The sequence below is a fragment of the Chthoniobacter flavus Ellin428 genome, assembly GCF_000173075.1.
Lineage (GTDB): Bacteria > Verrucomicrobiota > Verrucomicrobiia > Chthoniobacterales > Chthoniobacteraceae > Chthoniobacter > Chthoniobacter flavus.
This window is the reverse complement of the sequence record NZ_ABVL01000024.1, coordinates 1-55330: the sequence shown is the minus strand read 5'-3', so window position 1 is coordinate 55330 and position 55330 is coordinate 1. Positions and strand designations below refer to the sequence as shown.

55 protein-coding genes and 1 pseudogene (1 of these 56 cut by a window edge) are annotated in these 55330 nt (G+C 61.1%); 19 read left to right on the top strand and 37 right to left on the bottom strand.

Going from position 1 to position 55330, the window contains the following annotated elements; translation table 11 throughout:
* On the bottom strand, nt 1-243 hold the 5' portion of the coding sequence (locus CFE428DRAFT_RS26395) for an autotransporter family protein (protein WP_006982743.1). 1947 nt of this gene lie to the left of the window's left edge; 243 of the gene's 2190 nt are visible here — the first part of the coding sequence; its start codon is at nt 241-243; the stop codon falls past the left edge of the window.
* A 368-nt stretch (nt 244-611) separates the two neighbouring features.
* On the bottom strand, nt 612-1163 hold the full coding sequence (locus tag CFE428DRAFT_RS26385; protein ID WP_006982742.1) for a DUF1579 domain-containing protein: 552 nt from the start codon (nt 1161-1163) through the stop codon (nt 612-614).
* A 159-nt stretch (nt 1164-1322) separates the two neighbouring features.
* On the opposite strand from CFE428DRAFT_RS26385, the gene CFE428DRAFT_RS26380 reads away from it, so the two are divergent.
* On the top strand, nt 1323-3248 hold the full coding sequence (locus CFE428DRAFT_RS26380; protein ID WP_006982741.1) for an ArnT family glycosyltransferase: 1926 nt from the start codon (nt 1323-1325) through the stop codon (nt 3246-3248).
* Here CFE428DRAFT_RS26380 and CFE428DRAFT_RS26375 read toward each other — a convergent pair.
* From CFE428DRAFT_RS26375 to hflK, 4 genes are all read right to left on the bottom strand, one after another.
* Nucleotides 3217-3981, bottom strand: a complete 765-nt coding sequence (locus tag CFE428DRAFT_RS26375) for an NIPSNAP family protein (protein ID WP_006982740.1) — start codon at nt 3979-3981, stop codon at nt 3217-3219. The genes CFE428DRAFT_RS26380 and CFE428DRAFT_RS26375 overlap by 32 nt on opposite strands.
* Nucleotides 3982-4062: 81 nt before the next feature.
* A complete protein-coding gene (locus CFE428DRAFT_RS26370; RefSeq protein WP_006982739.1) occupies nt 4063-4890 on the bottom strand; it encodes a response regulator in 828 nt (275 codons plus the stop codon).
* A 220-nt stretch (nt 4891-5110) separates the two neighbouring features.
* Nucleotides 5111-6118 carry a protease modulator HflC gene (hflC, locus tag CFE428DRAFT_RS26365; protein ID WP_006982738.1) on the bottom strand — a complete coding sequence of 336 codons (1008 nt, stop codon included), beginning with the start codon at nt 6116-6118 and terminating at the stop codon, nt 5111-5113.
* Nucleotides 6115-7113 carry an FtsH protease activity modulator HflK gene (hflK, locus tag CFE428DRAFT_RS26360; protein WP_006982737.1) on the bottom strand — a complete coding sequence of 333 codons (999 nt, stop codon included), beginning with the start codon at nt 7111-7113 and terminating at the stop codon, nt 6115-6117. The genes hflC and hflK overlap by 4 nt, the downstream gene beginning before the upstream one ends.
* A gap of 127 nt (nt 7114-7240) precedes the next feature.
* On the opposite strand from hflK, the gene CFE428DRAFT_RS26355 reads away from it, so the two are divergent.
* Complete coding sequence (locus CFE428DRAFT_RS26355; RefSeq protein WP_006982736.1) at nt 7241-8227, top strand: NAD-dependent epimerase/dehydratase family protein; 987 nt, start codon at nt 7241-7243, stop codon at nt 8225-8227.
* A 238-nt stretch (nt 8228-8465) separates the two neighbouring features.
* A complete protein-coding gene (locus CFE428DRAFT_RS26350; protein ID WP_162145316.1) occupies nt 8466-11480 on the top strand; it encodes a tetratricopeptide repeat protein in 3015 nt (1004 codons plus the stop codon).
* 78 nt (nt 11481-11558) lie between these two features.
* Here the strand turns inward: CFE428DRAFT_RS26350 and CFE428DRAFT_RS26345 are convergent, their stop codons facing one another.
* Together CFE428DRAFT_RS26345 and CFE428DRAFT_RS26340 are read right to left on the bottom strand one after the other, a co-directional pair.
* Nucleotides 11559-12275, bottom strand: coding sequence for a hypothetical protein (locus CFE428DRAFT_RS26345; RefSeq protein ID WP_006982734.1), 717 nt, complete (start codon nt 12273-12275; stop codon nt 11559-11561).
* A 6-nt stretch (nt 12276-12281) separates the two neighbouring features.
* Entirely contained in the window at nt 12282-12737 is a 456-nt protein-coding gene (locus CFE428DRAFT_RS26340; protein WP_006982733.1) for a hypothetical protein, read from the bottom strand.
* 183 nt (nt 12738-12920) lie between these two features.
* Between CFE428DRAFT_RS26340 and CFE428DRAFT_RS26335 the strand changes: the two genes are divergently transcribed.
* The 3 genes from CFE428DRAFT_RS26335 (at nt 12921) to CFE428DRAFT_RS26325 (ending at nt 16741) form a co-directional block, all read left to right on the top strand.
* On the top strand, nt 12921-13952 hold the full coding sequence (locus CFE428DRAFT_RS26335) for a MinD/ParA family protein (RefSeq protein WP_006982732.1): 1032 nt from the start codon (nt 12921-12923) through the stop codon (nt 13950-13952).
* 26 nt (nt 13953-13978) lie between these two features.
* A complete protein-coding gene (locus CFE428DRAFT_RS26330; RefSeq protein WP_157447638.1) occupies nt 13979-14953 on the top strand; it encodes an ExeA family protein in 975 nt (324 codons plus the stop codon).
* Nucleotides 14954-15304: 351 nt separating this feature from the next.
* Nucleotides 15305-16741 (top strand): sulfatase family protein, encoded by a 1437-nt coding sequence (locus CFE428DRAFT_RS26325; protein WP_006982730.1) that lies wholly within the window; start codon nt 15305-15307, stop codon nt 16739-16741.
* Nucleotides 16742-16747: 6 nt separating this feature from the next.
* Here CFE428DRAFT_RS26325 and CFE428DRAFT_RS26320 read toward each other — a convergent pair whose 3' ends face one another.
* Complete coding sequence (locus tag CFE428DRAFT_RS26320; protein ID WP_006982729.1) at nt 16748-17062, bottom strand: winged helix-turn-helix transcriptional regulator; 315 nt, start codon at nt 17060-17062, stop codon at nt 16748-16750.
* Between the two features lie 114 nt (nt 17063-17176).
* Here CFE428DRAFT_RS26320 and CFE428DRAFT_RS26315 point away from each other — a divergent pair, with 114 nt between their 5' ends.
* Nucleotides 17177-17836, top strand: coding sequence for an NADPH-dependent F420 reductase (locus CFE428DRAFT_RS26315; protein WP_006982728.1), 660 nt, complete (start codon nt 17177-17179; stop codon nt 17834-17836).
* 40 nt (nt 17837-17876) lie between these two features.
* On the opposite strand, the gene CFE428DRAFT_RS26310 is transcribed toward CFE428DRAFT_RS26315, so the two are convergent.
* From CFE428DRAFT_RS26310 to CFE428DRAFT_RS26300, 3 genes are all read right to left on the bottom strand, one after another.
* Nucleotides 17877-18887 carry an alpha/beta hydrolase gene (locus CFE428DRAFT_RS26310; protein WP_006982727.1) on the bottom strand — a complete coding sequence of 337 codons (1011 nt, stop codon included), beginning with the start codon at nt 18885-18887 and terminating at the stop codon, nt 17877-17879.
* Between the two features lie 77 nt (nt 18888-18964).
* Nucleotides 18965-20575: an ABC-F family ATP-binding cassette domain-containing protein gene (locus tag CFE428DRAFT_RS26305; RefSeq protein ID WP_006982726.1), complete on the bottom strand. Its 1611-nt coding sequence runs from the start codon at nt 20573-20575 to the stop codon at nt 18965-18967.
* 316 nt (nt 20576-20891) lie between these two features.
* On the bottom strand, nt 20892-21851 hold the full coding sequence (locus CFE428DRAFT_RS26300) for a YheT family hydrolase (protein ID WP_006982725.1): 960 nt from the start codon (nt 21849-21851) through the stop codon (nt 20892-20894).
* Nucleotides 21852-22056: 205 nt separating this feature from the next.
* On the opposite strand from CFE428DRAFT_RS26300, the gene CFE428DRAFT_RS26295 reads away from it, so the two are divergent.
* Entirely contained in the window at nt 22057-22710 is a 654-nt protein-coding gene (locus CFE428DRAFT_RS26295; RefSeq protein WP_006982724.1) for an NlpC/P60 family protein, read from the top strand.
* On the opposite strand, the gene rlmN is transcribed toward CFE428DRAFT_RS26295, so the two are convergent.
* From rlmN to CFE428DRAFT_RS26260, 8 genes and pseudogenes are all read right to left on the bottom strand, one after another.
* A complete protein-coding gene (rlmN, locus tag CFE428DRAFT_RS26290; protein ID WP_006982723.1) occupies nt 22658-23761 on the bottom strand; it encodes a dual-specificity RNA methyltransferase RlmN in 1104 nt (367 codons plus the stop codon). The genes CFE428DRAFT_RS26295 and rlmN overlap by 53 nt on opposite strands.
* 119 nt (nt 23762-23880) lie before the next feature.
* On the bottom strand, nt 23881-25098 hold the full coding sequence (locus CFE428DRAFT_RS26285) for an ABC transporter permease (RefSeq protein ID WP_006982722.1): 1218 nt from the start codon (nt 25096-25098) through the stop codon (nt 23881-23883).
* Between the two features lie 40 nt (nt 25099-25138).
* A pseudogene (locus CFE428DRAFT_RS41580) lies at nt 25139-25183 on the bottom strand (hypothetical protein); the annotation flags it as partial.
* A 188-nt stretch (nt 25184-25371) separates the two neighbouring features.
* Entirely contained in the window at nt 25372-26094 is a 723-nt protein-coding gene (locus CFE428DRAFT_RS26275; RefSeq protein ID WP_006982721.1) for an ABC transporter ATP-binding protein, read from the bottom strand.
* 46 nt (nt 26095-26140) lie between these two features.
* On the bottom strand, nt 26141-27226 hold the full coding sequence (locus CFE428DRAFT_RS26270; protein WP_006982720.1) for an efflux RND transporter periplasmic adaptor subunit: 1086 nt from the start codon (nt 27224-27226) through the stop codon (nt 26141-26143).
* A gap of 213 nt (nt 27227-27439) precedes the next feature.
* On the bottom strand, nt 27440-27562 hold the full coding sequence (locus CFE428DRAFT_RS40630; RefSeq protein ID WP_006982719.1) for a hypothetical protein: 123 nt from the start codon (nt 27560-27562) through the stop codon (nt 27440-27442).
* Between the two features lie 115 nt (nt 27563-27677).
* Nucleotides 27678-28127 (bottom strand): L,D-transpeptidase, encoded by a 450-nt coding sequence (locus CFE428DRAFT_RS26265; RefSeq protein ID WP_006982718.1) that lies wholly within the window; start codon nt 28125-28127, stop codon nt 27678-27680.
* A 63-nt stretch (nt 28128-28190) separates the two neighbouring features.
* A complete protein-coding gene (locus CFE428DRAFT_RS26260) occupies nt 28191-28571 on the bottom strand; it encodes a hypothetical protein (protein WP_006982717.1) in 381 nt (126 codons plus the stop codon).
* A 106-nt stretch (nt 28572-28677) separates the two neighbouring features.
* Here CFE428DRAFT_RS26260 and CFE428DRAFT_RS26255 point away from each other — a divergent pair, with 106 nt between their 5' ends.
* Nucleotides 28678-29676: an aspartate-semialdehyde dehydrogenase gene (locus CFE428DRAFT_RS26255; protein WP_006982716.1), complete on the top strand. Its 999-nt coding sequence runs from the start codon at nt 28678-28680 to the stop codon at nt 29674-29676.
* Here the strand turns inward: CFE428DRAFT_RS26255 and CFE428DRAFT_RS26250 are convergent.
* The 5 genes from CFE428DRAFT_RS26250 to CFE428DRAFT_RS26235 all read right to left on the bottom strand — a co-directional run bounded on the left by CFE428DRAFT_RS26250 (nt 29673) and on the right by CFE428DRAFT_RS26235 (nt 34057).
* A complete protein-coding gene (locus CFE428DRAFT_RS26250) occupies nt 29673-30965 on the bottom strand; it encodes a choice-of-anchor tandem repeat GloVer-containing protein (protein WP_006982715.1) in 1293 nt (430 codons plus the stop codon). The genes CFE428DRAFT_RS26255 and CFE428DRAFT_RS26250 overlap by 4 nt on opposite strands.
* A gap of 90 nt (nt 30966-31055) precedes the next feature.
* Complete coding sequence (locus tag CFE428DRAFT_RS39190; protein WP_006982714.1) at nt 31056-31514, bottom strand: SGNH/GDSL hydrolase family protein; 459 nt, start codon at nt 31512-31514, stop codon at nt 31056-31058.
* Entirely contained in the window at nt 31495-32037 is a 543-nt protein-coding gene (locus CFE428DRAFT_RS39185; RefSeq protein ID WP_202797506.1) for a GDSL-type esterase/lipase family protein, read from the bottom strand. The genes CFE428DRAFT_RS39190 and CFE428DRAFT_RS39185 overlap by 20 nt, the downstream gene beginning before the upstream one ends.
* A gap of 63 nt (nt 32038-32100) precedes the next feature.
* Nucleotides 32101-33534, bottom strand: coding sequence for a GDSL-type esterase/lipase family protein (locus tag CFE428DRAFT_RS26240; protein WP_006982712.1), 1434 nt, complete (start codon nt 33532-33534; stop codon nt 32101-32103).
* Nucleotides 33535-33598: 64 nt separating this feature from the next.
* Entirely contained in the window at nt 33599-34057 is a 459-nt protein-coding gene (locus CFE428DRAFT_RS26235; RefSeq protein ID WP_006982711.1) for a hypothetical protein, read from the bottom strand.
* Between the two features lie 112 nt (nt 34058-34169).
* Here CFE428DRAFT_RS26235 and CFE428DRAFT_RS26230 point away from each other — a divergent pair, with 112 nt between their 5' ends.
* The gene (locus tag CFE428DRAFT_RS26230) at nt 34170-34586 is read left to right on the top strand and encodes a hypothetical protein (protein WP_006982710.1); all 417 of its coding nucleotides are present in this window, start codon (nt 34170-34172) and stop codon (nt 34584-34586) included.
* Nucleotides 34558-34845: a hypothetical protein gene (locus CFE428DRAFT_RS26225; protein ID WP_006982709.1), complete on the top strand. Its 288-nt coding sequence runs from the start codon at nt 34558-34560 to the stop codon at nt 34843-34845. Before CFE428DRAFT_RS26230 ends, CFE428DRAFT_RS26225 begins: the two co-directional genes overlap by 29 nt.
* A gap of 19 nt (nt 34846-34864) precedes the next feature.
* Here CFE428DRAFT_RS26225 and CFE428DRAFT_RS26220 read toward each other — a convergent pair whose 3' ends face one another.
* Both CFE428DRAFT_RS26220 and aroF read right to left on the bottom strand, forming a co-directional pair.
* A complete protein-coding gene (locus CFE428DRAFT_RS26220; RefSeq protein WP_006982708.1) occupies nt 34865-35353 on the bottom strand; it encodes an EF-hand domain-containing protein in 489 nt (162 codons plus the stop codon).
* 675 nt (nt 35354-36028) lie between these two features.
* Nucleotides 36029-37045, bottom strand: coding sequence for a 3-deoxy-7-phosphoheptulonate synthase (aroF, locus tag CFE428DRAFT_RS26215; RefSeq protein WP_006982707.1), 1017 nt, complete (start codon nt 37043-37045; stop codon nt 36029-36031).
* Nucleotides 37046-37151: 106 nt separating this feature from the next.
* On the opposite strand from aroF, the gene CFE428DRAFT_RS26210 reads away from it, so the two are divergent.
* Nucleotides 37152-38231 carry an LOG family protein gene (locus tag CFE428DRAFT_RS26210; RefSeq protein ID WP_006982706.1) on the top strand — a complete coding sequence of 360 codons (1080 nt, stop codon included), beginning with the start codon at nt 37152-37154 and terminating at the stop codon, nt 38229-38231.
* Between the two features lie 5 nt (nt 38232-38236).
* On the opposite strand, the gene CFE428DRAFT_RS26205 is transcribed toward CFE428DRAFT_RS26210, so the two are convergent.
* From CFE428DRAFT_RS26205 to CFE428DRAFT_RS26180, 6 genes are all read right to left on the bottom strand, one after another.
* Entirely contained in the window at nt 38237-40432 is a 2196-nt protein-coding gene (locus CFE428DRAFT_RS26205) for an urea transporter (RefSeq protein WP_006982705.1), read from the bottom strand.
* Entirely contained in the window at nt 40429-41886 is a 1458-nt protein-coding gene (locus CFE428DRAFT_RS26200; protein WP_006982704.1) for an alanine racemase, read from the bottom strand. Before CFE428DRAFT_RS26200 ends, CFE428DRAFT_RS26205 begins: the two co-directional genes overlap by 4 nt.
* A 15-nt stretch (nt 41887-41901) precedes the next feature.
* The gene (locus tag CFE428DRAFT_RS26195; protein WP_006982703.1) at nt 41902-43068 is read right to left on the bottom strand and encodes an ATP-grasp domain-containing protein; all 1167 of its coding nucleotides are present in this window, start codon (nt 43066-43068) and stop codon (nt 41902-41904) included.
* The gene (locus tag CFE428DRAFT_RS26190; protein ID WP_006982702.1) at nt 43068-43313 is read right to left on the bottom strand and encodes an HPr-rel-A system PqqD family peptide chaperone; all 246 of its coding nucleotides are present in this window, start codon (nt 43311-43313) and stop codon (nt 43068-43070) included. Before CFE428DRAFT_RS26190 ends, CFE428DRAFT_RS26195 begins: the two co-directional genes overlap by 1 nt.
* An 18-nt stretch (nt 43314-43331) precedes the next feature.
* Nucleotides 43332-43979 carry a tetratricopeptide repeat protein gene (locus CFE428DRAFT_RS26185; RefSeq protein WP_006982701.1) on the bottom strand — a complete coding sequence of 216 codons (648 nt, stop codon included), beginning with the start codon at nt 43977-43979 and terminating at the stop codon, nt 43332-43334.
* 960 nt (nt 43980-44939) lie between these two features.
* Nucleotides 44940-45200 carry a phosphopantetheine-binding protein gene (locus tag CFE428DRAFT_RS26180; RefSeq protein WP_006982700.1) on the bottom strand — a complete coding sequence of 87 codons (261 nt, stop codon included), beginning with the start codon at nt 45198-45200 and terminating at the stop codon, nt 44940-44942.
* A 76-nt stretch (nt 45201-45276) separates the two neighbouring features.
* On the opposite strand from CFE428DRAFT_RS26180, the gene CFE428DRAFT_RS26175 reads away from it, so the two are divergent.
* Genes CFE428DRAFT_RS26175 through CFE428DRAFT_RS26165 form a run of 3 tightly spaced genes read left to right on the top strand, consistent with a single transcriptional unit; the run spans nt 45277 to nt 47326 of the window.
* The gene (locus tag CFE428DRAFT_RS26175; RefSeq protein WP_006982699.1) at nt 45277-46023 is read left to right on the top strand and encodes a TlyA family RNA methyltransferase; all 747 of its coding nucleotides are present in this window, start codon (nt 45277-45279) and stop codon (nt 46021-46023) included.
* The gene (locus CFE428DRAFT_RS26170) at nt 45999-46865 is read left to right on the top strand and encodes an NAD(+)/NADH kinase (protein ID WP_006982698.1); all 867 of its coding nucleotides are present in this window, start codon (nt 45999-46001) and stop codon (nt 46863-46865) included. Before CFE428DRAFT_RS26175 ends, CFE428DRAFT_RS26170 begins: the two co-directional genes overlap by 25 nt.
* Nucleotides 46862-47326 (top strand): PTS sugar transporter subunit IIA, encoded by a 465-nt coding sequence (locus CFE428DRAFT_RS26165; protein WP_006982697.1) that lies wholly within the window; start codon nt 46862-46864, stop codon nt 47324-47326. Before CFE428DRAFT_RS26170 ends, CFE428DRAFT_RS26165 begins: the two co-directional genes overlap by 4 nt.
* A gap of 7 nt (nt 47327-47333) precedes the next feature.
* Here the strand turns inward: CFE428DRAFT_RS26165 and CFE428DRAFT_RS26160 are convergent, their stop codons facing one another.
* Entirely contained in the window at nt 47334-49619 is a 2286-nt protein-coding gene (locus tag CFE428DRAFT_RS26160; protein ID WP_006982696.1) for a peroxiredoxin family protein, read from the bottom strand.
* Between the two features lie 131 nt (nt 49620-49750).
* Between CFE428DRAFT_RS26160 and CFE428DRAFT_RS26155 the strand changes: the two genes are divergently transcribed.
* Together CFE428DRAFT_RS26155 and CFE428DRAFT_RS26150 are read left to right on the top strand one after the other, a co-directional pair.
* Nucleotides 49751-50089 carry a hypothetical protein gene (locus CFE428DRAFT_RS26155; RefSeq protein ID WP_042725846.1) on the top strand — a complete coding sequence of 113 codons (339 nt, stop codon included), beginning with the start codon at nt 49751-49753 and terminating at the stop codon, nt 50087-50089.
* Nucleotides 50070-51272 carry a deoxyguanosinetriphosphate triphosphohydrolase gene (locus tag CFE428DRAFT_RS26150; protein ID WP_006982694.1) on the top strand — a complete coding sequence of 401 codons (1203 nt, stop codon included), beginning with the start codon at nt 50070-50072 and terminating at the stop codon, nt 51270-51272. The genes CFE428DRAFT_RS26155 and CFE428DRAFT_RS26150 overlap by 20 nt, the downstream gene beginning before the upstream one ends.
* A gap of 7 nt (nt 51273-51279) precedes the next feature.
* Here the strand turns inward: CFE428DRAFT_RS26150 and CFE428DRAFT_RS26145 are convergent, their stop codons facing one another.
* Nucleotides 51280-51900 carry an LON peptidase substrate-binding domain-containing protein gene (locus CFE428DRAFT_RS26145; RefSeq protein ID WP_042725845.1) on the bottom strand — a complete coding sequence of 207 codons (621 nt, stop codon included), beginning with the start codon at nt 51898-51900 and terminating at the stop codon, nt 51280-51282.
* A 55-nt stretch (nt 51901-51955) separates the two neighbouring features.
* Between CFE428DRAFT_RS26145 and CFE428DRAFT_RS26140 the strand changes: the two genes are divergently transcribed.
* Nucleotides 51956-52807: an MnmC family methyltransferase gene (locus CFE428DRAFT_RS26140; protein ID WP_006982692.1), complete on the top strand. Its 852-nt coding sequence runs from the start codon at nt 51956-51958 to the stop codon at nt 52805-52807.
* Nucleotides 52808-52896: 89 nt separating this feature from the next.
* On the opposite strand, the gene ruvB is transcribed toward CFE428DRAFT_RS26140, so the two are convergent.
* Nucleotides 52897-53916 (bottom strand): Holliday junction branch migration DNA helicase RuvB, encoded by a 1020-nt coding sequence (gene ruvB, locus CFE428DRAFT_RS26135; protein ID WP_006982691.1) that lies wholly within the window; start codon nt 53914-53916, stop codon nt 52897-52899.
* 51 nt (nt 53917-53967) lie between these two features.
* On the bottom strand, nt 53968-54354 hold the full coding sequence (locus CFE428DRAFT_RS26130; RefSeq protein ID WP_131990025.1) for a DUF2934 domain-containing protein: 387 nt from the start codon (nt 54352-54354) through the stop codon (nt 53968-53970).
* A gap of 117 nt (nt 54355-54471) precedes the next feature.
* On the opposite strand from CFE428DRAFT_RS26130, the gene CFE428DRAFT_RS26125 reads away from it, so the two are divergent.
* Nucleotides 54472-54738, top strand: a complete 267-nt coding sequence (locus CFE428DRAFT_RS26125; RefSeq protein WP_006982689.1) for a MarR family transcriptional regulator — start codon at nt 54472-54474, stop codon at nt 54736-54738.
* Nucleotides 54739-55330 lie beyond the last annotated feature (592 nt).

Here is a 55330-nt window from a genome sequence, read left to right as displayed (position 1 = left end):
TGGAAAGGTGGGGATGGCACCGGGAAAAATCGCATCTTCCGAGGCCAGAGGAGGATTGCCGGTGCTCCAGTTATTGAAGGGTGCGAAAAGAAGAGGGGGAGTCCAAATTGGCTCACTAAACAGCTCCGACGAACCAACCCAGACATCCTGGGCCGCGGAGGCGGAGGCTGCGGCCCCGAGAAGAGCGGCGGTGCCAAAGCCAAGGATTCTTGAAACGAGGGAACGTAGGGGTGTGTTGTGCATAAGAAAATGGGAGATGGGGTTACGCAGATTCCGCGCTGGACCAGACCAGCAGTTCGTGGGCACTCCTGTTAAATTGCGGTGACATTTTCCAGTCAAGCGAATCCGACTTTCCGCAAAAAAAATTGCGTCGTGCACATCCAGCATTCGAGGCAGCGCGAAAAGAAAATGTCGGCAGTGTTGCAACTGCGGACAACATCCCAAGCGGCCCTTCCCCCATCACCGCACATTCCCGCAACGGAGGAAGGGCCGCCGCATTTTTTGGCGGGCGAGGTGATACAGGAGAGAATGGTGCCGAAGACGAGACGGTCGCGTTCGCAGATTCGGATCGAGCAGACCTCCTCTGCGACGTATCGGATTCTGCGACTGACCTAGGCCGCGTGCAAAACCGTAGGACTCTGCCGGATGCTGCGGCCCGTGACTTCACGTACGATCTTATGATTCTCGTCGGTTTTCACGATGTACCAAGCCTGGCTATTCTCGCTGGGAAACGAAGCCTTGGTCGTCACGGTTTCGGTGGTGTCCATGAGCCGATGCCCCCACGTGAAAGTCTGCGTGGTCTCGTCCCAAGTTCCCGAGTTTTCGATGACCGTTCCCGTGGCCAGAAATCCCCAACTGCGGTAGACCTTCGTCTCTACGTCGAAGGTCATGAGGGTGAGTCCTTGGGCGGGCGGCGACCCGTCGCTCGACTGCGTAGACCACGACTGGCGCAGAAACCGGCCGTTGAGAATCCACTCTCCCACTTCGGTGCGGCGCACGCCCGGGCGCCCGGAGATCTCGTCTTCCCACTGACCCGCATAGTGGTTGAGCGCCTTCAATTCCGGGATTTCCGGCGAGGGGCCAGCGGCCACGTCATCGCCAGCATTGACCTGGCAACTGAGGACGGTAGCCGGGATGGTAACGGTGAGGACGACAGGTTTCATACGACATCAGGCTGAATCGGACGCCGCCACTGACGTGGTTCCACCGGGACCGGATACACAGAGTGACCACAAAAAAGATTCCGCTTGGCAGGGAATGCGGGCAACGTCTCCATTTTCCTTTCCCCAAATGGTTAGTCCGCATCCCCTTTTCCTTTGCTAATGGCTCCGCTCCGGTGCTTTGAGTGGCTGCTGTTTTCCGCCTGTTTCTTCGCGTTCGCCTGGTTTCATCAAGGCGGCGGGTGGAACCAAAATTCCCGCTTCGCGGAGGTGCGTGCGGTCGTGGAGGAAGGGCGTTTCGCGATCGATGATTTCCTCGTCTACAAGGTCGACCCGAAAGATTCCTCCGGCCGGCGTTTCGTGCGCCTGCCGCTGAATCATGCGGAATACAAATGGCAGGGCGAAGTGTGCGCGCTGTCGTGGGTGGACATGGCTTACAGTCTCTATCCGGTGAATGAGGATTCGCGGACGCCGGATGCCAAGAATGTGCCGATGATCGAGGAGTGCAGTTCGGGCGACATCGGCTACGTGCCGTCGACGGGCCAGTTTCATCCGAACAAACCCCCGGGCACGACCTTCCTCGCGGTGCCGGCCTATTGGCTCATCTATCACTTTGAAAAGTGGCGTGGCTTGAATCCGGACGATTGGTGGACGCTGACGGTGAACGCGTGGCTGACTTCCGCGTTCAGTGTGGGTCTCGTGTCGGCTTTGGGGTGCGTAGTGTTCTTCCGCCTGGCGCGGGAAATGGCGGACGGCAAATCGCTGCCGGCGCTCCTGGCCACGCTGGCGTTTGCCTTTGGCACCACGTTTTTCCCGTTTGGCACGCTGCTCTTCGATCACGATCTCACCGCGATCTTCCTGCTGATTTCCTTCTCGTGTTTGTGGCGGGTGCGCCACATGGAACGCCCAACGCCGTGGCGCGTGATCGTTGCGGGAATCTGCGCCGGTATCGCCGTCGTGACCAACTATGTGGCCTTTGGCGCCGGCGTGATTCTCGGCATCTATGCGCTGCTTGGCACGTGTTCGACGCGAGAGAAGGTTGCTTGGAATTGGCGCGCGGCGATTTGGTACATCGTCGGTGTCATCCCGCCGGCGATCGCGCTCTGCGCTTACGATCAAGTGAACTTCGGTTCGCCATTCCGATTTGCGAACGACTTCCAAAACCCGCTCTTCGCCGACACCAGCGCATTTCTCGGCATGTTCTACATGCCGAATCCGTATGTCGCGGGGTTGCTTACCGTCTCGCCTTATCGCGGGATCTTCTTCCTCGCACCGGTGACGATCATGAGTCTCTACGGGCTCTTCGTCTGGCTGCGCGAAAAAACCCTTGTCGCCGAGGCGCGGCTCTGCCTCGCCATCTTCGGCTTCTTCTTCATCGTGAATGTGTGCTTCAACGGCTATCATGGTGGCTTCGCGGCGGGTCCGCGTTACCTCGTACCCGGGCTGCCGTTTCTCGGGTTACCGCTGGTGGTCGCGTTCCTGCGCTGGCGCTGGGTCACTGCGGCGCTCGCGCTCATCTCGATCACCCAACAGACGTTGCTGACCGCGACCGATGCGCAGAACTCACTCGCGGTCGGCGGCCACGCCCGGGTCGACGACGCGCATCGCAAGGATGACTTCTTTTGCCAGATCGTAGGGGAATACGCGTGGCCGCTCTTTGCCTATGGTCGCGCCTGGCCAGTCCTGAACCAATTGATCGCGGCGCGGCTCGATAACGAAGACAGGCAAATGCAGGAGGACAAAATCCCCGAAGCCGAACGCAAACAGCACCTCGCCGAGGAGGAGAAAGACATGCGCGATAGCATCGCACGCGGTGACTCCAGTCCCTTCATTCTCGGGGCGATCCGCGGGCCGGTGTCAGTCAATCCCATCGGCACTTACGATGGCCTGCTAACCTTCAGCTATTTTCCCGCCGGCTCGGTGCAGACGAATTGGAACTCGTTCAACGTGGGCGAATTCTTCTTCCCGCAAAGCCGCTTGAGCCTGCTGCCGTTGTTCGTGATCAGCGGCGGGCTGGCCGGTCTGTTGATCGTGCTCGCGTCCCGCCGCGATCGGTTCAGCGCGTTGGTGAGTAATCCGTCGGCTTGAGGAAGACGGATTTCACGCCATCGGGGATGGTGAGCGAGCCGCCGCCTTTTTCTTCGCTGGCTTTCTTCGCGGCGATCCAATCGGGATCGGCGCGGAAAGCGGTGAAGGACGCTTTGGCTGCATCGACACTCGCATGGGCGAGCATGTAGACGAGCGTGTTTTCGGCGTTCGGTTGATCGGGCAGGAGGTGCCAGTAGAAGAGGTTCGTCATGCCGTGCCTGGCGAAGAGCGTCATGGTGTGATCGCGGAAGCGCTCATGCAGGATGGGCAGGTTGTTTGGCGTGGTGGTGTAAGTGCGCAGTTCGAAGACACGCTCCGCGGAACCGGCCGAGGGCTTGATCGCCGGTGAGTAGTCGGTCGCGTTGAGGAAGAGCTGATCGACTTTGTTCACGAGCTTGCCGTTGACCTCGGATTCGGCTTTCGCTTTTTTCCAATCTTCATCCGCCTGAAATGCTTTCCACGAAGTCTCGCGCGCTTCGCGGCTGGGATAGGCGAGGACGTAGATGAGCAGGTTGTCCGGGTTCTCGATCGGTGTCCAATAGCCGATATTGGTGATGCCATGCTTTTCGAAGAGCTGCATGGTGTGATTGCGAAAGCGCGCGTGAAGGTCGTCGAGTTTGTCCGGTGCGGTGTGGTAGGTGCGCATCTCAAAGACGCGCGTGTCGGTGTCCGCGGCCGAAGAAGCGAGGGTGGTGGCGAGCATGGCAAGAGCGAGGAAGGGGAGGAGCTTCATGGGAATGACGAATGGCGAATGACGAATAGCAATTCGATGGGGCGGGGGGAAGCGCGGGGATCAACGATCAACCACCCACCATCAACTCTCCCGCTCCCCGAGTTGTGCTTTCAGGCGCTCGATTTCGGCTTCAGCGCGTTTGCGTTCCGTGACGTCGCGATACAAGCCGAGGACGAGGTGGCGGCCGTAGAGGACAATGCGTGTGGCGCTGATGGCAACGGGCACGGCGTGTCCTTCCACGGAAGGAATCTCGCCCTCGAAAATGATCCGCTCTCCCGTGTCGGGGGACTGATCGCCGAAGTGGGTGCGAAATTCCGCGAGGGTGCCGGGGGTGAGAAGGCGCTCGATATTGGAGCCGAGGACTTGTGAACGCGGCTTGCCGAAAAGGATTTCCGCCTGGTGATTCGTATCGATCACGCGGCCGCTCCGCAGGTCGGTGAGCAGCGCGGCCTCACTCAGACACTCGAATAAATTGCGATACTTGCTCTCCGACTGAATCATCGCTTCCTCGGCGCGGCGCAAGGCGGCGCGCTCCGCGGCGTCGGTCAGCGCGCGGTGCACGGCGGGGACGAGGCGCGCGAGTCGTTGCTTCAGCACATAATCGATCGCGCCGGATTTCAGTGCGTCGATCGCGGTGTCTTCGCCAATGGTGCCGGAAACGAAAAGGAACGGGACATCGGGCAGCCTTTGATGCGCGAGTTCCAGCGCGGCCAAACCGTTGAAGGTGGGCAGCGAGAAATCCGAGAGAATGAGATCGTAGCCGCCGCGCGCGAGTCCCTCGAGGAAAGCTTCGCGCGTGTCCACACGATCGATCGTGCAGATAAAATTCGCCCGCTGCAGCGCCGCCTCGATCAGCAGGGCATCATTATCGTTGTCTTCCAGGTGAAGAATTCGCAACTCGGTGCTCATGAGGGATGGGGCGCCCTTGCGAAAAAATCGCGAATGGTCCGTCCGGCGGACGTATGGAAAACCAAACCGCTCGAAAGCCAGGCGGAATCCTGGCGTGAATTCGCGGGAGCAGTTTGGGTGGATGAGTTGGTTGGACGGCTGACGTCCGCGTCCGCCTGTGGCTAAAATCGCTGCCTCCGCCCCTCGGTCAGAACACCTTTTTCGGCGAATATCGATTCATCTACGGTGCCGGTTTGGGCGGTGCAGGCGCAGGCGTTGGCGAGGGGCCTGCCGTCGGACCTTTGAGGAAGCGCAGGAAATTGCTCTGTGTGCTGAGGATGAGCGTGGTCTCGCCTTGGAAGGACGTCTTGTAAGTATCGAGCGTGCGCTGGAATTGGTAAAGATCGCGCGCCTCGGGCGTTTGGTTGTAAGCCTTCGCGTAGATCGCCGTGGCCTCGGCGTCGGCCTTGCCCTCGACGGTTTGCACTTCGCGATACGCCTTCGAATCAATCTCCTTCAAGTCGCGTTCCTTGTTGCCGAGGATCTTCGCCGCCTCGCCCTGGCCCTCGCTGCGGAAGCGTTCGGCGATTTGCTGTCGCTCGCTCATCATGCGCGAATAAATCTTCGCGCTCACCGCGGGGTTGTAGTTGATGCGCTTGAACCGCACATCGAGCAGCTCGATGCCGAACTCCGCCAGCTTGCCGCGCGCTTCCTCGGTGATCTCCTTTTCCAACGCCACTCGCCCAAATTGGATCGGCGGCAAACCGCCACTCGTCGTGCCGCCCCCGGCGGCGAGCGTATCGTCGATCGCCGCCTTGCGATCTTTCGTCGTGCGAATCATCTCGACCAACTCGTGCCGCGCCACGGTATTGCGTGTCTCGCTGCCGAGAATGTCATCGAGCCGCGACCGCGCGCGCCGCAGATCGTTCAAGCGAATGAAGAACTGCATCGGATCGCTGATGCGCCAGCGCGCGAACGTATCGACGACAATGTAGAGCTTGTCTTTGGTCGGCATTTCGGCGACTGGGCCATCCCACTGCAGCACGCGCTTGTCGATGGTGTGCACGTCCTGGATGAACGGCACCTTGAAATGCAATCCCGCCTCGTTGATCGGTGCGCCGACTGGTTTGCCGAATTGCGTGATGATGATCTGCTCGGTCTCCTGCACGGTGAAGATTGCGCCCGTCAGCGTGAGGAGGACGAAGATGACGATGATGAGGATCAGAAACGAAACGACCTTCGATTTCATGGCTGTTGTTTTCCTTTCGTTTTGCCGTCGAGATTGAGCAGCGGGAGCAATTGGCTCGCGTTCTCGTCGATGATCACCTTGCGCTCAAACTGCGGCATGATCTCCGTCATCGTTTCGAGGAACATGCGCTCGCGTGTCACTTCCGGCGCCTTGAGATACTCGGCGAGCAGCGCATCGAAGCGATCCGCATCGCCCTGCGCCTGGTTCACGCGCCCGAGCGCGTAGCCCTCAGCGGCGCGAATTTTCTGATCGGCTTCACCGCGCGCCCGCGGCACGGCCTTGTTGTATTCGCCATTGGCGACATTGATCATCTGCTCTTTTTCCTGCTGCGCCTGGTTCACTTCGTTGAAGGAAGCCTGCACATTGCGCGGCGGATGCACGTCGCGCAGTTGCACCTGCATGACGCTGATGCCGAGCCCGTAGTGTTTCGAGAGTTCCTTCAGTCGCGCCAGTGTTTCGTTTTCGATTTCCTGCCGGCCGATGGTGAGCACTTCATCGACTGTGCGATCACCTACCACCTCGCGCATGGCCGATTCGCTGGCATCGCGCAGGGTCTGGCCCGGCGAGTAAACGTGGAAGAGATATTCCTTGGGGTCTTCGATGCGGTACTGCACGACCCATTCGACGAGGGCCATGTTGAGATCGCCCGTGACCATCGTCTGCTCGGCCTCGGAGTCGCGCGATTCCTGGTCGGGATTCGTCGCACCCTCCGTGCCGAAGCCGAACTCGACTTTGTTCTGTCGCTGCACTTCCACGAGGGTGATCTTGTCGATCCCCAAGGGGAGTTTGAAGACGAGCCCGGGCTGGACGATTTCCTGGAATTTGCCGAAGCGCTGCAGCACACCCACGGAGTCGGCGGGCACCGAGGAGTAGCAGGAGAGCAGGGCCCAGATGACGATCACGATGAGGATCACCCGCCATACCCAGCGGAAGTTGAACTGGGGCATTTCGAAGCGAGACACGTTGTAAGTGCGCGGGGGCAGAGGAGGTGGCATAGGCAAGCGTCAGGTACGGGTTTCGAAGGTCCGGTCGGGTTTCAGCACACTCTGCAGGCATTCTGTTGCCAAAATGCATGGACTTTACAGAAAAATCCGTTTTTCCCACCATTCCCTCTTTATCTTTATGAAAGTCATCATCACCGGCGGCGGCGGTTTTCTCGGTTCACAGCTTTGCCAGAAGCTTCTCCAGCGCGGGCAACTCACCGGCCCATCGGGCAGCTCGGAACCCATCGAAGAGATCGTGCTGCTGGATGCGATATTTCCGCGACCGGCCAAGGATGCGCGCGTGCGGCAGGTCTCTGGCGATATCAGCAATCGCGCGGTCGTTTTGTCCGCAATTGGCTCCGATCCGGCAGTGGCGATTTTTCATCTCGCTTCCATGGTGAGCGGCGAGTGCGAAGAGCGCTTCGACGATGCCCTGCGGGTGAATCTCGATGGCGGACGCAATGTCTTCGAAGCGGCCCGCGCCGTGCCGGGCAAGCCGCGCGTGGTCTTCGCCAGCAGTATCGCCTGCTTCGGCGGCGAAGCGATGCAGGATCCGAACAGCGACCGCACCAAGCTCACTCCGCAGACGACCTATGGCATGACCAAGGCGATGTGTGAGCTGATGGTCAACGACTACTCGCGCAAAGGCTTCTTCGATGGGCGCTCCGTGCGCCTGCCCACGGTGATCGTGCGCCCCGGCAAGCCGAACGCCGCGGCCTCGAGCTGGGCCAGCGGGATGTTCCGCGAACCGCTCAACGGTGAAACCTGCCTGCTCCCGATTCGTCGCGAGCAATGCCACCCGATGACCGGCTATCGCACCGTCACCGACTCGCTCATCGCCCTACACGAAGTACCCGCCAAGCAATTCCGTGATGACCGTGCCATCGGCTTGCCGGCGCACCGTGTCACCCCGCAACTCGCGGCCGCGGTGATCGAGGAGGTCGCCCGCGAACGCAGCCTCAAGCTCGGCCCGATCGTCGACGCCTTCGACGCGCGCATCCAGGGCATCGTTGATAACTGGCCCGTCGCCGTCGATGGCGCCCGCGCCCTGGCGCTCGGCCTCCCGCACCCACCGCCGCTCAAGCAGATCGTCGAGGAATATCTCGAGGACTTCGGGCGGCGCTAAGCCCCAGGCTCCCAGGGCCCGCTGCCGGCGTTCTCGGGTGGTCGCTCTCGAATAAAAAACAACGCCCCTCGTCTACGAAGGACAGCGCGGCGCGCCGTACCTACGGAGGGCCCTGCTGCATTCTCTCTTCGCTTGCCATTCGCGACCGTGAACGACAAAAGAAATCCGGAGGTTTGACCCGATGAAAAATGTATTTCCCGTTGCTGGATTGTTGGTGCTCACGTGCGTGTGTGCACCTTTGTCAGCTGCTGATTATCAAGGCGCCGATGCGATGTTGAAGAAGCTGGCCGAGCAACTTCAGAAGTCGCCGGATGCTGAAAAGCCAGCGGATCCGGTGGCGGAATTGCGCAAGAAGCTGGTGGATTTCGGCAAGCAAGCATCGACGTTGCCGCCCGAGCAAGCTGCCGCGCAATGGCTGGCCATGTATGATCTCTATGCGGCGTTGCCAGCCGAGGCGCTCAGAAGCCAGTACGTGACCAACTATCGAGACCAGTTGAGGACAGGATCGTTTTTCGAACAACTCCCGCCCGGGAGCGCGTGGGATGCATTGATCACCCGGCTCGAGACGCGGAAAACGGGCGATGCGTGGCGCGATCGAGGTTCGCAACTGCTGGCTTCCGTTCTGCGCGGCGACGCCGCCGCGAGTAGCCGGGTTTTGAAAGAGATTCGGGCGGCGATGGAAGATCCCAAGCAGGCCGCGGAGCGCCCAATGTTGGACGCCCAAATGCTAGACATGATGGAGGACTCGTTTGAAATCGCAGGAGGGAGTGATCAATGGGCCGCCGTCTTCGAAAAGCGGCTCGCGCAAATGGAAAAAGCCGGCCCGCTCTACGTTGGGGGTTCGATGATTACGCCGCCCCTGGTGAAGGCCGTGGGGCCGGAAAAGGCAGAGGCCCTCCTGCGGAGGGCGCTGGCGATCAAGGCCAGGCTGGTCGTGAATGATGAGGAAACGCATCGTCTGGCGGTGCGACTGGCTTTGCAGTCCATCGATCAGTTGCCCAGTCCCCAATGGACACTGGTGCGGAAGGTGGAGGACGCACGGCTTTACGAAGCCCTGGCGAAGCGGTTTCCAAGATCGGAGCCGCAGGACGCTTCGGATCAGGCGCGGGCGGCGACAGTGTATCTTGCCAGCCTGGTGGCGGAGAATCGGATCAAGGAGGCCGCTCAATTTGCGACCGATTCCCGTGGGATTCTGGTCAACTCGGTGGGGGGCGTGAATGGTTCGGTGATGGAAGAAGCCTCGCGTCAGAGCCTGTCCCGTCCGTTCAACGGCCTGCTGCGTGAGCTGCTCTCCAGCGATCCCTCGTTGCCATATTGGCACGATTACATCCAGCTTTCCGCTCAACTCGGTGATTCGGATAAGGCGCTCGCTTTGCTCCGCGAGATCGTCGCGCGTCCGAATCTCTCACTCGAAATCCGGGGAGCACTCAGGAGCCACTATGTCGATGCACTGCTGGCGGCGGATCAGGTGGAGGAAGGGGTGAAAGTCCTTCGGGAGAAGATTCAAGTGGAAGCGAAGGCGACCAACGCAGCGGAGAAAGACCTGGAGACCCAGTTGAAGGAGATGAGGAGCGATGGGAACCGCACGTTGCCATCGCCGCTAACGGTGCGATCCAAGTACGATGATCACTACCGGGTCCCGCTGCCGGATGCACTGGAAATGGATTGCTTGCATCTCGCCAGGTTGGGCCATCTGCTCGGGCAGCCGGAGTTAGTCGAGGAAGGACTCGCCGCGGCGATCGCGAACCTTGCCAAAGTGAGCGATTATCAAGAGGGCAGTTCGCTGGAGGACATTGGCCTGTTGATGCTGCAGACAGGACGTGGGCCTCAGGCGGAGAAGTTCGTGAGCGAGTTTCCGGTGCGGCCAGAATCGGGGACGAGCCAGCTGGCCTCCCTACTGGGCGATCGAACGGAAAAACTGGCGGTCATCTATCATCTGGCTGGCCGGCATGAGGATGTGTTCAAACTCCTCGAACAATCGCCTTACTGGGGGGCAGGTGATCTTTCCGGCCTGGACACGAATCATTTTGAGGTGCCGCTGCTTTTTGCCGCGGCCAAGGCGCTCGCGGTGACCGGGAAAAAGGAAGAGGCGCTGCGTGTCGTCAAGCGGCTGATCGAGAGTCGAGGCGGCTACGATCCTGCGTACGCTCTTTTTCTCGAACTGGGAGGCGATGGCCGGGAGGCGCAGCTCGATGCCTGGGCACGGCTCGATCGTTTCCAGGAGCGACCGCTCATCTGGAAGGCGAAACTGCAATTGGATGCGGGCCGGCTCGACGAAGCGGAAAGGACGGTGCGCGCGGCCATCGCGATCGACCCTTCCGACGGTGAGGAAGGCAAAGGCGACCGCATGCGGGCCTATGCGGTGTTAGGCGACATTTTGGAAAAGAAAGGCGACGCGGCGCAGGCGAAGATCATGCGCGGGGCGGTCGAGGCGATACGCCTTTCCGAAAATGCCGACGACTGGTGGCAGGCTGGGCTGCTGCAGCGCGCGGTGAAGATGTACGAGGAAGCACTCGAACATTTTGCGGATGCCTATTGCATCCAGTCGCGGCTGGCCTTGCGCTACAGCGAACTCGGGGACCTGGCCAGGGCGGAGGAGCACTACCGGCGCGCCTTTGAGCTGATGCCGGAGAGCTTCGGCCGCATCGAGAGCCATTGCTTCGGCTGCGAGGGAACATTTTCCAACCAGCGCGCCCAAGACATCGCGGAGCGGGTCTTCACGCAGCTGGCCGCCGCTCCTGGTGCCAGACCCCAGGTCTTTTATTTGCTCGGGTATCTTCGCGAAGAGGAGGGAAGATATGAGGAGGCAGTGGAGCAGTTTCGCCAGGCTGTGCAACTCGATCCCGATTACTTCAACGCGTGGAAACATCTCCTCGATGCGGCGGGTCGGAGCGAACACGCCCAAGCGGATATCGAGAAGGCGACGCTGGCGCTGCTCCGGCTCGATCCAGCGATGAAGCATGACAATGTAAATTTCAGCGGAATTCGCAATCTACGGGTGCTGTGGGACGCCATCCTTGCGGCGGAAAAGGCCCGTCCGGTCCGGGAGTTCGGGCCGATCTTCCGGTTGCCACAAGCTGCGCTGGCCATGGAGCAGCGTCAAAAAGCGATGATAGCAATGGGGCAGGGAGAGACGGCTGGGATGAATCAGGAAATGCCGGGGCCGGGAAAAAATCTGCGTGAGGAGTTCCACCGCAATCAGGCACTGAATGGTTTGGACGGCCTTCTCGAGTTGATAAACCGGCGGCCGTGAGGTTGAACTCTCAGCTCGCTTTGCCCGGTGTCTGTGCTGCTGCCGTGCAGTTCAGTGGCCATCTGCCATTGGCCATTCCTACGCTGCAGCTATCGGTGGCAGCATCAGCGCCATCGCCGTCTTCTCGGTCGAATCGCTGAGCGGCGTTCGGTCGAGGACGGGGATCGTTTCGAACCCGGCGGCCTTGAGCGCGAGGTAAGTGTCGGCCGCTTCCTTGGCCACCGGCAGTTCCGGCACGGCGAGCGAGAGACCTGCGGCGGCGGTGTTGCGCGGCATTTCGTCCGGACCGAGAACCGTCCAACCCGCGCGCTCGAAGATCGACTTGAACCAGTCGGCGTGCGCGCGCGCCGCGAGATCCCCGGCGGGAGTGCGGATGGTGATCGCTTGCGAGCGGACCGTGCCGAGATTGTGCACGAGGGCGTTGCCCTGCTCGGGCGAAAAATCAGGACCGCGACCGGGCGTGGCGCCGATCCACATGAATTTGCGCTGCGGCGAATTCGTGGCGGCGATGCGCCCGGCGGCCATGGCGTCGCGCAAAGTGGCTTCGAGCGCTTCCACGCGTGCTTCGAGTGATTCGATGCGGCTGCGCGTTTCCGCCGCGGTCGTATCCACCACGGGCGCGGGTAGGGGAAGCGGTTCGGGCTCCGGCCCGAGCGTGCTTTCGATGCAGATGACCTCACGGCATTTCGGACACTGCACCCGCCGGCGACGCGCTGATGGGGAAGCTTTGATTCCCGCGCCGCAAGCAGGGCACACCGTCTCATTGGCGTCGAGCGGGGTGGACCTTTTGACCATGTCAGGCTATGCCGCGGCCTCGGGGTTGCCGGTTTCCATTCCTCGCAAAAATTCGATTTCCTCGACGCTCAACGTCGGAGCCACGGCACCCGCCGGCGCGCGTCGCGAGCCGTGACGGCTTCGGTCGCCGAACTCGGCGAGGAGCGGCGAGGCGGGCACATTCGACCAGCGCGGGATACCGGTGCGCGAGTTGCATTCAGGGCAATTCGCCTCGCGACCTTCATCGCGCGCATCGGCGTGCAATACGGCGCCGCAGGCGGTGCACTGAAATTTGAGCAGCAATTCCAACACCTCGGGCGGGAAGACGGGCGGATACGCGGCGACATTTCCCGGTCCATGGGCGGGCCTCGGCACGGGGACATGCCGCGTGCAGGATGGACACTTCACCAAGTCGTAATGCGACTCGGAGGAAGTCTGCAGCGCGGTCCCGCAAAGGACGCAATAAAAATGGACGTCAGGCATGAGGTGGTGTGAAAGCCCGAGGAGAGGCTCACGAAAAAGAACCTTCCATTGAGCTTGACTGTGCGAAACTGGCAGCCCATTACTGGTAGTCAAGCTGAAAACCTTACCACCATATCTTGTGGTTTTCGTTCGAAAGGTTTATTCCGCGCGCCTCCGGCGGTCCTGATCCCATCCCGCACCCCCATGAGCATTTCCACGCAATCCATTCTTGAGACTGGTGCCAATGGCATGCCTTCCGCTCCCGAGCCCTCCCAGCTCCAGTTCATCGAGCGGACGTTCAGCGATTTCCTCGCGGAGCGCCCGTCGGACGATGAACGGATTCGCGCCTGGCGCCGTGACCTGATGCTGTGGGTGCACCAGCGCATTTTCCATTTCCGCGATTCGGTGGCGGAGGTCCGCTCGGAATTGAATGCGACCTTCCGCCGCACGCGGACGATCGCGGTGACCAGTGGCAAGGGTGGGGTGGGGAAGACGACCTTCTCGGTGAATTTCGCCATCGCCTGCGCGCAGCTCGGGCGGCGAGTCTTGCTTTTCGATGCCGATTTTGGGATGGCGAATGTGCACATCTACGCGGGCGTGAATCCGAAGGCGACCCTGCTCGATGTCGTCGATGGGCGCGCCGGTTTCAGCGACGTCATGGTTCCCGGTCCCGGTGGCATTCAGATGATTTGCGGCACTTCGGGCGCGAGCCGTTTGTCGGATCTGAATCTGCTGGCCATTGAATCGCTCGGCCAGCAACTGCTGCGCGCGGCGGCGGATTTCGATGTGCTGATCATCGACACCGCGGCGGGCATCTCCGCGGCCGTCACCCATTTTCTCAATCTCGCGCAGGACTCCATCGTGCTGGCCACACCAGCGCTCGCCTCCACGCTCGATGCCTATGGCGTCATCAAGCTCGCGTATGAAACACGGCTCACGACGCGTATGCATCTGCTCGTGAACCAGGCCGATGGTGAGCAGGAAGCCGGCCGCGTGCGCGAACGCATCGCCGGTTGTGCCGAGCGTTACTTGAATACCTCGGTGCATACGCTTGGTTTTCTCCGGCGCGATCCGGCGTTCGAGCGTTCGGCGCAAAGCCGGCGGCCGCTCCTCCTCGGCGATCCCGAGAACGCGAATGCGAAATGCATCGCCGCGATCGCCGCTCAATTTCTCGAAGTTGACCAATCCGTTCGCACCGCGGCCTGCGAGCCGGAGCCCAGTTGCGCGGCCGCGTGATGACCGAAGTCACCCCCATCCAGCCCATGGACCCACAAGCCCAGTCCCTCGAACCGAATCTTCCTCCAGCGCCTTTCCCGCCCGCTGTCGCCACGGAGGAGGCTGATATCGATGCTTTCATGAACCTGATGGGCAGCCTGCCGCCGTCGGCCCCGCCGCCCGCACCGGAGATCGTGCCCTTCGCGCCCGCGGGCAATTTCGTGACCTTCTACGGCATGAAGGAAAACCCCTTCGCCGACGCGGTGCACCCGGATTTCTTTTTCCGCACGGACAGCCATTCACAGGCTTTTCGCAGCATGACGCTCGCGGTGGAATTCCGCGCCTCGCTGGGCATGACGACTGGCCCGAGCGGCACAGGCAAGACGCTGGTCAGCCAGCTGCTGTTGCAGCAATTCGACGATCCGAAATATCGCGTGGTGCTCGTGTTGGTCACGCCGGGGCTAAGCAAGACCGGGCTGTTGCGCGAGATTTTGTCGGAGCTCGATCTGCCGCTGCCGGTGGGTGTGCCGCGCGTGCAGGACCTGGTGAAGCAGTTGAGCAATCACATTATCGAATTGCACGAGCAAGGGCAGCGGCTGCTCATCATCGTCGATGAATGCCATCTGCTTTCCGCGGATTGCCTGCACATGGTGCGGACGATCAGCAATATCGAGACGCCGCAGGAGAAGTTGGTGACCTGCCTGCTCTTCGGCGAGTCGCGGATTCTGAACCGGCTCGATCACCCGAGCTATGCGTCGCTGAACAATCGCATCTATATGCGCAGCGAATTGCATCCGCTCACGCCGCCGGAAGTGGCGCAATACATCAAATACCGTCTGCTCACCGCGGGCCGGCTCGATGCGCTCTTCACCGATGCGGCGCTGAATGCAGTGCACGAGCTTTCTGCCGGCATTTGCCGCAACGTGAACAAGCTGGCCATGCTCAGCCTCATCGAGGCCGCCGACCAGCGCGCGTCCATGGTCGACGAAACGCTCGTGCGGACGGCTGGTCGCCGGATGTAATGGCGACACCCGAAGAGCCACGCCCGCAACCGGCGGGGAAATCAAAGACCGACCTGCGTCGCGGGCAATTCACACCGGGGATGGCGCGCCCTAAAAAAGAAGTCGTATCGCGTGGAGGAGAGGGAACATCGTTGGATGAGCAGGCCATGCTCTTTGAAGAGGAGCGCGGCGAAGGGACGTGAGTGAAATTCGAAAACGCGAACGACGGACGCTGGCGTACGCTGTCGCGGGCCCCAGTGGTCACTGATCCCGGCTGCAACGCAGCCGCGTTATCATCACATTTTTAGCTAAGGAAGCTCGTCGAGATCACATTACTCGGCGAACCCCTCGAAGCGTCGCCGTTCTTCCCCCATGAAACTCTCGCAGCTCCTCGTTGCCGTATTTGCCATCTGCTATCTGCCATTCGTGCGGGGCGCCGATGCCAAGCCCAATATTGTCATCCTGCTCGCCGACGATTTGCGGGCCGACGGTCTCGCCAGCCTCGGGCACCCGGTGGTGAAGACGCCCAATGTGGATTCGCTGGTCTCCACCGGGTTCATTTTCCACCGCGCCTACACCATGGGTTCAATGGAAGGCGCCGTCTGTCTGCCGAGCCGCACCATGCTGCTGACGGGCATGTCGATGTTCCATGCAATGAAAGCCGTGCCGCGTGGCAAGGGGCCGATCGCGCCGGATGACACGCCGGATACCTATTCGTTTCCGCGTGCGATGAAGGCGGCGGGATATGCGACGCTGCACACGGGCAAGAATGACAATTCGCCGAAGCTGGTGACCGCGGAATTCGACGAGACCTACGATCCGGGCGAATCGATGGCCTGTGCGGACAAGGCGATCGAATTCATCAAGCGCACCGCGGGCACCAAGCCAATGTGTCTCTACATCGCGCCGCACGAACCGCACGATCCGCAATACGCCACGCCGGATTTCTATGCGCACTACAACCCGGAGGACGTGCCGCTGCCCAAGGCCTTCGCGCCCTTTCACACCTTCGACAATGGCGACATCAAGGTGCGCGATGAGATGACGCTGCCGTGGCCGCGCACGAAGGAAAATCTCGGAAAGAAACTCGCGCGTTATTATGCGTCGACGGAATACTGGGATGCGGCGATGGGGCGGATCGTCCAGGCGTTGCGCGATGCGGGACAATTCGAGAATACGATCTTCATCATTGCCGGCGACAACGGGCTGTCCCTGGGCGAGCACGGCTTGCTCGGCAAACAGAACCTCTACGAATTTGGCGGTATGCACGTGCCACTCATCGTCGCGGGCAAGGGGATTCCGAAAGGCGAGACGCGGGCCACGGTTTATCTAATGGATGTTTTCCCGACGCTCTGCGAGTTGACGGGCACGCCGATCCCGAAGCGCGTCGAAGGCCTGAGCCTCGCGCCAGTCATTCACGGAAAGAAAGCGCGGGTGCGGGAGTACCTGTTCAACGCCTACAAGACGTGCCAGCGTTCGATCAGTGATGACCGCTGGAAGCTCATCCGCTACCCGCTCATCAACCGAACCCAACTCTTCGATCTCGCGCATGACCCCCATGAGGAAGTCGATCTCAACGACCAACCGGAACATGAAAAGAAGGTGAAGGCGTTGCTGGCCAAACTCGCGCAGTTGCAGAAGCAGTACGAAGACCCGTATCCGCTCCACGTCGACAAGCCCCAACCCGGAGCGTGGTCGCCGGCGCTCCTCACCCCGCAAGATCTCGCCGCCCAGGCGAAGGAGACGGAAGTGACTTTCTCGCCACCGCCTTACTTGAGCACGCTGAAGAAGAAGGCGGCTGGGAAGTAGCGAGCATCACCGCTTGCCAGCCATGTGCTTCTCGCCCCACTTGCACAGCTCGCGCATGACCGGCCGCAGCGTGCGGCCGTAGGGCGTGAGGGAATACTCGACTTTTGGCGGGACGACTTGGTGGACCTTGCGCGCGACGATGCCGTCACGCTCCAGTTCGCGCAATTGCTGGGTGAGCATCTTCTGCGTGGCGTCGGGCATTTCCTTGCGCAGCTCGCCAAAGCGCCGCGTGCCTTCCATGAGGTAATAGATGATCACGGGTTTCCACTTGCCGCCGATGATGTTCAAGGCGGCGCGGACGGAGCATTCGGCGGGGTTCATGGTTTCCAAAGGGGGACTAGGGCACAAAATAGTGCCTACTTGTCGAAATCACTGCAAGGCGTAGAAAGCAGGTCGCGCCATCGCAAAAGACTCAACCCTATCCAAAGAGACCTTATGAAAATCGCAGTTCTCGGCACCGGCATGGTTGGCAATACACTGGCCACCAAACTCGTTCAACTTGGCCACCAGATCATGGTCGGCTCACGCACCGCCAATAGCAGCGCGGGACAGGAATGGCTCCGCTCAGTCGGCGGCAAAGGCCAGATCGGCACCTTCGCGGATACCGCGGCGTTTGGAGAAATCGTTCTCGATTGCACCAATGGGGCAAATTCCATCGAAGCCCTGCGCCAGGCCGGTGCGGCGAATCTGCGCGGCAAGGTGCTCATCCAAGTCGGCAACCCGCTCGATTTCTCGAAAGGCATGCCGCCCACACTGACCGTGTGCAACACCGATTCCCTCGGCGAACAGACGCAGCACGAATTCCCGGATGTCCGTGTGGTGAAGGCGCTGAACACGGTGAACTGCGACGTGATGGTCAACCCTTCGAGCGTGCCCGGAGAGCATGAACTCCTCATCTGCGGCAACGACGCCGGAGCAAAAGCCCAAGTGGCCGGCTGGCTGAGCGAATGGTTTGGCTGGAAGCCGGAGAGCATTATCGACCTTGGCGACATCTCGAACTCCCGTGGCACGGAGATGTTCCTCGCGCTTTGGGTGCGGCTATGGGGGAAATTCGGAACGCCGCATTTCAACATCCACTTCGCGCGCGGGAAGTAAGAAAAGGGCCAGGAGCCAAGTAACGGTTCCATTGCGGGAATCACTTGGCTCTTGTTACCTGGCTCTTGGCACTCTCCTGGTTCTTCGGGCCGTCGGCCGGGACTGGTTCTGTGCTGATCTCCGCCGGGATGCCGCGTAGATACATGTCCACGAATTGGTCCACGCGGCGCTGGACTTCCGTGTTGCTCACCGAACCGTGACCACCGCCGGTGATCGGGATGAGCAGCGATTTGACACCGGCTTTTTGCAACGCGGCGTGCAAGGCCTCGGAATTGGCGTACGCCACGCGATCGTCCTTCGTGCCTTGCGCAATGAAGAAAGGCGGGTCGTCGGGACTGACCCAGGTGAGCGGTGATGCGGCGACGGCTTCGTCATGCTTTTCTTCATAGGTGCCGCCCAGCAATCCGACCACTGCCAGGTCCTTGACGATGGGATGGCCGAGTCGGTCGAACATCAGCGGTTTGGTGAGATCTTCCGGCCCGCAGAGATCCACGACGCACGTCACGCGACTGCTTTCGTTGGTCCATTCGCCGAGGTTGCCCTCCAGCTCCTTTACTCCGCCACTCGTGCCGAGGAGGGAGGCGAGATGTCCGCCTGCGGAATTGCCGGCGATGGCGATCTTGTCGGGATCGAGATGGTATTGTTTGGCATGGCCGCGAATCCAGCGGATCGCCGCCTTGCAGTCATGGATTTGCGCTGGCCAGGATGCTTCGCCGGTCAGCCGGTAACCGATAGAGACCCCGGCGTATTCGCCGTCCTGCACACGGCGGATAAGGCCCGCGAAGCCGCCGATTCGGTGGCCAGCGAGCCAGCCACCGCCGTGCAGATACGCGATCACCGGCAGAGGCTTGTCGCTCTTGCGCTGCTTTGGCAGGTAGAGATCCACGCACTGCATGGGGTTATCGTTGCCAGCGTAGGGTTGGTCGAAGTGCACTTCGACGCCGTGACGCTCGGCGCTGGCCTCGGCGGCTTTGCGCAGACCGGCCACGTCGGTGGTGGGCGCGCCGAAGGCGATCAGCGGCGCGAGCAGGAGGAAACAGGCGAGTTTCATTGGGGGAAACGCGAGCGGGTGTTTTGAGCGCTCTTGAGGAGATAACTAGCAGCGGAGACTTCGCTTAGAGTCTGTGTCTATCCCGCGGTGAGCGCGGCGCGCTCGTTGCCGAGGGCATTGGTCTTTTCCAGGAAGTAATCGTAGCCGCCGGGATAGCCGCGGACGGCGCCGGCGTTGACGTGCAGAACCTTGGTGGCGAGCTTGCGGATGAAATGCACGTCGTGGCTGATGAAGACCAGCGTGCCCTGGTAGCTCTCGAGCGCGAGAATGAGCGACTCGACGGTGTGGATGTCGAGATGCGTCGTCGGTTCGTCCATGAGGAGCAGGTTCGGCGGATCGACGAGAAACTTGATGAGGTTGAGCCGCGTCTTCTCTCCGCCGCTGAGGACGCCGGTCTTTTTGTAGATCTCATCCTTGCGGAAGAGGAATGAGCCGAGGATGGCGCGTGCTTCGTTTTCGCTGAGCGTGCCGTTGGCATCCATCACTTCCTGCAGCACGGTCTTGTTGGGATCGAGGGTGGCGGCGCGATGTTGTGAGAAGTAACCGATCTTGGCGTTGAGGCCGGCTTTGCGTTCGCCTTTTTGGAATTCAAGCACCCCGGCGAGAATCTTGAGCAGCGTGGATTTGCCGGCGCCGTTCGGGCCGACGAGCACAGTGCGCTCGCCGCGCTCGATGTCGAGATCGAGCCCCTTGTAGACGACGTTGTTGCCATACGCCATGTGAATGCCGCTGAGCGACATGACGAGCGCACCGCTGCGCGGCGGCTGGGGAATTTGAAACCGGAACGGCTTGCGCGGCGGGAGCGGCTTTTCAATGAGCTCCATGCGCTCGATTTCCTTGAGCTTGCTCTGGGCCTGCGCGGCCTTCGATGCCACGGACCGGAAGCGATCTGCAAATTCCTGCAGTTCCGCGATGCGCTTCTGCTGGTTCTTGTAAGCGGCGGACTGCTGCTCGTAGCGCTCTTCCTTTTGCCGGAGGAAGTCGGCGTAGTTCCCCGTGTAACTCAGCAGTTTGCGCTCGTGGATTTCGTAAACCGTCTGGACGATTTCATCCATGAACTGGCGATCGTGCGAGATGAGCAGGACCGCGCCGGAGTAGTTCTTGAGATAATTCTGCAGCCAGAGGAGCGAGATCAGGTCGAGATGGTTGGTCGGCTCGTCGAGCATGAGAAGATCGGGCTCCATCACGAGCAGACGCGCGAGGTGGGCGCGCATGATCCAGCCGCCGCTGAGTTCGCGCGCCGGTTTGTTGAAATTCTCGTCGCGGTAGCCGAGTCCGGCGAGCATGCGCTTGGCCTTGGCGTCGACTTGCGGATCGCTCAGCGCCTCGTGCTTGGCGTGGGCCTCGAGATACTCGGGGCTGGAAACGTCGCCGGTCTGCTCGAGCTCATGCAGGCGCTTTTCCAGCGCGGGCACTTCGCCGGCCCGGCCGGTGGCGACATCGAGCGCGGTCTCGTCGCCGACGGCTTCCGCTTCCTGCGGCAGATAGCCGATCATCGTCCATTCATCGCGTTCCACGCCACCAGCATCGGGCTCCTCGCGCTTGAGGATGATATTGAAGAGAGTCGACTTTCCGGCGCCGTTCGGGCCGACGAGGGCGACGCGCTCGCCGTAGTTCACCTGCAGGTCGGCTTCTTCGAAGAGCACACGGCCGCCGAGGGATTTCTTGAGTTCGCGAATGGTGAGCATGGAAATGACGAATGACGAATGACGAAACTTGAGCCGCCCTAGCGATTGGCATGCTTTGGCGGGCGCTTTGGTTAGCCGCGAATGGCCCGTTGCGCCAGCGAATCGTTTGACTGCTTTTGGCCCGACGGCCTTTTTACCTTGTCATGCCCCGAAAAAGAAGCAGCACCGGCAGAAATTTCCGACACGGACCCAGACAGACGACGAAACTGAGCCAGCGGCCGAGGACTCGTGCACGGTGCAGTGCGGTGAATAGGCGCAGAATGGCGGTGATATATAGGTTTTAACTACGTATGTTTACGTAAACTAGCCGTTAAGTTCAGCGAACGTGTTCGCGGAGAAACTCCGCGACGCGGCGTTCGGACCACGGCTGCAGACCATTTCGAAGATCGAGGAAGCCGACATGGCCGCCGGACTCCGGCGCTTCGAGGAAGAAGTGAGGATTCGCTTCAGCTTCGGGCCAGGGATAGGCCTCAGGCGCGAGGAAGGGATCGTTGCGTGGCTGGAGGAGGAGCGTGGGGACGGTGATCTTCGAGAGGAACTGCCGGGCGCTGGAACGGGTCCAGTAATCGGCCGCATCGCGGAAGCCGTGCATCGGGCCGGTGAAGCGGTCGTCGAATTCCTGGAATGAGCGCAAGTGGCGCGCACCCGTGGAGTCGACGACGTCGGGGAAGAGCGCGGCCTTGGCCTCGATCTTGTCCACGAGTGAGACGATAAAGCGGCGCAGGTAGATGCGATTGCTGCGTTTCTCGTCGAGCTTGCGCGCGCAGGCGGCGAGATCGATCGGCGCACAGACGGCCGCGCTCGCGCGAATACTGGCGTGCGGCGGAGCTTCGCCGAGATATTTCAGGACGACGTTGCCGCCGAGACTGAAGCCGACGAGGGCCAGCGTGGAGTAGTCCCTGGTCGCACGAGTGATGACGGTGCGCAGGTCTTCGGTCTCGCCGCTGTGATAGGCGCGTGGCAGGCGATTCGGTTCGCCGCTACAGCCGCGAAAATTGTAGGCCAGTGAATCCCAACCCGCTTTCGCCAACTCCGCCGTTATCCCGCGAATGTAGTTTTGCGTGGAGCTGCCCTCGAGTCCGTGGGCGAGAATGACGAGACGATTGCCATTTCCGCGCAGCCAGTCGAGATCGAGGAAATCGCCATCGGGCAATTCCAGTCGCTCGCGAACGAACGCCGTGCGGAGGCGGCGTGGCAACAGGACTGGGAGGATGGTTTGCACGTGGCCATTGCGCAGGAAGAATGGGGCGTGAAAGGCGGAGGGGACGATGGGCATCGACGAAATAGTGGGAAGCCGCTGTCGCGACGTGCTTCACCCAAGCTGAAATCGGCGCCGATCAGCAACGAGAATTCCAACGGCCATTTCAAGAGGCGCCGATTTATGCTGGACTGAGTCGGCTGGATAAACACCAGCGGCGTGCCTGTTGAGTGTTTTTACGCATTCGGCATATTTCCTGCCTTCATCCTTCGTGAGTAACCCAATGACTGCATTGCGCCTTTCTTCCTTCCTCGTTCTCGCTCTCCTGCTCGCCGGCCTGACCGGCTGTGAATCGCCCCACTACACTTACCATTATGTGCCGGGGAGGACCGCGATCATCCGGGGCGGTTACGCCTTTGCGCCGCCGGGTGCGCCCGAGAGAGTGGAGAGAGCGATCGAGGCGGGGAATCGCATCGTCGGATTGCCCTACCGCTGGGGCGGTGGGCATGGTTGCTCGGTCGATACCGGGTATGATTGCTCGGGTTCTGCGTCCTTTGTCCTGCGAGAGGCGGGGCTGCTGGATGGCTGCATGGTTTCAAAAGATTTCCGCGGCTACGGCAAATCAGGCGAAGGAGACTGGATCGACGTGTACGCGAAAAATGGCCACGTGTTCCTCGCGGTGGCGGGAGTGCGATTCGACACTGGTTGGACGGATGGAAATCAAGGACCGCAATGGACGACGGTGGATCGGCCGGCGAATGGGTGCGTCGTGCGGCATCCGGGAGGGGGCTGTAAAGGCTTCGCCAACATCCAACATCGAACGCCCAACATCGAACATTCCATGGGGCAAGCGCGTGGCGGAACGTTGGCGTTCCGCAGCGGCTTCATTGGACGTTGGATGTTACTCCGGCCGATGTTCGGCCTTTCTCCACCCTGAGTTGTCCGCAGCCCGCTGCAACGTCGATGCCGCGGCGCTGACGAACGGTGGAGGGAATGTTGGCGGCCTTCAAGGTGTGCTGGAATTCGTTCGCCGCCGCACTGGCACTTGCGGTGCCGGCGAAGCCGCCGGTGGGATTGAGCGGGATGAGATTGACGTGGGCATCGATACCCGCGAGGAGCGCAGCGAGCCTGGCGGCTTGCGCCGGCGAATCGTTCTGGCCGGCGATGAGCGTCCATTCGAAGAAGATGCGGCGGCCGGTTTTGGCACCATAGGTGCGGCAGGCGGCGATGAGTTCGGCCAGCGACCAGCGGCGACTGGCCGGGACGAGTGCGGAGCGCTCTTCTTCGCTGGCACCATGCAGGCTCACCGCGAGATGATATGGGCGCTGCTCCTCGGCGAGACGCAGAATGCCGGGAACGACGCCAACGGTGCTGATGGTGATGTGGCCGGGACCGATATTGAGTCCGCGCCGATCGGAGATGATCTCCAGCGCAGTCATCACGGAATCGTAATTGTGCAACGGTTCGCCCATGCCCATGAGCACGAGATTGCGCAAGCCGGGTTCGCTGCGCGCCAGGAGAGTGCGTTGGGCGTGCAGGACTTGCGCGACGATCTCGCCCGGGCGCAGGTGCCGCGTAAAGCCCATCTGGCCCGTGGCGCAAAAAACACAGCCCATGGCGCAACCCGCCTGGGTGCTGACGCAAGCGGTGTAGCGACCGCGATAGCTCATGAGCACGGTCTCGATGGTCTGGGCATCGGCCAGGCGCAGGAGAAACTTGCGGGTCAGGCCATCCGTGCTGGCGGTGTCGGCAACGAGTTCCGGCACATCGACCGGCAACCGGGCTGTGGCGGCATCCAGCCAGCGGCGGAGCGGGGGAAGAAATTCGGAGCGCCGTGCGAGATCTGTGGCGCCCTCACGATAAAGCGCGCGCCACAGGGCGTGGGTGTGCACGGGGGAAAGGCCGTCCATTTCCTGCGCCAGAGCGGGGAAGGGAAGGTCGGTCAGGGTCGGATAGTTGATAGTTGAGAGTTGATGGTTGAGAGCCATCGCTGGTGTGCGCGGACGGTGCTCGCAAACGAAGCGGGAGCAACGTGAGTTTCGGCCGGTGACTTTCGCTTACTTGACGTGGCTATCAACTATCAACTCTCAACTATCCACTCCCTGCGCTACCCGTAGCGCAGCGCCTCGATGGGATCCAGGCGGCTCGCTTTCCACGCCGGATATAACCCGCTGAGGACGCCGATGACCACGGCGAAGCCGAAGCTGATGAGCACGTTGTCGAGTTCCACCACCGGGGCGTTTTTGCCCGGTGAGATGTAGATGAGCAGTTTCATCATGGCCGCGCTGGCGATGAGGCCGAGCAGCCCGCCGATGAAACCGATGACCGCGCTCTCGACGACGATTTGCACGAAAATGTCCCGCGCCTTGGCGCCGACCGCACGACGTACGCCGATCTCGCGAATGCGTTCGGTAATGCTGGCGAGCATGATGTTCATGATTCCAATGCCGCCCACGAGCAGAGAAATGCCGGCGATGAGGCCGCCGCTCATGCGTGTCTCGTGGATATTTTGCTCGATTGCGTCGAACATCTCCTCGCGAGTGGAGAAGGCGAAATCCTCCACGGTGCGGTGCGTCTCCGTCAGGATGCGGCGTACCTGGGCGAGTGCCTCTTGAAAACGATTGATGTCGGCGACCTGGAAGGTCAGGGCATCGAGTTTCAGGTTCGGTCCTTGATCGACGCCACCCACCACGCTGGCGCTCTTGAACTCAAACATCATGGTGCTGATCGGGATGATGATGGTGGAGTTCTTGGCGAGGAAGGGGATGTTGCCCAGGGGAGTGGAGCGGGAAGAACGGCCGCTCCTTTTCTTGGCCGGCGTGGGTGTGGGAGTGGCCTTGGCATTGGCCTTTTCCTGGGCGAGTTGGCGCCGGCGCTTGTCCTGTTCGCGCTCGTAAAATTCGAAAACCCCGACGACCGTAAACGGCCGATTGTTCAGCAGGATTGTCTCGCCGATGGGATTGTAATTGGGGAACTCCGGCCAGAGGCGGTCGACGATGACCTTGCCGATGACGCAGACACGCTTGGCCTCCTCGAGATCGAGGTCGCAAAGATTGCGGCCGACGGCGACGTTGTGCTTGTTGATCTCGACGTAGGAAGGCCAGCAGCCGTCCACCGAGCCACGGATCGTAATGGGACCACGGTGAATCGCGCAGCCGCCCAGGGTGGAAACCGGGGTCACACTCGAGATGAGCGGGGCGGATCGCTCGATGCTCTCGGCGTCCTTGACGGTGCGGCCTGGTGAGGTATCCGCGAAAAGCTGCTGCTCCTCCGGAGGCTCTTGGGGGATGACGCTCACTTGTTCGATGCCACCCACCTGTTGCATGTATTTCGCGCATGCCCTTGGCGATGCCGGCGGTGAGGGAGAACATGGAAAGGAGCGAGGCGACGCCGAGAATGACGCCGAGCATCGTGAGGATGCTGCGAAATTTGTGAGCCCAGATTTCCTTGAAGCCGACGAGCAGGCCGAGCCAGAGGTTTCATCGGGAATGCAGAATGGGAAGTGCGGAGTGCGGAATGGCCGGGGTTCCGATCTCGTCGGTGAACTGAACGGTGCGCGCTAAATTAAATTGCGCATTTCGCGTTCCGAATTCCGCAATCATTTCGTGGGGGTGAGTTGCGCCTGGCCGCTGAGCAGGGGATCCATGGATTCCGAGTCCACGATTTTGCCGTCACGGATTTCGATGCGGCGCGGGGTTTGCGCGGCAATTTTGGCATCGTGGGTGACGAGCACGATGGTGCAGCCGCCGGTGCTGAGTTCGCGGAAGAGCTGGAGGATATTGGCGCCGGTCCGTGAGTCGAGATTGCCCGTCGGTTCGTCGGCGAAGATAATTCTCGGATTGTTCACCAGTGCGCGGGCGATGGCCACGCGTTGCATCTGGCCGCCGCTAAGCTGGAGCGGCGTATTCTTGACCCGGTTTTGGAGTTCCACGCGTTCGATCGCCACCATCGCGCGCTCGCGGCGCTCGCGGGCGGAGACACCGGCATAGATCATGGGCAGCTCCACGTTTTGCAGGACGGTCAGCTTGGGCAGCAGATTGAAGCTCTGGAAGACGAAACCGATTTTTTGATTTCGCATTTCGCTCAGCTTGTTGCCACTGGCGCGGCTCACGTCGATGCCATCGATGAGCATCGTGCCCGAGGTCGGCGTATCGAGACAGCCGAGCAAGTGCATGAGCGTGGACTTGCCGCTGCCGCTAGGGCCGATGATCGCGGCGTATTCGCCCTGGTCGATGGTGAGATCGATCCCATCGAGCGCGAGGATTTCCTGCTCGCCGATCTTGTAGCGTTTGACGACGTCAATGAGTTCGATCAGCGGCATGGGGAAAAATTGCCGGAGAAGCCTGCTTCCACAATGAACCCGCCGATCACGAACGCTTCGGGACTTTGTCCGGTTCGACGAGCAGAATCTCCTCGCCTTCGCTCACGCCTTGCAGGATTTGGGCGTGATCGATGTTGGTGACGCCGATTTTGACCTCGCGTTTCTCGGTCGTCTCGCCCTTGCGCACATAAACGATCTTCTTATTGCCGTCGCCCTTGAAGACGGCGGAAATCGGCACGCTGAGCGCATCGTCCGCACGTGCGATGGGCACCGTCATATTGACCGTCATCCCCGGCCGCAGCCGCGGATTCGGCTTTTCGATCATGGCCTGCACATCGAAACCTTTGACGTTGTTCGTGATGGTGGCCACGGGGGCGATGAAGGAAATCGTGGCTTCCATCTCCAGGTCTTTCAGCGATTCGGCGCGGAGCTTCACGGGCTGGCTGAGCTCGAGTCGAGCGACGTCCACCTGGTTGATATGCGTCTGGACGAGCAGTTTCCGCAGGTCGGCAATGGTCATGAGCGTAGTGCCACTGTTCACGCTCGCGGCGGCGATGATGACCTGTCCTTCGACCACCGGAACGGTGAGCACGGTGCCATCCCCCGACGCCACCACTCTGGCGAAGTGCAATTGGTCGTCAACCTGTTGCAACTTCTTCTGCGCTTTGACGAGGTCGTTTTGGGCGATTTCGTACTCGGCGGTGGTGTTGTCGAAAACCTCCTGGCTCACGAGCTTTTGGTGGAAAAGATCGCGTGACCGCTCGTAATTCTTCTTCGCCTTTTCCATGGCGAGTTTGGCGCCCTCGATCTCCGTGTTGGCGCTGTCCCGATCCGTGAGCAAAACGCTGTCGTCGATTTCGGCGAGGAGATCGCCCTTCTTCACTGTCTGCCCGGGAAGCACGTGCAGCTTTTTCACCTTGCCGCCAACCTCGGCCTTCACGTCGAGTTGGGTCACCGGCATTACGTCACCGCTCACTTCGACGCTGAAGTCGATGTCGCGCTTTTCGGCCTTGGAAACGAACTTGTCAGGCATTTCCTGGTCGTTTTGATGCGAGAACAGTTTGTCTTTACCGACGTACAAACCGCCGCCGACAAGACCGAGGGCAACGAGTAACAGGATGATTTTCTTCATGAAAGGGGAGGGGGCGCCAGTTCGGCGGGACGGGAACTACACTGGAAACCCGGCTACGCACTCAGTCGCCTCACGTAGAAAAGCCGAGTTTCTGCCATTTCTTAGCCGCAATGATGATTTCAGTTCCCGCCTCTTTTTCGGCATGCAAAAAGCCAGGCCGGCATGGAGCCAGCCTGGCTTCTTGTAAAGGAAGTCCCCTCGGTTGAAGAGGCCTTACTTCCGGTAACCGGTCGAAGCGGTCGTCGAAGTAGAGCTCGTCGACGCGGTGGTCTTGCTGGCGCAAGCGCCGAGGCTCAGGGCCATTGCGGCGAGCGCGATAATAGCGATGTATTTCATGATAAGTAGTTTTCCCCTCCTTTCTTGCCAGTGGGCATAGGGCGGCGATGTTCGTTGTTTGCCGGGACAAGACAACGTTTTTTTCGGCACGCCTACATTTCGTGAGTGGAACGCCCTATGGTTGTATCTCCACCGTCGTGCCCGCCGGGACGCGATCGTAAAGGTCGATGACGTCGAGATTGTTCATGCGCACGCAGCCAAAACTGGCCGGAATGCCGAGGCGCGATTCCGCGTTGGTCCCGTGGATGTAAATGTAGCGGTCGTGCGTGTTCTTGTTGTCGTCGTCCAGACCATCGAGCCACAGGATGCGCGTCTGCACGTGATCGTGATCGTCGCCTTCCTGGCCGATTTTTCCGGTCGGCACGCGGCTCACGAAAATTTCTCCTGGAGGGGCTCCGTCGCCGATTTTTTCCACGATGCGAAAGCGTCCGGTCGGCGTCTTGAAGCTGCCGGGTTCAGTGCCGAGGCCGTGGCGGGAGGTCGAAATAGCGTAGCAGCGGATCGTTTCGCCGGCATCATCGAGCAGGTCGAGCGTTTGCGAGGGGACGTGGACACGGATGTGCATGGATGCCGGGAACTATAGCGCCTCGGCTGTTTTCGCCAAGGCGGCGAAACGGAAGCCGGCCTTTCACGATGGAAGCAACTCCGCTGGCAGTTCTTCCGCCTCCTGCACCGCTTCATTTTCACCGCCGTCGGCACCGAGCGGCCAAAGTTGAAAGCCCCCTTTCACGGTTGGTCGAATCTCCCACGTGCCCCAGATCCCTTTGCCCTCCCGAAATCCTTGGTAAAAGACGTTGTGGGCGGCGACGTAGGTTTTCGTCCAAAAACACTCCCTGGCTGCGGCATCGTAGCGGCCGGCAACAATGAACGATCCCACGCTGTCGGTGCCTTCTCCAGTGACCCGGCCGTGCTCGAAGGTAAAGTGCACGTTCGTTCGCCACTTTCCGGGGAGGTGGGAATAGGTAAAAAAGCCGGTCCACGGCCCCGATGGGAACTCGCCGTCGCTCATGCAGCGTACCCTACGTGAAGTCCGGGTCTTTTAAAAGGATGACGCAACTTCCTCTTCTCCGGATTTGCATTGCGCGGGCGAGGCTATACAGTTCGCGGCCTTTTTTATGAGCAAGAATCTACATGTCGCGATCGTCGGAGCCACCGGAGCGGTGGGTGTTGAAATGATCAAGACGCTTGAGAAACGCAATTTTCCCGTCGGTAAACTGACCCTGCTGGCCTCCGCGCGCTCGGTGGGTAAAACCCTGCCGTTCCGCGGCAGCGACATACCGATCACGGAGCTCAAGGAAGATTCCTTTGCCGGGGTGGACGTCGCGCTCTTCAGCGCCGGTGGCGGCATCTCGAAGCAATACGCGCCGCATGCCGTGCAGGCGGGCGCGGTGGTGGTGGACAATTCCAGCGCTTATCGCATGGACCCCGATGTGCCGCTCGTCGTTCCGGAGATCAATGCCGCCGACATCAAGAAGAGCCGCGGCATCATCGCCAACCCGAACTGCACCACGGCTATCACCCTCATGGCGCTATTTCCGTTGCACCAGGAGTTCCGCGTGAAGCGCATTTTCGCCTCCAGCTACCAGGCCGTGAGTGGCACCGGGGCGCAGGCCATCGAAGAGCTGCGCGCGCAGGTGCATGCTGTTACTGCCGGCCAGCCGGTGGAGAAAAAAGTCTATCCGCACCAGATCGCTTTTAACGTGCTGCCGCACGTCGATTCCTTCCTCGAGACCGGTTACACGAAGGAAGAGATGAAGATGCAGAACGAAGGCCGCCGCATCATGCATCACCCGACCTTCAAGGCTTCGGTAACCTGCGTGCGCGTGCCGGTCTACCGGGCGCACAGCGTGGCGGTGAATGCCGAGTTCGAGCGTCCCGTGTCGCTGAAAGACGCGCGCGAAGTGCTCTCGCAAGCGCCCGGCCTCGAACTGGTGGACGATCCCGCCAAGGCCGAGTACCCGCTCCCGCTCTACGTCGCCGAACAGGACGACTGCCAGGTCGGACGTCTGCGCCTCGACTGCGCGCTGGACAACGGCCTCGCCTTCTGGGTCGCCGGCGATCAGCTCCTCAAGGGCGCCGCGCTCAATGCGGTGCAGATCGCGGAGTTGATCTAACGTCTGGCTTCCTGCCTGCGTCGGCGAAGGCCAGCCATCAGCAGCGCGCCATAGGCGATGAGTCCGGCGCTGGCTGGTTCGGGGGCTGGAATAGCCACGGAGAAAACCGTGCCGTCGTTGCTGGTGCCGCCGGTTCTCGTCATTCCATACAGAACGCTTCCGTCGGGCGAAACGGTCACGCTGCCCTCGGGGTCATTCCCGTCGCCCGGTTGGCCAGTGAAACTGCTGAGAAGGGTGAAGTCGGAACCATCGAGGTTCATTTCAAAGACAGTCCCGTCGGTGTTTGCCCCACCGCCGGAAGTGGTGCCGAAAAGTTTTGTCCCCAGAAGGGTGAGCGAACCGTCCGGGAAGGTGCCTCCTTTGCCGCTGAAATTATGCAGCTGTGTGAAGTCGGAACCGTCGAGATTCATGCTGAAGGCGAGACCTCCGACGGAGGGGCCACCGCCCGGCATCAGGCCGTAGAGTTGGGAGCCCACCAAGAGCAAGGAACCCAGCGGGCCGCTACCGTCTATCGCTCTGGTGAAGCTGTGCAGGACGGTGAAGCCTGAGCCATCGAGATTCATGCCGAAAACGATGCCGTTGTTGGCCGAACCGCCTTGGAAGGCCATTCCGTAGAGCATCGAACCGGAAATGGCGAGCGTGCCATCGCGAGGTGAGACGCCACTGGTGGCGCCACCGGTAAAGGAATACAGCGTGGTATAGCCGGATCCGTCGGGATTCATGCTGAAAATGGTCCCTTTGCTGCCGATGCCGCCGAGCGATGTCATGCCATAGAGTTTGGAACCCGAGGGTGTCATGGAACCTACGGGGAAGTCTCCGTCGCTGCTGCCACCAGTCCCGAAATTGTGCAGGATGGTAAAGCCACTCCCGTCCAGATTCATCACGTAGGCTGCGCCCGCTCCGAAGGAGCCGCCTGCCTTTGTCATTCCATAGATCTGCGAACCAATGATGGAAAGGGCGCCGGTTGGTTCGGACCCATCTGTCGTGGCTCCCGAAAAGGTCCGCAACAAAGTGAAGTTCGAACCATCGGTATTCACGCTGAAAAGAACGCCGTCGGAATTGCTGCCGCCTTGGGGCGTAGCCCCATACAGGGTCGAACCGGAAAGGGTCAGCACTTGCGCCACCGGGAGCGCTCCATCGCCGGTTCCGGTAAAGCTATGCAGAACGGTGTCCTGGCCGTGAGCGAAAGGCCCGCAGCTGATGGATAAAGCGGCAGCAGCTAGAATGAATCGCCGATTACCTTTGAAGTACGGATGGGGGCCGGACTGGCGAGCCGTGGTGGGGAACATGACGATCGCTTGATGTTTGAACCCACATGCTGCGATTGCAATGTTCGCCAGGTCAAGTACGCACCTTCGCGTAGTTGACGAGACGTGATCTTATTGGAGATGCAATTCGGCGACCGCCGCGCGGATTTTCGTCTCCAGTTCCGCAGCCTTCGCTTTGGCTTCCGGCAACGGCAGGCCGGGATTCACGCCGGGGCGCTTGTGGCCGATGTCGCTCAGCCAGGCGTCGCCGAGGACATGGACATGCTGATGCACGAGCTTCAGCAGTTCGGCGCCTTTGGGATTCGCCGCGAGATCGGTCTGGAATTTCTTCCACCATACGGCGTCTTGTGGGACAAGGGCGGCGATGAGTTGATCGGCGATCAGGGCGTGGCCTTCCGCATTCGGGTGGATGCCGTCCTTGGCGAAGATGAAATCGGGATTGGTCTTCCGCTGCGCTTCAATGAAGGCATTCATCGGGCCGTGGATGTCGATGACGCGCCAGCCTTTGGAGCGTTGATCGAGCAGCCACTCGGAATAGTGGTCGAGCACTTCATTGTAGCCGCCGAGCATCGACGCGGGCTGCTTGCCATCCCGGGCCCGGTGTGGGACGCGCGGTGAGCGGGTGAAAGGTCGGCGGGGTGAGGTGAATGATCTGTGCGCCGGCGGCAGTGACCTTGTCGTGCAGCCAATTCATGCCTTCGCGGAATTTCGCGAAGCGCGATTCATCGAGCGGCAGATAGATGCCGTCGTTCATGCCGTAGCAGGCGAAGACGAGATCCGGCTTGGTCTTCGGCAGCGCGCGGTCGAGCCGCTCGTGCAAATCGGGGCGCGGAAATTTTCCGCCCGCATGCCCTTCCTCCGACAGGCCGGAAACCGTCTCGCTGGAGAGCCCGATGTCGATGACCTCGAACTTCCGCTCCGGATGCCGCGCGAAAAGATAGAGTTCGAAATCCTCCACATATCCACCGCCATGCGTGATGCTATCGCCGAGGAAGACGATGCGCTTTACGCCGGGAAGAAAGTCATCCGCAGCGCGGAGCGGCCACGCACAAAGGGAAAGAAGCAGAACGAGGAGCAGGGGGAGGGAACGCATGATGTGCATCCAATGATGGATTGGGCGTCGAGTGCAAGCAGGCGGTGAGCAGCCGGCGGCGCTTTAGTTGCGCTTGGTCGATGTCTCGGCTTCCTGCGCGTTGATCGAGTACTGTAGATCGCTCAGCGAATCGTCGCCCACACCGGCGAGATGGACGGTGCATTGCATCTGCCAGGTGACGTGATTCAGCGCGAAGGCGAGCGTGTTCCACCCGCCGTGCAACTGCGCAGGGACCGTTTTCTTTTTGCCGGGTTCGCCGGCGATCAGGCCGGAGTAGATCGATTTCCCATTGAGCCAGACTTCAAGATAGGGCGTTCCCGCGAAAGCTTGCGTGCTGAGTTCGACGTTGACCGGCCGTTCGCGATCCGAACGAATCCACCGGGCGCCGTAACCGGCTTCAAATGGGCGTGCGTGGGTGACGGCAGCGAAATCCACGCTGTCGGGATTTGCTCCTCCCGTGAAGTTGATGCTGGCTTGATACGGTTCCCAATCGAGCTTCTGGCCCGGCGCGGCTTCGGCGACGTCGAGAGGCGAGCGACCGTGCTCGATGGCGTCCTCCACCGGTCCGTGAAAGGTGGCGCCAGTCGGTGGTTGACGATCGTTCCAAGGCTTGCGGACGAATCCCGCGGTGACCACCCACGGAGCAGGGGAAGGGGCGATCGTCACGGGCACGGGAGCGCTGCTGGTTGGGTTCAGGATTTTCGCAAGCTTTTGCTCTTCGATGGCGCGCGCCGCCTTTTCTCCGTCCAAACCGCGAAGCATCGCGATGGCGATGGCCTGGTGCCCCGCTTCGTTGGGATGGACGTAGTCGTGGGTGACATGAAAATCTGCTTTCACGTGCCGTCCACGGCGCAGGACATCGAGCATCGTGGCGTGGGTCGGGAGGACGAGGAGTCCCATCTCTTGGGCGAGGCTCTGCAGATGCTCGTTGAGCTTTCGGATCATTTCGTTCTTCGGCGAAGTCTCATCCTCCGTGCACATCGTCGCGGTGGCGACCGCGGTGATCTTGGGCTTCAGCCGGCTCTGCAGAGACGTGACGAGTTCACGATAGTTCGCCGACCATTTCTCCCACGAGGCGGGTTCATCCCAGACGTACGGCGCGAGGACATCGTTCATGCCGAGCATGACGATGAGCACGTCGGTGGGTTGATCGAGTTCGGTTTTGACGTCGATGCCTTTGACGTCGAGCGGAAAGGAGTCGGTACGCGAGCGCTTCTCCGTGTTCAACCACGCTTGCACGCCTTGTCCGCTGCCGCCGAGGGCGATGATGTGCGGATGGCAACCGGGATACGCCTGTTCCAATGCCCAATCCATTTGATGCGCATAGCCGGCCGGATGATTGCGGCTCTGGCCGGTGATGCTATCACCGACGAGAACGACGCGGGCGTTGCCCTTTTGGAGCAGAGGTGAAGCCGGGGCGCCTGACGATGTGCCGTTTTCCGCGAAAGCGGGGCAGATAAAGGCGATGAAGATGAAAACGAGGGAAGAGAGTCGCACGCGTGCAGGATAGCGTGCCCGATTGCTTTCTCCCAATCTTAACTCGGCCCACACCTCATCCGGATCAAGGTTTGAGGTGCAGCACCTTGCTCGGAGTGCCATCGCCGGGATCGTATTCCCAGTGAGCGGTGGAGCCGTCAGAGACGTAGATGAGGTTTGGGTCGCGGTCGACTTTGTAAGCGAGCGAGTAACCCTGGCCGGTTTGATCGCGATGATAGAACCAGCCCCGGATAAAGGCGTGATTTGCCGATGCGGGAGTGGCCGGAATCGGGGGCAGATAGGGAGTCAGATCCGCGGGGTCAGTTGGAAATCGCTGATGCTCCGCGCGGTAACGCTCCAGGCCTTGTATGATTGGTGAGGCGGAGCGTGCGAGCTTGTTCAGATGCGCTTCGCCGGTCTCTTCGGGCCCCGTAAGGAGTCCGAACAAACTGAACCTGCTGACGAAGGCGAGCGTTCCACAAACGCAGCAAAACAGCGCCAAAATAAGAACCAGCGTCCATCCGAGTTTTTGACGAGAGTTCATGGCATTCGCGACGATTTGGCCAGTGATCCCGACCGAAGGCAAGCCGCGGGCGTTTGGGCAAAAGTGACATCGTACTGGACTTGGCAGAGGAGATGCCGCTTGCATGAGGTGCATGAAATCGCACTTGTTTCGTTTGACCGGGATCTTCGTGGCCGGGCTGCTGCTTTCCGCCGCGGCTTCCGCCACCGCGTCGCCCGACAGGAAGAAGAAGCCGGCTTCGCCCACGGACCAGCTCGACGCGGCCCGGGCGGCGACGCGGAAGCTGCCGGCATTGGCGGCCGACGCGACCTTCAAGCGCGAGACATTTGAGCTGCATCTCAAGCTGCGGCGGGTGGGCGACGATTGGGATATGGTGCTGTCCGGCAAGCAGCCGATGGAGATCATCCGCAAGGACGGGAGCTACTACGTGAGCGACGACGAAGGGAAGACCTGGCGAAGCACGACCGGCGACGATGATCTCGCGGCCGCGGCCCTGGCGCCCGCTGGAGGGCGGGCAGGTAGTGGGCAATCCGCGCCGCCCGACCTATGAATCGGTGGGCAAGGAAAAGGTCGACGGAAAGGACCTTGTGCACCTCCGCATGGTGCCGGACGCCGGAGACAAGACCGATCCCCAGGATCTGCCGCAGGAGTGGCTGGTTCCCGAGGGAAAAAACGGCTGGCTGGTTCGGCGATCGCAATCGAATGCGATTCTGTTCAAGCAGACCGTGCACGCGGACATCACCTACGAAGCCCTGCCGAAGGACGCGAAGATCGAGACGCCAACAGTGACTGCGCCGGAGAAGAAATAGCCGGAACTGCAGCGACCGCTTACTTGCCGTCCCCGCGCTGGAAGAGGCGGATGGGCAGTTCGGCCAGCTCGGCCTTGGTCAGCAGTTTGTCGTGATTGGTATCGAGCAGCTTGAAAAGGGCGGTGCAGCCGGCCTCGTATTCCGCCTTGCTGATCCGGTGATCGTGATCCGTGTCGAAAGTGAAGAGGATTTTCTTGATCAGCACCACCGCAGCCGCGGCGCCGAGCCGGCCGATTTCTTCGCTGATGTCGTCCGAGAGAGCATCAACCTCTGACTCGGAGATAAAGCCGTCCTGGTCTTTGTCCATCTCGACAAAGCCGTCGTTCGCGCCATTCTGCCATTCGTTGATGTCGACGTTCCCATCATGGTCGCGATCGAACTGGCTAATGATTAAGCCCGCCAGCGATTCCATGCCGGGCAACTGAGCGGCTGCCGGAAGGACACCGACGAGAAGGAAGAAGCAGGAAAGGAGAAACAGCGCTTTCATCTCGATCAAACCAAAGATCATGTCCCGAACCTCTCCGCTGCACAAGCGGGGAGACGAGGCACCTTCCTGCCGGCGAATCCGCCTAGCGCTCCTGGTGATCGACCCGGACGGCGTTCAGCAAGTTCGTTGCCATCCCGGTGTCTGACAAGAGGTTACGGAGAGATTTCTTCCCTGAAGTCGATCCGCCGGTCAGCGCCAACTTACAATGTCATCGGAGCCTGCCGCCCCACCTTCGTCTTTGCGATTGGGCCCGCAGGACCAGACCCGCGGAGAGTCGGTTTTGGAAACGTCGAAGCGGTAGGGCGTGCCCCAAGGATCGACAAGCTCTCCTTGGGCGTTAAAGCGATTGGCACTTGCGTCGAAGAATAAGACTTTACGCGGATTGTCTCCTCGAAAAGCGGCCATGATTTGCGCGGGGGTACCGCCAGGGGGGGACCCATATTCAGCCGTATAGGCTTTAACCGAGCCGAGAAGCCCCTGCACGAAAGACCGGGTCTCCGCGCGACGAGGGTGCTCCTTCGGGGGGCCTACCAGGGGAAACAGCAACCCAATCAAGACAACGAATCCCAGAATGACCAGCACTCGACGGACGATGGTTCGCGAGCGAGACCGAGGTTCGTTAGTCATGATTTCCGGAAGAGCTTTTCAACGAACGTCCCACAGTCCTTCGGAGAGTGGTGGCTCCCGAAAAATCGCTTAAGCGCGTCCCATGGCGCCGAGCAGCGGCTGCAGATCTTTCACGAGTTGCTGGAAGCCGACGAAATCCACCTGCTGCTGGCCGTCGCTGAGGGCTTCGGCGGGGTGCGGGTGCACCTCGATGAGCAGGCCGTCCGCGCCCATGGCCACGGAGCCCTTGCAGAGCATACGCACGAGATCGGCGCGGCCGCAGCCCTGGCTCGGATCGACGATCACCGGCAGATGCGACTCCTTCTTGGCGATGGCCACCGCGGCGAGGTCGAGGGTGTTGCGGGTGTAGGTCTCGAAAGTGCGGATGCCTCGCTCGCAGAACATCACCTTGTTATTGCCGTGAGCGAGCAGGTATTCGGCGCCGAGCAGCCATTCCTCGATCTTCTGGCTCAAGCCACGCTTGAGGAGGATCGGCTTGCCGGTCTTGGCGCACTCGATGAGGAGCTGGAAGTTCTGCGAATTGCGGGCGCCGATCTGCAGGATGTCGGTGTGCGAGGCGACTTCATCGACATGGCGCTCGCTGAGCACTTCGGTGATGATCTTCAGCCCCGTCTCCTTCTTCGCGAGCGAGAGCAGGCGCAGGCCTTCGCTGCCGAGTCCCTGGAATTCGTAGGGCGAAGTGCGCGGCTTGAAGGCGCCGCCGCGCAGGATGGTGGCGCCGGCGGCCTTCACCGCCCGGGCGGTGCTGATGAGCTGCTCTTCACTTTCCACCGAGCAGGGGCCGGCCATGAGGCAGAAGGGAGCATTGGCGCCGACCTTCAAGCCGTCGACGTCCACCGTGGTGTCGCCGGAGTGGGACTCGCGGCTGACGAGCTTGTGGCGCTTCTGGACGGGGATCACTTTCTCCACTTGGGGAAGGGCCGTGAGCGAGGTGAGGGTGTGATGAGTGCGCTCGTCGCCGATGGCGGCGATGACCGTCTGCTCCGTGCCGAAAATGGGCCGCGGGTCGTAGCCGAGCTTCTGGACTTCGGCGATAACTTCATCGATTTGCGGGCGGGGAGTATTGGGACGGATGACGACGATCATGGGAAAATGGAGCGAAAGTTGAGGTTTCGGTACTTCAGGGCGAAAGATAAAAGCGGACGGCGCTTGTAACCGGCCCGCCTCTTTCGCTCAACTCTCATCTTCCCCAATGCAGGATTTTACCGCCGGCGGCATTTCCGCCACTCCGAACAAGACCCAGACCACAGGCAACCCGAAAACCGACGAATTGATCAAACAGCTCGTGTGCGAGTGGGAGTGCACGAAGTCCTGCGAGTTGATCGAGGAAATGATCATCACCGCCTTGAAGATGGGGCGGGACCGGACGACAACGGCCGACCTGAAGCTTTTCAACCGCTCTCTGAAGGAGCTCCGTTATGCGGCCCGCGTCTTTACGCCCTACCGGCATGTGCACAAGGTGGTCGTTTTCGGCTCGGCGCGCACCAAGGCCACCGAGCCGGAGGCGGTCGCGGCGGAGGAATTTGCCCGCCGGATGCACGAGGACCTCGGCTATATGACCATCACCGGAGGTGGCGATGGCATCATGGGTGCCGCTCAGCGCGGAGCCGGCCGGGAGAATAGCTTCGGCCTCAATATCCGCCTGCCGTTTGAGCAGAAGGCGAATGAGACGATTCATGGCGACCAGAAGCTGATCAATTTCAACTACTTCTTCACCCGTAAACTCAACTTCGTGAAGGAAACGCACGCGGTGGCGCTCTTTCCGGGCGGCTTCGGGACGATGGATGAGGGCTTCGAGGTGCTCACGCTCATGCAGACTGGCAAGGCGCGGATCATTCCCGTGGTGATGGTGGATCGTCACGACGGCACGTATTGGAAGACGTGGATTCATTTTCTCGAGGAGCATCTGCTCCGGCTGGGATTGGTTTCCGACGACGACTTCTCGCTCTTCAAAGTCTGCGCCAGCGTGGACGAGGCGGTCGCGGAAATCGCGCAGTTCTACAAGAACTTCAACAGCTACCGGTGGGTCGGCCAGAAGATGGTGATCCGCGTGCAGCGGCGACTGACGGACAAGGCGATCGAGCTCATCAATGCGGCTTTCGATGATATCCTCGATGGAAACCGCATCACGCAAGGGGTGGCGCTTCACGAGGAGGCGAATGAGCCGGATATCCTCGAACTGCCGCGCTTGGTCATGGTTCCGAAGAGGAAAAACTTCGGACGCTTCCGCAAGTTGATCGATGCGATCAATGCGGCGGAGACGGTGCAGTAAGCTACCTACCCGCCGACAGTCTGGTGTTCGAGCAGTTCCGCGATGAGCGTCCGGTCATTGACCAACCGAGCTTCGAGCCGGGTGACGCCGCGGCGTCCCGTGAGCAGGGTCGTGATGTTGCGCGGCGCCTGGGCGCATTCGCGGCCCGGCTCCAGCGTGGCGCGAAGGGTGAAGCTGCCTTCGTTCTCATCCTGCCGCTGGTATTTGTATCGTAGCATCTTCAGTCCGATGAACGGTGTCGTCAGCGCGCGGATCAGACGCTCCGGGCCGGCGAAGAACGGTGTGGCATTGACGCTGTCCTCCCAGACGACGCTCGGTTCGAGCACGCTCGGCACGCGCGCCAGTCCGGCGGCAAAGTAGGCCAGCAAACTGCGATGATCGCCTTGGAATTCCGTGGTGAAGAACACGCCTTCCGAGATGAAACCGATGAGCCGGGCGTGGGTGCGGCGCGAGCGCCAGCGATACCGTCCGAAGTCATCGAAATCGAGCAATAGCGTCTCTTCGCGCACTCGGCCTTCTTCTTCCGAAATGCGATAGCGATACTCACCGGGTAACCAGCCGTGAAGGGTTTCGCTGAGGGTGGGATGCGGCGTTCCGCTTTGGACTCGCGTGCCGGCGGCGGGCACGCCGGAAGTCCGGAAGAACATGCCGTTGCCACCTGGCGCAAGGTAATGCTTCAAGCAAAACGGCCGGCTGGCCGAACCCGCCAGCGCGGTATCCTGGATCTGCAGGTGCAAATGTGGGAACGGCGAGCGTCCGCTGTTGCCGCAGGTGCCGAGCACGAAGCCTCGGCTGACCCGTTGGCCAACGAAGACGGTCGCCGAATGCTGCTGCAGATGCGCGAGCATCACGTAGTAACCGGCATCGCTATAGATCACGATGTAGTTGCCCCAATTTTCCTCGGGGTTGTTCCCACCGGGGGCATTGTCCGTCACGTGATTGACGATATTGGCCACCACGCCGGAGCAGGGTGCCAGCACCGGCACACCGAAGATGAAGTAATCGACGAGTGACGATCCGTCGCTGCGGCATTTCCGGCCTTCCTTCTCCACTTCGAAATCCAGCGCGTAACGCCACAGGCCACGATGGGTGAGTGTGTCGTCGAAGGATTGCGTGACGGTGCAGAGCGCGCCGACCGGTGAAAAGAGCGCGGGTGTCTTCAGGTCTGGGAAGCGTTGGGCGTCGATGAGCACCTGCTGCACCGCGCTCTCCGGCAACGAACCGGGGGAAGGTGACGGTAGAAGCGCGCCTGCCGAGCGGCGGGCACGGAGAGCGGTGACCATGGCGAGCACGACCAGATTATAGGGCAACGCGCTCGCGGGCAGGTTGAAATAACGAAGCGCGGTGGCCAGCGCCACGCTGGTGAGTGAGCACAGAAATGCGCCCGACATGGCCAGCGCCAGGCTCGCCGCGGAGGCGATGAAATATCCCGAGCCCAAGGCGATCCCACAGAGCAGGAAATTGAACCCGCACCACGTTACGCCTTCCGGCCCGAGGTGAAAACCCAGTTGCCACATGGTGGCTGCGCCCACGGTGAAGGAGAGCGATGCGGCGAGCGTGCTCAGCGGCGAGGTCAGCGCGAGCCCGAGAAAGACCATCATCCCGGGCACGACGTGGGGTTGGAAAAGCATCGCCCCGAAGGCCTGGAACATCGCCTGGAGGAATGGTGGCAGGCCCGGCAGATCGAGCCACACCGGGGTCGAGGAGTCGGGCAGCGAAGGTGGCCCGAAGAGCGAGAAGCCGAGGAAGTAGAGGACATACGCCGCTGCCACCGCAGGCAGGCTGTGGGCGGAAAGCCCGAGGAGTAAGCCTGCCCATCGCTGGAGCGCCGCAGAGACGAAGAACGCGCCGATCACCGAGGCCGCCCAGAGCAGCAGAAACGTCGGCGTGGCGAAGTGATAGCAACGGTTCAGATACGCAACCGTGAGGCAGACGAGCAGGGGATTGAAGAGCAGGAAGCCGCTACGGATTTGCGCGTGATCGTAACCCAGCCACCAGGCCAGTGCACCGGCTGTGAGCACGCCCGCGAGGCCGGAGATGCCGTAGTCTGGCGCGAGCATGGAGACAGCCATGAGCCACCAGCCAAGCCGCGCATTGGCCGAGAAAAAGAGGATCGCATAGCTGCGCGGGGCGCCGCGCAAGAGCGAGGCGCCCAGCGACAGCCCGGGAAGAGGCGGATCGGTTTCCGCGATCGAGATCATGCCACGGCGAGGATGTGGGGTTCGGGCCGCGAGACGGCGGTGCGCGTGGCGAGATGCTCGGGGATGGCCTCGAGTTCCTGCACGTAGTCGAGATTCTCCCGGCGCCGGATCACATGCACCTTGCGCTCGCTGTCGATCATCACCACCGCGGGGCGGTAGGTGATGAATTGCATCGACTGGGTGATGTTATAGGCGCCGACCGGATGGAGCACGACCTGGTCGCCGGTCGTGAGACTCGGCAGCGGCGCATCCTCGCGAATGACATCGATATTCATGCACAGGCAGCCGAAGACGGTGGTCGGCTCGGGCGTATCCAGGCAGGGGCGCGCGGGCAGGATCTTCGGCTGATACCATGCGGTCGTGTAGAGCAGATTGATCCCCGCATCGAGGACCAGTGCGTGACGCGAATTGCCCTGCGGCATCACTGCGGCGGATTTTCCGTAGGCGGCCATCGCCGTCTGCATCTGGCTGGGTAGGTGACGTTTCTTCACCGCGACCACGCTGGAGATGAGATAGCCCGCGTCGTCGACCAGCGCGCGCCCGGTCTCGAGATAGAGCCGCGGCAGATCACGACCGGCGGGCCAAAGGCCGATGATCGTTTCACAAATCGCCTCCGCGTAACGATCAAGCGAAGGTGTCGTTTGTTCTGGCGGGAGATATTGGTAATGCAACCGTGCATGGGAGGCGAAGCCGCCGCCGAGATTCAGATAGCGGATTTGCCCGGCACCGATTTTCTCCGCCTCGATGGCCAGTTCCACCAGCCGTCGCGCAGCCACACGATAGTTTTCGGGATCGAGAATGAACGTGCCCACGTGGCAGTGCAGGCCCTGCAGGCGCAGGTTGTGCAGGGTGGTGATGCGACGGATGATCTGTAGCACCTCGCCGTCATCGCCGTTGAAACCAAACTTCGACCACACGGTGTGCGTGCCGGTCTGCAAATGCACACGCAGGGCGATCGATACCGGTTCTGTGCGATCGCGCACGATAGACGCCAGTGTCAGCAGTTCGTCGATGTTGTCCACTTGGATCATCGCACGTTCGTTTACCGCCCGCTCCAGGTCGGCACGTTCCTTGTGCGGGCCGTTGAAGATGATTTTCGAGCCGTCGACGCCGTTGCGCCGCGCCTTCTCGTACTCGAACCCGGAGACCACCTCGGCGATCGAACCTTCCTGATGAAATACGCGGCAGATGGCGTTCAGATAGTTCGTCTTGTACGACCATGCGAACTGCACATCCGGGTAGCGCCGGCTGAAAGCGCGGTGGGCTTCGCGGTATTTTTCGCGCAACGCTTTTTCCGAGAAGACGAACAGCGGGCTGCCGTAATTACGCGCGAGTTCAGCGACGGGCACGCCATCGATTTCCACGCAGCTCGGAGAGGAGCCGAGGCGGAAGGGATTCACGGGGCCAGCCTGGAGGCGCTGGATATTGGGGCGAATGTAGGGGAGGCGATTCATAGGAAGGGGAAAGAGCTAGTGGGCGTGGCGGCGAGCGGATCCATTGGAGGGCGATGCTCCGTCATCGCCCATTTCGATTGGGAAAGGTGTGGGCGCCGACGGAGCGGCTCCCTCCAACGAACGCGCCATGTCGAGCGCTTCGAAATCCGCACTTGTCGAAAGCGCGGCGAGTTGCTCGATGTGGCCGGCGACTTCCACTTGATGGCGCACGTAGAAATGACCGGGCGCACACCGCGGTAGCGGTGCCGGTTTGCGGTCCACGTCCATCATTTGTACGAGAGCGGCCGGGAAGTTGATGCCCAGCATCGACGGGAAATCCACCCAGGCGGGGAAGCGTGGGTTGATCTCGATGAGCACATATTCGCCGCGTGCTTCATCCAGCATCGCTTCGATTTCGAAAGGCCCCCGCCAGCGCAGTGCGCGGATGAGGCGCGTGCAAAATTCATCCAGTCGTGGATCGAGGACCGTAATGCCGCCCAGGCCCTTACCCTGATTGCTAATGATCGTCTTGCGAATGGTGCACAGTCCGACGATGCCGCCTTCGCCGTCGCCGAGACCGAGGGCATTGAATTCCGGCCCGCGCACGCAGCGCTGCAGAATCGCCGGAGCGCCCCACTCGGAGAAGAGCTTGAACACCGCCGCGAACAGCGCCTGCTCCGTCGACACCATCTTCGCGTCGTAATACTGGCCTTTTACCATGAGCGGATAGCCGCACTCGGCGGCCACCGCGAGCGCTTCGGCGATGTCGTAAACCGGCCGGGTATCCGGCACGGCAACACCGCACGTCTTCGCCAGCTCCGGCAGATGGTTCTTGGCCCGATGGGAGAGCATCTCCTTATCCGGTAGATAGGTCCGCAGGCCACGCTCGGTGAGCGCTTCTTCGAGATGCACCAGCAGCTCGATCTCCGCATCGAGGGTAGGAATCAGATAATCCACCGGCGACTTTTCCAGGATGGAGTCGAGGCGCTGGAGAAACGCCGTGGCTCCGCTGGTCGGATAAGGCATCGGATAGACCACATCCGGCCCATCTTCCGCATAGATGCCGCTTTCCAGCGCGTCGTAGACGAGTCCGACGATGAAGGCATTCGGAAAACGGCGGCGCAGGCTGCGCACGATGCTCGCTCCCGGCTGGGGATTTTCACCTCGATGCAGGCCGCTCACGGCGATACGCGGGGAATGCATTATTCGATCCTCCAGCCGAGGCGAACGGCGTTTTCGAGGAAGTCACTGAAATCGCGTTGCGCGGTATGCTCATCGACCTCGAACTCCGAGACCATCTGGGTGAGCGCGGCGTCGTGGCTGAGGCCGGACTGCAAGAGACGCACGATGCGCAGACCGGTGGGGTTGAGCTGGAAGGTCTCGCCGCTCGCGGGATCGAAGACGAATCCGCGGTCGTTGAGCATGAGATCGGATAGCGGTGTGGACATGGTGGGATGAAGGTTGAGCTATTGGGCGCTGGCCAGTTCTACGCCGCGCTGCGCGTAGGTGTAGTCGGGGCTGACGGTGAGGATGCGGTGGAAGAGCGCGAGGGCATCGCGTTTGTTGCCGAGGTAGAAGACCGACCAGGCGAGGCCGCTGGTGGCGTCGAGATCATCCGGGTAGTAGAGCAGCACGCGCCGATATTCGGAGGCCGCGCGCTGGTATTCGCGGCTGGCGAGGTGCATTTGGGCGAGCGCCATTTGCGCGCGATAGTTCGAAGGCTCGTTGTGCAGGAGCGATTGTGCCGCGCGCTCGATCTTCCGCGCGTCGTTCTCCGCTTGGGCCGTATTCAATAGGCCGAGCAGGGGATTCATCGCCGTGGGAATCGAGCGGCTCGCTTCGCCGTAATACTGTTCCGCCTTCGCATAGTCTTTCGCGCGATAGCTCAGCCAGCCGGAGCGTTCGAGGGCGAGGAAGGCGTCGCCGCCCGCTTGCTGATAGGCGCGCATGTCGGCCAGGGCCTCGCTATATTTTTGATTGCTCTCCGCGTCGACCGAGGCGGCCCACGATTGGGCAGCGGGGTTCGAAGTGGAGGCGCTGTTTCCGTAGCGGATGTTCGGCGTATTCGCCGCCAGCGCCACGACGGGGATGAGTAGCGGGATGATTCGGTTCATAACGTGGGGAATTTTTTGGGCTCACTCCGGCTCGAGAAGGCGACCGGGGCGGCGCGTTCTCATTGCCTTCGTTTCCTTAAGTGGACCCCACGCCGGTTAAGGTTTGATTTGAAGACAACCGCTTTTTTGTAAAGGGAAGGTAAATGTCCGATTGCCAGGCGAATCGACGTGATTCGCGCGCTGGCCGCGGAGTGGGGAACGCTCCAGCTAAACTGGAGCCAGTCTTTTCTGTTTCCAGCCGACGGTGACTATCACCGACCTCTTTCTTCCTCTGCGGCCTTCAGCGTTCTCCGCAGTGCTAACCCGAAAAGTGTTCGCAGCTTGCGGAAATTTTTTAACCGCGAATGGACACGAATAAACGCGAATAGAAAACTGCGTTTGCCGCCCTATTCGCGTTCATTGGCGTCCATTCGCGGTTTTACTCCACCTGCCCCTCGACACTTCTTCTCTGCGCCTCTGCAGTGCTAACCATAAAAATGTCCGCACGACGCGTAGAATTTTGGGCCCGCGAATCACGCAAATAACACGAATGAGGGCAGATCATTCGCGTCATTCGGGTGATTCGCGGGTCACTTTCCCTTCCCTGTCTTTTCGAAGGTTCGTGGCTCCCTTTTGGTTGCGGCTCCGCCGCGCTGGGGCCTCTGCTCCGAAAATAGATTGGAGGAAGAAAAAACCCGTCACGGAGGTTTACCAAGGATGAGGTGCATGGCGGCTTCTTGGTTATGGAAACGACCGGACTGGCCAGACCTCGCTTAAGGAGACAATCTGCTCCGCGTGCTCATGGCAACAATCTGTGGTTCGACTGCGAGGCCCGGGTCAGACTGCGTTGCAGGTTCTATCACACCACAGAGATTACGACCTCGGACCAGCCAGGACGTCCCGTTCACAGCTTAACCCATTTTCATCCACTGTGCTGAACGAAGTTCATGTGGACTGCGTTTAACTGAACGGCGGCTACAGCTACTTCCGATTTGCCACGACGTAATCGTGGATCGTATTCACCGAGGCCAGCGCCTGCCGCGCCGTCTCCGAATTGGCCACGCTCACGCCGAACTTCTTCTCCAGCGAGACGACGAGTTCCAACGCGTCAATAGAGTCCAGCCCGAGGCCTCCGGGGCCGAAGAGCGGTAGATCGTCAGCGATCTCGTCCTTCGACACCTTTAGCATCAGGTTCTCAACCATCATTTCCTTGATCTCCTCACGGAGGTTAGCTTCTGGCATGGCGGGGCGGTGTATTTCTTTGGAAAATGATTCGGTTTCAAGCCTTTTCACGGATTCAATTTGCTCTTTCGACCTCATGCCCTCTGCAAAACAACGTTTAGATCAGCTTCTCGTCGCCCGTGGCTACTTTGAATCCCGGGAAAAGGCCCAGAGGGCGATTATGGCCGGGACGGTGAGCATCGGAGAGCAGCGGGCGGACAAACCGGGGACCCGGGTGCCCGAAGACGCGGCCATTCAGGTCAAGACCGCCGAGCGCTACGTCGGCCGCGGCGGCCTGAAGATGGAGGGAGCCCTGGCGGCCTTCGGCGTCGACCCGACCGGGGCGATTTGCCTCGATATCGGTGCCAGCACCGGGGGCTTCACCGATTGCCTGCTCCAGCACGGGGCGGCCAAGGTTTACGCCATCGATGTGGGCCACTCCCAGCTCGACTGGAAAATCCGCAATGACCCACGGGTCGTCGTGCGCGAAAAGCTCAATGCCCGCCATCTCACGCGCGACGATATTCCCGATCCCATCGCGGTTTGCGTCATCGATGTCTCTTTCATTTCATTGACTTTGATCTTGCCACCCGCCGTCGCGCTGCTGAGCAATGGCGGCGTGATCATCCCTCTGATCAAACCCCAATTCGAACTCCGCAAGGAGGACGTGGGCAAAGGCGGCGTCGTCCGCGATTCCACGCTGCATCAGCAGGCCGTGGAGAAGATTCGCGCCTTCGTCGCCACGCTGCCCAGCCTCACCTGGAGCGGCTTGATCGAATCGCCCATCCTCGGCGGTGAGGGCAACAAGGAGTTTCTCGCATGTCTGCGTGCCGCATCGGTTTGATTGCCAACGACGGAAAGCCGGGCGCGAGTGAACTCGTGCGCGAGATCATGGCGGAATGTGCGAAGCGCGAAATGCCGCTGACCCTGGAGGCACAGACTGCGCACAGCGTGGGAGCCCAATCCGGTGCCACCCATGCTGACCTGACGCGCCAGTGCGACGTGCTGCTCGTGCTCGGCGGTGACGGCACGATTCTCCAGGTCCTGCACGAGATGTGCGACGACTTTAAACCGATCCTCGGGATCAACCTCGGCACGCTGGGCTTTCTCACCTGTGTGAGCGCCGGGGCGTGGCGCGATGCCATCGACGCGATCGCCGCGGGCACCTATCGGGTGAGCGAGCGCCGGTTGCTCGATGTCGAGGTCGTGCGCGATGGGCAAACCCTCGGGCGCTACATTGCGCTGAACGACGCGGTCATTAGCCGCGGCGAACTTTCCAAGCTGATCAAGCTTAACGTCACGGTCGATGATGCCAATTTGAGCGAATATAATGCGGATGGTCTCATCGTTGCCACACCCACTGGTTCCACCGCCTATTCGCTCAGCGCCGGCGGCCCGGTGCTCATTCCGAATAGCGGGGTTTTCGTCGTGACCCCCATCTGTCCCCACGTGCTCACCATGCGCCCGGTGCTCGTGAGCGATGATTCCACCATCTGGATTCAGCCGTCGCCGAATCAGCCGGATGTGTTTCTTACGCTCGACGGACAGAGCCCGGTACGCATTCTAGCGAGTGATTTGATTCGCATTACCAAAGCCCCGCAACGCCTCCCGCTCGCCATGCTCCCCGGCATGTCCTTTTTCGAAGTGCTTCGCCAGAAATTGAAATGGAGTGGCACCGCCATATGATCACCATTGCCGATCTTCTTCGTCCCGATCACATCGCACTGCAAACACGTGCCAAAGACCCCAAGAGCGCCATCGATGAAGTGGCGGGCTTATTGAAAAGCGTGCCGGCCGTGCTCGATTTTCAGGCTTTGCTCAAGGGGGTGCAGTCCTCCGCGCCGTGTCTGCCGGAACCCGGCGGCGGCTTCGCGCTGTGCATCCCACACACCCGCGGCGAATGCGTGAACGAGATGGTCATGTCGGTCGGTCGCTCGGAGGCGGGCATCGTCTTTCCGAATGTGGAATTGCCCGTGCGCTACGTCTTTTGCATCGCCGTGCCGAGGGCGCTCGCGGCGGACTATCTGCGGATCGTCGGCTTGCTCGCACGAGTCTTCAAAGACCGCACGTCCGAGGCGGAACTGCGCGCGGCCACGACCGGCACGGAATTCGTGGATTTGCTCTCACGTCGGGAAGCGAAGCTGTAGAAGGCTTTTAATTCGCCGCGGTCTTGGTCTCGCTAGCGGGGACGCTCAGCAGGCGTTTCGCTTCGCCGAGCAGCCACTTTGCATCGCTGAAGGGCTGGAAGCTGATGTTTTGCCACCGGACCTGGCCGTTTCCGTCGATGAGATAAAGGCCGTGGAGCGGCATCTTTTCGAAGTCGTCGTAGGCGCGGTAGGCTTTGAAGGCTTCCAGCGTGGCATCGGAGAGGATGGGGAAGGGGAAGCCGTTGGCATCTTTCGATTTTTCGAAGGTGCGCTGCAGGCCGTCTGGTGAATCGCGGCTGATGGCGACGATGGAGATCCCCGCCGCGGAGAAGTCCTGCGTCAAAGGAGCGAGGACGTTGAGTTGTTCGAGGCAGCGGGAGCATCCGCTGCCGAGATAGAAGACCGCGAGCACCGGCCGGCCGCGATAAGCAGCCAGCGATTGCATGGCGTCGTGGGCGTCGGGGAGGTTCCAAGCCGGCGCCGCGTAGGGATGCCAGCGAAATGGGCCGAGCGTTTTGATATCAGGGCGTACGCCGACGTCGTTGGCCGCGATCATAGGTGTGCGCCAGTCGGCCGGCAATTTGAGATCGGCGACGATCGGGGAGAGTCGGCCAAAGATGGGCATATCGAGATCGATATTCGAAGAGAGCTTGCGCAACTTCTCGAACGTGGCGCGCGCGGTATCGGGCTCCTTTGCCTGCCACTGCAACTCGGCCAGGTTCGCCAGAGGTTGCACTTGGGCGGTATCGGCGTTCGATGCCTCGCTGGCCATCTTCAACGCGCCCTCCTTGTCGCCGAGAGCGAAGAGGACGCGGGCCCGGCGTTCCGAGGGGATGTCCCGCGCTTTCGCCAAAAGCGGCTTGGCTTCGCCCGTCCGGCCGGTAGCCAGCGCACGGTAAAGTTGCACCTCGGCGATGGCGGCTTCTGCGGTTGAGAGGCGATAGGCGAAGCCGCGCATCGCGTCGGCCATCGCCTTGGCGATTTGATCGTCGGATTTTTTGTCGGCCTGCGCCTTGGCTTCCGCGGTATCGGCAGCCTTGATCCGCTCCTCCCTCGCTTTCTTGAGCTGATTTTGCAACGCCGTAATCATCTCCTCGCCATGCGTGGTGTCGCCGCGCTGGAAGTAGGCGATGCCGAAGGCGGTGAGTTGCTTCGTTTCGTTGACCGGGTTCTCGGCGGGCGCGAGGTAGAGCGTGTCGCGCAGGGCAATCAGGTCATCCCACAGTTCGTACGTCGCCAGCGTGCTGAGCAGGCGTTCGCGGCCCATGTCGTAAGCGTTGCTTTGGTTTGGACCCAGCCGCGGAAGCTCGATCATGTTCTTGGCCAGGTCGATGGCGTCATGCACGCGGCCGATGTAGGTGAGGTTTTTGACCAGCCAGTCGTTGTTGTGCGCGTAATTATGAATCTGCTCAGGCATGATCCGCGCCGTGGCCATGTAGGCGTGGTCGATGCGAGCGGAGGCCTCCTGTTGCCAGGCGGCGTCGGCGTAGCGATGCAGGTTCGAGAAGGTATGGCCGGACATGTGCCACATATGGGCGATGGCCGGGGCGGATTGCCCGCAGTGCGCCGCCGCGGCAACGGCCCGCTTGTCGCCATCCGCGCCATTCCAAAGATGAATGAGATAGTGATGAATTGGGTGCATCGGGTTCACCGCCAGCACCTCTTTCGCGAGCGCATCCACGGCCAAACGGCTCGGCAGAGGAAGGCCGTGTTGCTTGTTGTCCCAGAGTTGAAAGACGAGGAAGGCTTTGGCCTCGAGGTCGTCGGGAAACTCGTAGGTCACATCCTCCAGCGCGTGGACCAGGGCATTGCGCCGGCGGTTCTCATCGGCATTCGAATCCGCAAAGAACTTCGAGTAGGCATCGATCCAGAGCTGCTCGTGGTGGCTGGCTTTCGCCTTCTTCGCGACAGCGAGCTTCATGAAATCCGCGGCGCGCTTGGGGGTGTTGATATTGGCCATGGCCATGCCCCAATAGGCCATCGCGCATTCCGGATCGAGGAACGCGACCTGCCGGAACGAACGCTCGGCCTCGAAATACCAGAAGCCGTGCAATTGCCCGACACCCTGGGCGAAGAACTTCTGCGCGAGGGCGTTTTCCGTCGTCACCGGAAAGTTCACGTTGCCGGTTCCTTCCATCAGGACGGCAGCCTGTCGGGGTCCTTCGTTGAAGGCTTCGCCGTTGCTGGAGTGGCCGGGGATCGCCTTGTCGTCCGCTTTGGCGGGTGGTTCTTCGGCGCGCGCGAGCAGGGAGAACGAACAGGCGAGGAGGAGGAGGCGAAGGAGCGAGTTCACGGGGAGGGGGGCTCGGAGGACTATCGCAGAAGCACGTGCAGAAGAGGAGCTTTTACCAATACTTTTTGGGATGGCAGGGGCGACGTTCCCGGCTAGACCTTCCGCCTGCCATCACCGAAGTTCTCGTCGTCGTGAACAACGCCCAGTTCATCATCCAGGTCTGCAAAGGCATCATTCGCTCCCAGCGGGTGCGGCGCACGCTCATGTTTTGGGACGTGCTGGTGGTGCTCGTGATGATCTTTCTCGGCTCGACGTTCTTCTGGCCCTGGTTGCGCGAACATCCGTTTCTTTTCCTCGGCTACTGGGCGTTCTGTGGATGGCTGACCATTCTTGCGGCCCTGCTCGCGGTCTACGATATGGCCCGGGTGCGGCTGGAGGCGAAGCGCGCTCGGGAGGAGCTCAAGCGCGAGTATTTCCGCAACGACGACTCCGGAGCGTCTGATTCCTCGCATGATTCGCACCCGCATTGAGAAAGAACGCCGGGAGCGCGAATGGCTGGCGTCTTACGCCCAAAAGTCCGGGGATTCGGCCGGCCGCGTGCATGTGGAACCGAAGCATCCGCACCGCACAGTCTACGAGCGCGATCGCTCGCGGATCATTCATTCACGGGCTTTCCGGCGGCTCGAATACAAAACCCAGGTCTTTCTCAACGGCACTGGCGATCACCTGCGGACGCGGCTGACGCACACCATCGAGGTGGCCTCGATCAGCCGCACGATCGCCCGTGCATTGGGCTTGAATGAGGATCTCGCCGAGGCCATCGCGCTGGCGCATGACCTGGGGCACGCGCCTTTTGGGCACTCCGGCGAGACGGTGCTGAATGAACTGATGCGTGGGCACGGCGGTTTCGAGCACAACGTGCAGAACCTGCGTATCGTCGAGGTCATCGAACGCAAGTATCCGCGTTTCGCGGGGCTCAATCTCTCGTGGGAAGTGCGCGAGGGGCTGCAGAAGCACCAGAAATTTTACGATCCACCGGAGCGAGGCTTGCACGAGAAATACATGAGTCCCTCGCTCGAGGCGCAGATCGCGAACCTCGCGGACGAGATCACTTACTACAGTCACGACCTCGATGACGGGCTCGATTTTCAGCTCATCACCGCCAGGCAATTGGAGGAACTCGAAGTCTGGTGCGACAGCTATGCAGAAGTGCGCCGGCATTTCCCCAAGCTGCGAGGCAAGGAGCTGCACAGCTATGTGATTCGCTGCATCATCGACCGGCAGGTGCAGGATGTTGTCACCACGAGCGAAGAGTTCATCCACGCCGCGGGCGTGCGGAGTGCCAATGATGTGCGCCGGCAGAAGAAACCGCTCATCCGCTACAGCCTGCCGCTGCTCAAGGCGAACCAGGCGTTGCGGAAATTCCTCTACAAAAATCTCTACTTCCATCCGCGCGTGGCGACGGCAAATGATCGGGCTTGTGAGCTTTTGAAGAATGTTTTCGAGCGCTATTTGAAGAAACCATCGTTGCTCGGGGAGACGACGGCGAAGCGAGTGCGCAAGGATGGCCTGCACCGCACGGTATGCGATTACCTTTCAGGCATGACCGATCGTTACCTCATCGAGGAGCACGGACGGTTGTTCGATGAGGAAAAGGAGAGCAGCCCTGTGCGCCGACGGCTCGACCTCGGACGGAAGCGGCGGAACGAATGACGCGTGGCTACTTCCGCAGATAGCTGAGGAGCAGCTGCACGCGCTTTTGCACGTCCAGTTCCTCGAGGATGGCCTGGCGCTGCTCCGAGTCTTGCAGGCAGGCGTGCGCGATCATGTCGGCCATCATGGCCGGGTCATCGATGCTCCCAAACTCCTGCTCGACGTTTTCCGGCATCTTGGCGTCGCCGGTGAAGTGTTTGGTCGATTCCTTGAGCATTTGGATCCTCAAGAGATCGTTCTCCTCGGCTGCCGGCGGCGTGGATGTGAGTTCGCGTAGCTCGGCAATCCGGAATGGTTTGTCCTGCAGGAAGCCGACGATTCGCATGCGTGCGAGTCCCTGGAGGATGAGATGTGAGGTGCCGTCGTCGCGGCCCACGCAGGCGCGGACGAACCCGAGGCCGACGACGTGGTAAAAGTCGTCCGTCGCGCGAGCTTCGCTGATCCCGGGCTTCATGGAGGCGATGCAGAACATGCGATCTGCTTCCAGGCTCCAGGCCAGCATTTGCCGGTAGCGCGGCTCGAAGATGTAGAGCGGAAGCGGAACGTGGGGGTAAAGCTGTGCGCCCGGCAGCACCATGAGAGGGGCTTGCGAAGGGAGACTGAGTTGTTGTTGGCCGATGCTTTTCAAGGGTCTTCTATGGATACGCTAGCACAGCCGCGCCGGATGGGAGTAGTTTCCGCGCGTGTTTTCGGAAAACCAACCCGCCACCTTTGAACTCGTCACTGTCCAATCCGGCGTCCGCAGCTTGCGGTCGCGGGAGCATGGGGAGACGTTTCACCCTGTCGTCGGGCCGATGACGGAGGCGGTGGCGCTGCACGTTCGGCAGCAGCGGTTGGTCGAGCGTGCGGCGGCAACGAACGGATCATTCGTGATTTGGGATGTGGGCCTGGGCGCGGCGGCGAATGCCATTGCCGCGGTCGAGGCGCTCGCGGAACAAGCAGATACGGGCATTCGCGTCGAGTTGCACAGTTTCGATGTGAATGAGTCGGCGCTGCGGTTTGCCCTGACGCACGCGGAGGATCTCGGCTATCTCGTGCCGCATGTGGCGGCGATTCAGGATCTGCTGACGAAAGGCGAGTCGAGGCAGGCGAATATCCATTGGCGGTTTCACGCCGGGGATTTCCATGCGACGATGTCGGCCGGACCGGCGCCGCATGCGGTGCTTTACGATCCCTATTCGCCGCAGACGAATCCGGAGATGTGGACGCTCGATCATTTCACACGGCTGCGCGGTTGCCTGTCGCCCGACGCGCCCTGTCTGCTGACGAACTACACGCGCTCGACGGCGGTGCGGGTCACGCTTTTGCTGGCGGGGTTCTTTGTGGGATGCGGGCACGCGACCGGGGAAAAGGACCAGACGACCATCGCTTCCAACGATCTTTCGTTGATCGAAGAACCGCTCGATGCGGGGTGGCTCCGGCGTGTGCATCGATCCACGAATGGTGCGCCATTGCGTCCGGGCGTGCAAAGACCTGCGGCGATCTCGTTAGAAGATTGGGCCCGGCTTTCCGCGCACCCTCAGTTCCGAGGGTAGATATGAAGGGGCGCGCTCCCGCGCGTTCCCACTTTTGATCGTCTGCAGGAGGAGAATGGGGAACGCGCGGGAGCTCGTCCCTCCGTGGGTCAGTCGAACAGATCGCCCGTACGCCTGGGGGCGGAGATGCCGAGCTTCCTGTAGCAGAGCGGCAGGGCGACGCGGCCTTGGGGCGTGCGTTTGATGTAGCCCTGCATGATGAGATACGGTTCGTGGACGTCTTCCAGTGTGCCGGGATCGTCGCCGATGGCCACGGCGAGCGAATTGATACCGACGGGACCGCCGTTGAACTTGTGGACGAGCGCTTCGAGGATGCGCTTGTCCATTTCGTCAAAGCCGTCGCGGTCGATGTCGAGCATCTCCAGCGCTTTGTCCGCCACGTCGCGGGTCACCCGATTGCCGGCGCGCACCTGGGCAAAGTCGCGGACCCAGCGCAGCAGGTTATTGGCGATGCGGGGGGTGCCGCGGCTGCGGGCGGCGATTTCCAGCGCACCGGGGTCGTCGATGTCCAGGCCGATCAAGCCCGCGCTGCGCAGCACGATCTTCTGCAATTCTTCGGCAGTGTAATAGTCGAGCCGGCAGGTCATGCCGAAGCGGGTGCGCAGCGGGGCGCTGAGCATGCCGGCGCGCGTCGTGGCGCCGATCAGCGTGAAGCGGGGAAGATTGAGCGGGATGCTGCGCGCGTTCGGTCCCTGGTCGATGATGATGTCCAGCTTGTAGTCCTCCATCGCGGGGTAGAGGTATTCCTCGATGGCGGGCTGCAGGCGGTGAATCTCATCGATGAACAGCACGTCGCCACGCTCCAGTGTGGTGAGCAGGCCCGCGAGGTCGCCCGCTTTCTCGATCGTCGGGCCGCTCGTGTTCTTGATGTTCACGCCCATGGCGTGCGCGAGGATGTAAGCGAGCGTCGTCTTGCCAAGTCCTGGCGGACCGCTGAGCAGGATGTGCTCGAGCACATCGCCGCGCTGCTGCGCCGCCTGCACCATGAGTTCCAGCCGCTGGCAGACCTTGTCCTGGCCCGCAAACTCACTGAACATCGGCGGACGCAGCGAGATATCGAACGCCGTCTTGGGCGCGTCTAGAGTTTTGCTGATGAAATCGTCCGGCACGCCGTTACTCAAAGCAGAATGCTCTGCGGCGGGAAAGGGGAGAGTGTGCGCTTATTCCTCCTCCTCTTCCTCTTCCGTTGGTTCCTCCCGGCGAGCAGCCAGCATCTGCTCGTGCACCGCTTCGTCCATGCCTTCGGCGACGAGTTCCTCGATCATGTTGTCTTGATCGTCGAGACCGACATTTTCCACGTGATGTCCCACTGAGCAGGCCACCATGTCGTGTTCGGAAACGGCGGCGGTCATGTCCATGTCGCCGTTGGTATCGTTCGGTTGATGACCGCCGTGCAGCTCGCGTTTGGCCTCGCGCCAATCGTCGTCGTTGAATTCCTTGCGGCCATTGATGCGCGCCAATTCCTGCGCCCGATGGCGAACGGTTTCGGCGGTCGGTGTGCCCAGGCCTTCGGAGTGATGAATGATCTTCGCGGGGGTCGGTTTCATCGAGCTCATATTTACTGGTAAGACCGTCTGCCGGATGAGCAAGGGCGAGTTGCGATTGCCAATAAATTGTCCAGTTGTGTTGCGCGCCATTTCGGCCTATTGGAGATGGATAGCGCTATGAAGCAGATCAAACTCAGCGGGCGTGAATTGGCGGTGTTGCGGGCCATCGACTATGCCATCGGCAGCACGGGAACGGAGATTCGAGACAAGACCTTCATCGAAGGACAAGACGTGGCGGATATTCTGAATGGGCTTTGCGATGTGGGTTACGTCGAAGTCGTGCCTGTGCTTGAACCGATCACGGTGCAGAATTACGCGGACGCTCGTTTCGAAGTGAATCCGTCGTACGCGTTGCAGTTGAAGGAAGCGATGCGACGGTCGTAAGAGCAGGGCGCAGTGGCCCACTGGACGCGATCTGCGCACGGTGGCCGGTGGTTCGCGCCGGAACCCGCTCCGGTGGGTGTGATTGAAAGTGGTGCCGGTGATCAGGCAGCTTTGCGGTCCTGCCAGAAGGATTCCCATAGTTGGTTGGCGCGGATGATGCGCAGTTGGGCGAGAGCATGCGCGTTGTGGGACAACCAAGCGCTGCCCGGCTTTTTGAGGCGAGCTTGCAGGACGTGTTTGTGTCCGGACTCGATCAAGCCTGAGCCGATCGGTAGTTCGCGAGCCAGCGCTTTCGGGTAATCGAGGTATGGCCGGCGCCTGGAGAGATAGCCATGAGCGCTCCGCACCGGAGCTTCCTCGTCTGGGACGGTGGCCGGCTCGAGGTCGGTGGCCAAAGACGCGAGCACCTTGTCCGCCGNACCCCGGCGCAACCGCTGCTGCTGGGTATGCAGCCACCTCCGCGGGGCCTGGGGGCGGCAGGATTCGGCGGCCGCGGCCAGATATTCACTGACGTGAAAGAAGTCGATGAGCAGCTCGGCTTGATCACCAAACGCCTCCTGGCATTGCAGACGGATCCAGTCCGCACCATCGG

Coding starts and splice junctions, on each gene's coding strand:
- hflC (WP_006982738.1), bottom strand. CDS start 6,118: ATGAAATCGAAGGTCGTTTCGTTTCTGATCCTCATCATCGTCATCTTC.
- CFE428DRAFT_RS26175 (WP_006982699.1), top strand. CDS start 45,277: ATGCCCTCTGCAAAACAACGTTTAGATCAGCTTCTCGTCGCCCGTGGC.
- CFE428DRAFT_RS26335 (WP_006982732.1), top strand. CDS start 12,921: ATGAGCATTTCCACGCAATCCATTCTTGAGACTGGTGCCAATGGCATG.
- CFE428DRAFT_RS26310 (WP_006982727.1), bottom strand. CDS start 18,887: ATGAAACTCGCCTGTTTCCTCCTGCTCGCGCCGCTGATCGCCTTCGGC.
- CFE428DRAFT_RS26220 (WP_006982708.1), bottom strand. CDS start 35,353: ATGATCTTTGGTTTGATCGAGATGAAAGCGCTGTTTCTCCTTTCCTGC.
- CFE428DRAFT_RS40630 (WP_006982719.1), bottom strand. CDS start 27,562: ATGAAATACATCGCTATTATCGCGCTCGCCGCAATGGCCCTGAGCCTC.
- CFE428DRAFT_RS26385 (WP_006982742.1), bottom strand. CDS start 1,163: ATGAAACCTGTCGTCCTCACCGTTACCATCCCGGCTACCGTCCTCAGT.
- CFE428DRAFT_RS26130 (WP_131990025.1), bottom strand. CDS start 54,354: ATGAAACCGACCCCCGCGAAGATCATTCATCACTCCGAAGGCCTGGGC.
- CFE428DRAFT_RS26235 (WP_006982711.1), bottom strand. CDS start 34,057: ATGAACTCTCGTCAAAAACTCGGATGGACGCTGGTTCTTATTTTGGCG.
- CFE428DRAFT_RS26300 (WP_006982725.1), bottom strand. CDS start 21,851: ATGCCCATCGTCCCCTCCGCCTTTCACGCCCCATTCTTCCTGCGCAAT.
- CFE428DRAFT_RS26320 (WP_006982729.1), bottom strand. CDS start 17,062: ATGAACCCCGCCGAATGCTCCGTCCGCGCCGCCTTGAACATCATCGGC.
- CFE428DRAFT_RS26285 (WP_006982722.1), bottom strand. CDS start 25,098: ATGCAACAGGTGGGTGGCATCGAACAAGTGAGCGTCATCCCCCAAGAG.
- CFE428DRAFT_RS26380 (WP_006982741.1), top strand. CDS start 1,323: ATGGCTCCGCTCCGGTGCTTTGAGTGGCTGCTGTTTTCCGCCTGTTTC.
- CFE428DRAFT_RS26195 (WP_006982703.1), bottom strand. CDS start 43,068: ATGCATTCCCCGCGTATCGCCGTGAGCGGCCTGCATCGAGGTGAAAAT.
- rlmN (WP_006982723.1), bottom strand. CDS start 23,761: ATGGCTCTCAACCATCAACTCTCAACTATCAACTATCCGACCCTGACC.
- CFE428DRAFT_RS26315 (WP_006982728.1), top strand. CDS start 17,177: ATGAAAATCGCAGTTCTCGGCACCGGCATGGTTGGCAATACACTGGCC.
- hflK (WP_006982737.1), bottom strand. CDS start 7,113: ATGCCACCTCCTCTGCCCCCGCGCACTTACAACGTGTCTCGCTTCGAA.
- CFE428DRAFT_RS26265 (WP_006982718.1), bottom strand. CDS start 28,127: ATGCACATCCGTGTCCACGTCCCCTCGCAAACGCTCGACCTGCTCGAT.
- CFE428DRAFT_RS39190 (WP_006982714.1), bottom strand. CDS start 31,514: ATGCTCGGCGGCTACAATGAAGTGCTCGACCACTATTCCGAGTGGCTG.
- CFE428DRAFT_RS26260 (WP_006982717.1), bottom strand. CDS start 28,571: ATGAGCGACGGCGAGTTCCCATCGGGGCCGTGGACCGGCTTTTTTACC.
- CFE428DRAFT_RS26345 (WP_006982734.1), bottom strand. CDS start 12,275: ATGGTCAAAAGGTCCACCCCGCTCGACGCCAATGAGACGGTGTGCCCT.
- CFE428DRAFT_RS26375 (WP_006982740.1), bottom strand. CDS start 3,981: ATGAAGCTCCTCCCCTTCCTCGCTCTTGCCATGCTCGCCACCACCCTC.
- CFE428DRAFT_RS26340 (WP_006982733.1), bottom strand. CDS start 12,737: ATGCCTGACGTCCATTTTTATTGCGTCCTTTGCGGGACCGCGCTGCAG.
- CFE428DRAFT_RS26250 (WP_006982715.1), bottom strand. CDS start 30,965: ATGTTCCCCACCACGGCTCGCCAGTCCGGCCCCCATCCGTACTTCAAA.
- CFE428DRAFT_RS26275 (WP_006982721.1), bottom strand. CDS start 26,094: ATGCCGCTGATCGAACTCATTGACGTCGTCAAACGCTACAAGATCGGC.
- CFE428DRAFT_RS26255 (WP_006982716.1), top strand. CDS start 28,678: ATGAGCAAGAATCTACATGTCGCGATCGTCGGAGCCACCGGAGCGGTG.
- CFE428DRAFT_RS26305 (WP_006982726.1), bottom strand. CDS start 20,575: ATGCTCACCATTCGCGAACTCAAGAAATCCCTCGGCGGCCGTGTGCTC.
- CFE428DRAFT_RS26230 (WP_006982710.1), top strand. CDS start 34,170: ATGAAATCGCACTTGTTTCGTTTGACCGGGATCTTCGTGGCCGGGCTG.
- CFE428DRAFT_RS26370 (WP_006982739.1), bottom strand. CDS start 4,890: ATGAGCACCGAGTTGCGAATTCTTCACCTGGAAGACAACGATAATGAT.
- CFE428DRAFT_RS26325 (WP_006982730.1), top strand. CDS start 15,305: ATGAAACTCTCGCAGCTCCTCGTTGCCGTATTTGCCATCTGCTATCTG.
- CFE428DRAFT_RS26330 (WP_157447638.1), top strand. CDS start 13,979: ATGGACCCACAAGCCCAGTCCCTCGAACCGAATCTTCCTCCAGCGCCT.
- CFE428DRAFT_RS26125 (WP_006982689.1), top strand. CDS start 54,472: ATGAAGCAGATCAAACTCAGCGGGCGTGAATTGGCGGTGTTGCGGGCC.
- CFE428DRAFT_RS26205 (WP_006982705.1), bottom strand. CDS start 40,432: ATGATCTCGATCGCGGAAACCGATCCGCCTCTTCCCGGGCTGTCGCTG.
- CFE428DRAFT_RS26190 (WP_006982702.1), bottom strand. CDS start 43,313: ATGTCCACACCGCTATCCGATCTCATGCTCAACGACCGCGGATTCGTC.
- CFE428DRAFT_RS39185 (WP_202797506.1), bottom strand. CDS start 32,037: ATGCGTTCCCTCCCCCTGCTCCTCGTTCTGCTTCTTTCCCTTTGTGCG.
- CFE428DRAFT_RS26185 (WP_006982701.1), bottom strand. CDS start 43,979: ATGAACCGAATCATCCCGCTACTCATCCCCGTCGTGGCGCTGGCGGCG.
- aroF (WP_006982707.1), bottom strand. CDS start 37,045: ATGATCGTCGTCATCCGTCCCAATACTCCCCGCCCGCAAATCGATGAA.
- CFE428DRAFT_RS26295 (WP_006982724.1), top strand. CDS start 22,057: ATGACTGCATTGCGCCTTTCTTCCTTCCTCGTTCTCGCTCTCCTGCTC.
- CFE428DRAFT_RS26355 (WP_006982736.1), top strand. CDS start 7,241: ATGAAAGTCATCATCACCGGCGGCGGCGGTTTTCTCGGTTCACAGCTT.
- CFE428DRAFT_RS26270 (WP_006982720.1), bottom strand. CDS start 27,226: ATGAAGAAAATCATCCTGTTACTCGTTGCCCTCGGTCTTGTCGGCGGC.
- CFE428DRAFT_RS26210 (WP_006982706.1), top strand. CDS start 37,152: ATGCAGGATTTTACCGCCGGCGGCATTTCCGCCACTCCGAACAAGACC.
- CFE428DRAFT_RS26170 (WP_006982698.1), top strand. CDS start 45,999: ATGTCTGCGTGCCGCATCGGTTTGATTGCCAACGACGGAAAGCCGGGC.
- CFE428DRAFT_RS26165 (WP_006982697.1), top strand. CDS start 46,862: ATGATCACCATTGCCGATCTTCTTCGTCCCGATCACATCGCACTGCAA.
- CFE428DRAFT_RS26180 (WP_006982700.1), bottom strand. CDS start 45,200: ATGCCAGAAGCTAACCTCCGTGAGGAGATCAAGGAAATGATGGTTGAG.
- CFE428DRAFT_RS26200 (WP_006982704.1), bottom strand. CDS start 41,886: ATGAATCGCCTCCCCTACATTCGCCCCAATATCCAGCGCCTCCAGGCT.
- CFE428DRAFT_RS26150 (WP_006982694.1), top strand. CDS start 50,070: ATGATTCGCACCCGCATTGAGAAAGAACGCCGGGAGCGCGAATGGCTG.